Genomic DNA, 57,671 nt, shown 5'->3' with positions numbered 1-57,671 from the left:
AGTACAGAAACAGAGAATCCATTCCGTGGAACAATTGTAGCAAACTATGCTTCAGATAAAATCTACGCGCTTGGATCACCAGATACTCAAAACCTTGATTTTATCGATATCCAGTATAACGACGAAATCATTGAAAAAGGTTTTGTAACCCTGGATTTGATCCTGTCTAAAGAGTTCGGAAATAATTTTGAACTTGAATTCAAAGGACAGAACCTACTTAACCCTGAAATTGAAAGATATCAGGCAATTAGACCATTATCTGGTAATGCTGCAGAGGCAGAGCAAACCGTTCGTTCTTACACCAGAGGAGCCGTATTAAGCCTTGGCTTGAGCTACAACTTCTAATTTTTTAACCACAAATTATATACACAACCTATTACAATCAAAACTTAAATTATGAAAAAAACAGCAAGACACTTTTTGTTAATGAGCGCGCTTTTTGGCGGTTTGCTTATCACAAGTTGTAGTAGTGATGACAATGATATTGATATCATTAATCCTACAGATGACACTGGGACACCAAATCCAGCACCTTCAGATAACATCCTGAATGGAAGCGTTGATGAAGACATGACTCTTGATGCTAATACTTCATACCAATTATCCGGAATTCTTTCCGTAGAAAGTGGAGTAACCCTTACAATTCCTGCAGGAACAGAGATCGTTGCAGATCCAGATCTTGATGATAGTGATGCAACTAACGTTTATATCGTAGTTCAAAAAGGTGGAGATATCGAAATTAACGGTACTGCATCTGCTCCTGTGATCATGCGTTCTTCTAATGGACAGTCAGGTAGCTGGGGTGGACTAATCATCGCTGGTAATGCTGCAACTACTGAAGGTACTGATGCAACTGCTGAAGTTGGTGGAATTCTTTACGGTGGTAGTGATGCTGCAGATGATTCTGGTTCTATCAACTACCTTGTACTTTCTGATGCCGGAGCTCAGATCAATTCTGAATCTCAATTTAACGGACTTTCTCTATACGGAGTAGGTTCAGGAACTTCCATCATGAACGTTGCTCTAATCAATGGAGCAGATGATGGAGTTGAATTCTTCGGAGGTTCTGTAAATGCTACGAATCTGTATCTTGAAAACAACGAAGATGATGCAGTAGACTGGACTGAAGGTTGGAATGGAACAATCGATAATGTATATGTTCTTCATACTATCGAAAACTTCTCCACAGCGATCGAAGCCGATGGTGAGAATAAGGAACCAAGAATCAACAATTTTACCGCTGTTTCTACAAAAGGTGGAACTGCGCTACAATTTAAGAAAGACTCTGGTGCGATCATCACTGGATTATCTTTGAATGGTTATGATACGTCGGTAGATATCGCAGATGACACCAGAACAGATCTATCAGGAATAAACCTGAATGGAGCTGTTGCTGAATTGGATAACTCCTACTCTCTTACTCCAACAGTAATGGAATCTACTTTTGATTGGATCTCTAATCGTGGACAGGTATCTGTACTGCCAAGTAACATTGATAGCGATCTTACTTTAGACGGTGATAGTGAATATGTAATAAGTGACGTAGTATCTGTAAATGCTGGTGCCACACTTACTATTCCTGCTGGAACAAAGATCACTGCAAGAAGTGATGCCGATACTGATGCAACAAGCATTTATATCGTAGTACAACAAGGAGCAATGATCGATATTCAGGGAACCGATTCAAATCCTGTGGTAATGTCTTCAACTTCTGGTGAAGCCGGAAGCTGGGGTGGTCTTGTGATCGCTGGAAATGCAGCAACTACTGAAGGTTTAAATGCTACTGCTGAAGTTGGTGGAATCGTCTACGGAGGTTCTGATGCTGAAGACAATTCAGGTTCTATCGCTTATTTGATTTTAAGAGATGCCGGAGCACAGATCAATTCTGAATCTCAGTATAACGGGCTATCCCTTTACGCTGTTGGATCTGGAACTACAATTGACAACATCGCAATTATTAATGGAGCAGATGACGGAGTTGAATTCTTTGGAGGTTCTGTTTCTGTAACAAATGCATATTTCGAAAATAATGAAGATGACCAGATCGACTGGACTGAAGGTTGGAATGGTTCTGTTACAAATGCTTATATCAATCTGACTATCGATAACTTTTCAACTGTTGTAGAAGCAGACGGAGAGAACAATATGCCAGCTCTTAACCAGATCACTGCAGTTTCAACTGCTGGAGGAACAGCATTACAGTTCAAGAAACTTTCTGGAGCAACGATCACTGGTCTTTCTTTATCTGGTTTTGAAACTAATATTGATATCGCAGATGATACAAGAACAGATCTTTCTGGAATCCAGATCGACGGTGAGGATGCAGACGTTGAAGCAGCTTATGATGCAGATGCAACTGTAGATGCTGCAGATTTTGATTGGGTAAACTAAGATCAAAATTTAGTTTAAAATATTGAAATTCACTAATTAGCCAAAATTAAGGGTTGCCATCTGGTAACCCTTTTTTATTATCTATAAATTCCGGCAACCCAGCATTTTGTGGCAGGATTTTTGAAATTTTATTTGTAAGTTTGTCTAATCTGTACCAAAGAGAATGAAGCAAAAGTACCTATTTAGCTTTTTATTGTTTAGTTTCCTGATGTTGGCAATCCCTGCGAACGCTCAGGATTCTTTATCTGCTTCAGCTCGAACAGAAATTTCTATAGATGGTTTATCTATATATCCCAACCCAATTACTGGAGGAAGAGTCTTTATTTCTTCCACCAAAAACCAGGAAAAGAAGATCGAGATCTATAATGTTTTAGGCAAGCCAGTTCTTAAATCCAGATTAAGAGGTAGAGAGCTAGACGTTTCAACACTTACTCCTGGAATTTATATTATTAAGATCGAAGAAGGAAGATCTAAAGCTACCCGCAAACTGGTGGTAAAATAAAACACGGTAAATCTTAATTTGTAAGCTTCTTTTTAAAGAGGCTTTTTTATTGCTTAATTTTGAAGCTCCAATGTTTATTTATGCTGAAAAATAAAATCTTCAATATTTCCTCTTCGGAAGAATTTGAAAAGCTAAGCCTTGAAGTTTACAAATATCAGTATCAGCATAATCCTGTTTATCAGAAATTCTGTAAACTTTTGAAGAAATCACCTGAAAACGTTTTATCTATCAGGGAGATTCCGTTTCTACCTATAGAGTTTTTCAAAAAAGAAAATATCATTACTGAAGAACAGAAAGCAGAGATTACTTTTACCAGTAGTGGAACTACCGGATCTGCGACCAGCAAACATCATGTTGCCGATCTTGGCATCTATGAAGAGAGTTTTTTAAAAGCTTTTGAAGCATTCTACGGTTCTCCAGAGGATTATACTTTTCTGGCACTTCTACCAAGTTACCTTGAACGCACAGGAAGTTCTCTTATTTATATGGCAGATGCGCTCATTAAAAGATCAAACAAGGCCGATAGCGGATTCTACCTTGATGATCTTGAAGATCTTTCTGAAAAATTAAAGAAACTGGACCAGTCTGGAAAGAAAGTATTTCTGATTGGTGTTTCTTTTGCCCTACTTGACCTTGTAGAAAATGAAACTTTTGATCTACAGCATACCATCATAATGGAAACCGGAGGAATGAAAGGCAGACGCAAGGAAATGATACGTGAAGAACTGCACCAAATCCTAAGGTCCGGTTTTGGGGTTAATCATATACATAGTGAATATGGAATGACTGAACTTTTATCTCAGGCATACTCTAGTGGGAATGGAGTTTTTGAAACTCCCAACTGGATGAATATACTTATACGGGATCCGGAAGATGCGCTTAGTTACGTACAGGATGGTAAAACCGGTGGTATTAACGTAATAGACCTGGCTAATTTGAACTCCTGTTCATTCATTGCCACCCAGGATCTTGGAAAAATTTCAGGTGACCAAATAGAGATCATGGGGCGTTTTGACAACAGCGATATTAGAGGTTGCAACCTTCTTGTTCTATAATCGAAATTTTAACTTTTCAAGCTGTAATTTACTGAAGTTGAGTGCGACTCAATAGTTGTAAGATGGAGAAGGTTCATATCTTCATTTTGCGCTAAGTGAATTTTCATATTAGATTGGTTAGTTAGTTACAAAGCCTTCAGGTTCTTCCTGAAGGCTTTTGTATTTAAGCTTTCCAAGCGGCGGTATGATTAGCTGTAAAATGCAAAAAAGACGATCATTCCCATTGAAATTATGAAAATGATCGCCCTTATTATATCTTCTCCCTTGAATTTACCCATATACTTCTATGTACGAAGTCGGGCATTCTAAGGTTTTAAATCGCTCTAATGATATAAGTATTCTTCTTTCCTTTATTTAAAATAACATATTTGTTATTGATAAGATCATCTTTAGTAATCGTATAATCTTCTTTTACTTTCTCTTTATTAACTGCTACCGAGTTTTCTTTTAAAGCCCGTCTGGCTTCGCCATTCGATTTTAGAAAATTGGTTTGAGCAGCCAGCGCAGCGATCATGTCGAGTCCATTCTCAATTTCGGTCATTGCGATATCAGCTTGCGGCACGCCTTCGAAAATATCGAGAAAGGTCGCTTCATCAAGCTTCCTGAAGTCCGCTGCCGTACTTTTTCCGAAGAGAACTTCAGAAGCAGCAAGAGCATTGTTATAATCTTCTTCTGAATGTACCATTGTCGTAACCTGTTTTCCAAGTTCCTTCTGTAGTTCACGTTTGTGTGGCGCTTCCTTATGTTCAGCAATTAAAGAATCGATCTCCTCCTTGGACAAAAAAGTGAAGATCTTGATGTATTTTTCAGCATCTTCATCACTGGTATTTAACCAGTACTGGTAGAATTTGTAAGGAGAAGTTCTCTCTTTATCAAGCCAGATATTTCCACCTTCTGTCTTCCCGAATTTAGTTCCATCAGCCTTGGTGATCAAAGGACAGGTCAAAGCATAACCTTTCCCCTCTCCAATTCTGCGAATAAGTTCCGTTCCCGTAGTGATATTCCCCCATTGATCACTTCCACCCATTTGCAGCGTACAGTTATTTTCTCTGTATAAATGCAGGAAATCATAACCCTGTACCAACTGGTAAGTAAATTCAGTAAAAGACATTCCTACAGAAGATTCAGAAGACAATCTTTTCTTGACTGAATCTTTGGACATCATATAGTTCACGGTGATATGCTTCCCTACATCCCTGATGAATTCAAGGAAAGAGAAGTTTTTCATCCAGTCGTAATTGTTTACCAGAACTGCCGCGTTATCATGGTCAGAATCAAAATCAAGGAATCTCGAAAGTTGTTCTTTTAGCGAATTCTGGTTGTGACGTAAAGTTTTTTCATCAAGCAGATTACGTTCAGCCGACTTCCCCGATGGATCCCCGATCATTCCAGTAGCACCGCCAACCAACGCATAAGGCTTGTGCCCCGCAAGTTGAAAATGGCGTAACATCATGACTCCCACAAGATGACCAATATGCAGCGAATCTGCCGTTGGATCTATCCCTACGTAAGCCGCACGCATTTCTTCCATTAAATGTTCCTCGGTTCCAGGCATGGTGTCATGCAACATCCCTCTCCAGGTAAGTTCTTTTACGAAATTCTTCTCCATAATATGCTAATTCAGGTAAAAATAGCCGTAAAGATACCATTTACTCTTATTTTTCCTAAGTGCAATAACTATATTTACCCCATGATACTTGTGACTGGTGGTACGGGATTGGTAGGCGCTCATTTATTATATGAGCTGGTGCGTGCTGGTGAAAAAATTCGTGCTATTCATCGTGAGAACAGCGATTTGAATAAGGTTCTCGAAGTATTTTCTTTTTATTCTGAAGCTGAAGAAGCAGAGAAACTGTTCCATCAAATTGAATGGAAAGTAGCAGATCTTAACAATATTCCACAACTTACCGCAGCATTTGTAGAGGTACAGCAAGTATATCATTCGGCAGCCCTGGTATCTTTTGATCCCGCCGATGAGCAAGAATTACGAAAAGTCAATATTGAAGGCACGGCAAATATCGTTAACCTTTGCATTTCCTGTAAAGTACATAAATTATGTTTTGTAAGTAGTATCGCTGCTTTAGGCAACATCACAAATGCAGACAAAATAGATGAAACAGGTAAATGGAATCCGGAAGGAAAGCACAACGATTATGCAATTTCCAAATATGGTGCAGAGATCGAAGTATGGCGTGGAACACAGGAAGGTGTCAATGCCATTATTGTGAATCCAGGGGTGATCATTGGTCCTGGTTTCTGGAATTCGGGATCTGGCAAAATCTTTAAAAAGATAGATTCCGGTTTATCCTATTACTTTCCAAAAGTCACAGGGTTTGCAGGAGTACAGGATGTTGCGAAATCCATGGTTATTCTAATGAATTCTGAAAAGGTGAACGAACAATATGTTCTGGTTTCAGAAAATATTTCATTTAAGCAAGTTTTTGATTGGGCTGCAGAAGCACTGAATAAGACGAAACCTAAGCGAAAACTTCAGAAATGGATGATCGCATCAGGATGGTTCTTTCAAAAGATTGGAAGTATTTTCGGAAGAAAAAGATCTATCACTTACGAAACTATCAATAGTTTGCACGAAGAAAGCTACTACGATAATTCAAAGATCACCCAGGAAATGAATTATCAATTCGAGCCTATGGAAAGTGTTGTCAAACGAACTGCCAGTAATTATAAGAACTAGTTCCTATCCTCCTTCATGCTCACAGGAGCAATCAAGCTGTCCCGTTTTTCTTCTTTTCCTTTAATATCATCTTTCAGTTTCAACCTGCTTCGTTGCACAGAATCTCTTAATCTTGGAATGGCCATGATAGAATCCATCATCTGTAAAGAATCTTTTTGCAAGCGCTTAAGACTATCTTCTCTTTTGATCTCCACTTCACGCAAAGAATCATATTTTGATTTCAATACTTTAATTCGACCTCTTACAGAATCGTAAATTCTTTCATAGATCACGTATTGATCTGAGTAATAATTACTGCTCTGTTCAAATTGAAGACTATCAATATCATATTTTTCAAACACGAACTTGTCTGGTTGTATACCAGTTTGTTCAAGCTTGAATTTATTATAATTCTTTGCTGCGTGAACCAAAGATAACTCGGTAAGCACATCTACCATCTTCTCTTCCGGAATGAGGTTGTCTGGCTTCTCAGTCTTATCCAGATCCTGACAGGCAATCAGAAAGATGGACAGTGCAAGTAATAATATGTAGGGCTTTCTAGCGATCAAATGTTAGTCTTTCAGCGACTTTCGTAAATGGTTGATGTTTGAAGTTCTTATAAACCAGGTTACCATTCACAAAAGTATGAGTGATACGTGATTTGAAGGTTGTTCCTTCAAACGGAGACCACTGGCATTTCGAATAGATATTATCTGGTTGCACAGCCCATGGTGAGTTAAGATCTACAAGAACAAGATCTGCTTTGTATCCTTCACGTATAAAACCTCTTTTTTCAATCTGAAAAAGAATTGCCGGATTATGACAGGCTTTCTCCACGATCTTCTCAAGAGATATCTTCCCCTGATGATGCATTTGTAGCAAGGCAGGTAAAGCATGTTGAACTAATGGTCCGCCACTTGGAGCTTTGGTATAAACATTCTTCTTTTCTTCTTTGGTATGAGGAGCATGATCTGTTGCAAGTACATCCAGGTGATTATCCAAAAGCCCCTGAAGCAATGCTTCCTGATCCTTTTTGGTTTTTACTGCCGGATTCCATTTGATTAATGTTCCCTTTGTGGCATAATCCTGATCGTTGAACCATAAATGGTGTATACAAACCTCAGCCGTTATCTTTTTATCCTTTAATGGCTTCTTACTATTAAACAGAGATAATTCCTTGGCAGTAGAAACATGAAAGACATGTAATCTAGCGCCGGTTTTTTTCGCGAGAGCCACAGCTTTGGAAGAGGACTTGTAACAAGCTTCTTCACTTCTAATTTTCGGATGCATTTCAATAGGAATATCATCACCAAATTTTGCCTTGGCTTCTTCCAGGTTTTTCTGAATGGTTTCCTCATCTTCACAATGTACGGCGATAAGTACAGGTGACTTTTTGAAGATCTGTTCTAATACCTTTTCATTATCCACCAGCATGTTCCCTGTAGAGGAGCCCAGGAAAAGTTTTAAAGCAGCAACTTTCTTAGGATCGATTTTTTCGATCTCCGCAAGATTATCGTTCGTCCCGCCAAACATAAACGAATAGTTCGCATAGGAAGTTTCTCCAGCAATACTGAATTTATCTTCTAGCAACTCCTCTGTTGTAGCCTGCGGCAAGGTGTTTGGCATTTCTATAAACGTGGTAATACCACCGGCTACCGCTGCCTTAGAACCTGTTTCTATATTTTCTTTATGAGTAAGACCTGGTTCTCTGAAATGCACCTGGTCATCAATTAGTCCAGGTATCAAATAGGTCCCTTCAGCATCATAAATATTTACATCAGGTGATTTTGCACTTATACTTTCTGCAATTTCAACGATGATTCCATTCTCGATGAACACATCCCCTTCAGTGATCTTATTCTCGTTTACAATCTTAGCGTTCTTGATTAAAACCTTTTTCATCAAAATTTTTTCCTGTTAAACAGACTTTTCAGCTTCATTTTTATTACCCCAAAAACGGCTTCAGAAATAATGGAGCCGCTCATTTTTGATGTTCCCCGTGTTCTATCTGTAAAGATCACAGGAACCTCTATAATCTTAAATCCTTTTAAATAGGATTTGAATTTCATTTCTATCTGGAAAGCATAACCTACAAACTGTATGCGATCCAGGTTTATTGCTTTTAACACTTCACTTTTATAGCAAACGTACCCCGCCGTGGTGTCTTGTATATCCATACCAGTTATGAACCGAACATATCTCGACGCCAACCAGGACATGAGTACACGGTTCATAGGCCAGTTGATAACATTGACACCGGTTATATAGCGTGAACCAATGGCAACATCGGCTCCATCTCTCTTGCAAGCGTTGTACAGTCGTATAAGATCGTTGGGATTATGTGAGAAATCTGCATCCATTTCAAAAATGAAATCATAACCTCTCTTAAGTGCCCACTTAAATCCGTGAATGTAAGCAGTTCCTAAACCCTGCTTACCTAATCTTTCTTCAAGGAACAATGTTTCAGGAAATTCAGCCATCAAAGTCCGAACCCTGGTTGCTGTGCCATCTGGAGAATTATCATCCACAACGAGAACATGAAACTTGCGCCTCTGTGAAAAAACGTTCCTCACAATACGCTCAATGTTCTCAATTTCATTAAAGGTGGGTATAATAATTATCCCATTTCCCATTCCTAAAACTTTTGCACAAATGTATGCAAATTAAAACTTCAAATCTTCATGGAAAGCAACCGCAAATAGGGTCAAAATTTTACATTTGTAAAAAAGATTTAAATGCAGGCGACGGCAAGATTAAGCGAATATCAGGATTGGATCACGATCACTTTCCTTCTATGCTTTGGCTTGCTGGTATTGGCCCGTGTTACCTTTCCACAACGTTTTGAAGAATTTATAACGCTTCTCAACTCTGGTAAATTTATAGCCTTTAAAGGAAAGGAGAATAAGGCTTTTCATGGTTTTAACATTATATTATTCTCTGTACAGGCGATCGCAGTCTCTTTATTTATCTTTCTGGGTTACAGGTACTTTTTTGAAACAGATCTTCACTCTATTGTATTGTTCATTCGCATTCTTACTGGATACACCTGTCTTATTTTATTGAAAGCCGGAGTTGAAAAGATCATTGGTAATATCTTCGACATCGATGAGCGAATAGATTACTATATTTTTCAGAAATTAAGCTATCGCAATTTCATTTCGATTTTTCTTCTTTTCGCATGTCTTTTTCTGGTATATAGCATGGAAGCTACAGGCCTCAGCCTTAGGATCATCGCATTTACGGCGGTCCTGGCAAATGCATTTTCTATGTTAATAATCTATAGAAGGAATCAAAGTGTGCTTAGCGTTAATTGGTTCTATTTTATTTTGTACATTTGCGCTCTCGAAATCGCCCCTTATATTATTTTGTACAAGTTAATTACGATCTAGAAGGAACTTTAAAGTATTGCATATGAAAGTGAAAACAATTTTGGTTTCCCAGCCTGAACCTAAGGTAGAAAACTCTCCTTATTTTGAGCTGGAAGAAAAGCAGAAAGTTAAAATTGATTTCATCCCCTTTATTCATGTTGAAGGCGTTCCCAGTAAGGAAGTTAGACAACAAAAAATTGATCTTGCCAACTATACCGCGATCATTTTGACCAGCCGTAATGCTGTAGATCACTTCTTCAGGATTGCCGAGGAAATGAGATTCAAGGTGCCAGACTCCTTAAAATACTTCTGTCTTAGTGAAGCTGTTGCTTATTACCTGCAGAAATACGTAGTCTATCGTAAACGTAAGATCTACGTAGGTAAAAGAACATTCGCAGAGCTTGCTCCGCTTATCAAGAAATATAAGAACGAGAAGTTCTTACTCCCTTCTTCAGATATGCTGAAGCCAGATGTTCCTAAGACGTTAAACAAACTTGGAGTAGAATGGAAAAAAGCAGTTTTTTACCGAACTGTGGTCAGTGATCTTTCAGACCTGAAAGATGTAACATACGATATACTTGTATTCTTTAGTCCTAGCGGAATTAAATCTCTTTTTGAGAACTTCCCAGACTTTAAACAGAACAATACACGTATAGCCGTATTTGGAAATACAACTATAAAGGCAGCTAAGGAACATGGTCTAACAGCAGATATTAAAGCTCCTACTCCGGAAACTCCGAGTATGACCATGGCAATTAGCAAATACATCAACGAAGTGAATAAGAAGTAGATTTGCTTTTACTTTGATACAATAAATAAAAAATCCGGTCTTGCGACCGGATTTTTTGATTTCAACTAACAATTTAAAACTAATCTACAGGAGCTCCCTTCATAATTTCTTCATTTGCATATTCCTCGAACTTGGAGAAATTTTGCTTAAAGAAACTTGAAAGCTCTTTTGCCTTTTTATCATAAGCTTCTTTATCTGCCCATGTATTTTTTGGATTTAAGACTTCTGCCGGTACTCCTTCACAGGTTTTAGGCATACTCAATCCAAAGATCTGGTGATTTTCAAATTCTACTCCATCAAGTTTCCCTTCAAGCGCAGAACTTATCATTTCACGAGTATATTTTAATTTCATTCGATTTCCCACTCCATATGGTCCACCGGTCCAACCTGTATTCACAAGCCATACATTAACCCCAGCATCTTTCATCTTGCGACTTAGCATTTCTGCATATTTAGTAGGATGTAACGGCATGAATGGTGCGCCAAAACAAGCAGAAAAACTTGGTACAGGCTCATCTACCCCGGCTTCAGTACCAGCAACCTTTGCAGTATATCCGCTTATAAAGTGATAAGCCGCCTGTCCTGGTGTAAGCTTACTAATTGGAGGCAATACTCCAAATGCATCTGCTGTAAGGAAAAATATATTTTTAGGATTTTCTCCAATTGAAGGTTCCTGGATATTATCAATATGATATATAGGATAGCTTACCCGTGTGTTCTGTGTGATTGAAGTATCACTAAAATCCACATCGCCCTTTTCATTAAGAACGACATTTTCCAGGATAGCTCCAGGCTTGATCGCATGGTAAATATCTGGTTCATTTTCTTCGGAAAGGTTAATTACCTTCGCATAACATCCACCTTCAAAATTGAAAATAGTGTTCTCCTTTGTCCAACCATGCTCATCATCTCCAATAAGTTTTCTTTCCGGATCTGCTGAAAGTGTTGTCTTCCCTGTTCCTGAAAGTCCGAAGAATATAGCGGTATCGCCGTCTTCTCCTACATTTGCAGAACAGTGCATTGGTAACGTGTTTTTATAAACGGGTAAAACAAAATTAAGCGCAGAAAAGATCCCCTTTTTGATCTCCCCGGTATAACCGGTTCCTCCAATTAGCGCGATCTTTTTCTTAAAATTAAGAATGGCAAAATTTTCCTGTCTGGTTCCATCTACTGAAGGATCTGCTTTGAATCCTGGTGCATTTACCACTAGCCAGTCTTCCTGAAAGTTTTCAAGTTCTGAATCATTTACTCTCAAGAACATATTGAAAGCAAATTGGTTTGACCATGGATACTCATTAATCACCCTAATGTTTAAACGATAATTATCGTCTGCACAAGCGTAGGCATCGCGAGCAAAGATCTCTTTATCTCCAAGGTAATTTGTTACCTTATTATAAAGAGAATCAAATTTTTCCGGATCAAAAGGGATATTAATATCTCCCCACCATACTTTATCCTCTGTGATCTCATCTTTTACAATGAATCTGTCCTTTGGAGATCTTCCTGTAAACTCACCAGTATTAACAGCAAGTGCTCCAAATGAGCTCTCTACTCCCTGTCCTAGTTCGATAGTTTTCTTCTGAAGTTCCTCTGGAGATAGTTGATAATGTACTCTGGCATTTTTGATCCCGTAATCCTCTAACGAAATCGTTTTCGTAATTTGGGTGTTATCGACCATAAAAAAATCAATTCTGTTGTTTGTTTAGGCGTACAAAAGTAAAAATCTTATGCAGATATAACGATATCGGTAATCAATTTATTTGTTTTTTAACTTTATGAATTTCAGCACTAATAAGAACCAACCTACAATTAAAAGCCCTCCACCAATTGGGGTAACTAATGCTATTGCTGAAAAGTCTACTCCTGTAACCGCCGTTGTAGATAATAAATAGATAGATCCTGAGAATAATATTGTACCAAGAAGGAAAAGGTAAAACAATAGCTTGTTATCTTTTTCAGTAATAATAATCCCGAGGATCAACATTAAAAAAGCATGATACATTTGGAATCTAACGCCCGTTTCAAAGCTATTTAAAGAAGCTTCTGAAAGTGTTTCTTTCAAACCATGTGCTGCAAAAGCTCCAAGAATCACGGCAATTAATCCAAAAATGGCTCCGGTTACTAAGAATTTCCTGTTTGTCTGCATAGTTTTATATGAGTCAGCTTTTTAATACATTCGTTTGCACTACACAAAACTAACTTAATTTATGCGAGAAATATTAATCGTAGGTGCAGGAAAATCTACCGCTGCACTTATAGACTACCTGCTCGACCGAGCGGTAGAGCAAAATCTAAAATTAAAAATTGCCGACAAGGAGCTCGAGAATGCCGTAAATGCTTGCAGAAACCGCAAACATTGCGAAGCCATCGAACTGGATGTTTTCAATAAGAAAAGCAGGGAACCAGCAATTAAACAGGCAGACCTGGTGATTTCCATGTTGCCCGCAAGATATCATATTGAGGTCGCCCGTGATTGCGTAAAATTCAACAAGCACATGGTAACGGCTTCCTATATTAGCGATGAGATGCGTGCTCTGGATGAGGAGGTTAAGAAAAAGAACCTGGTATTTATGAATGAGATCGGCGTGGATCCGGGAATTGACCATATGAGTGCCATGCAGGTTATCGACAGAATAAGAGATAAAGGCGGAAAGATCTTACTTTTTGAATCCTTTACCGGTGGACTTGTTGCTCCGGAAAGCGACAACAACCTATGGAACTATAAATTTACCTGGAATCCCAGAAACGTAGTTGTTGCCGGACAGGGTGGTGTTGCTGAATTTATCCAGGAAGGGAAATACAAGTATATACCTTACCATAGACTATTCCGCAGGACTGAATTTCTGGAAGTAGAAGGCTACGGAAAATTTGAAGGTTACGCCAACAGGAATTCGCTGAAATACCAAAGTGTTTACGGACTCGAAAACGCTCTAACCTTATATAGAGGAACCATTAGAAAAGTAGGTTTCAGTAGAGCATGGAATATGTTCGTGCAACTTGGAATGACCGATGATAGTTTTGAGATGACTAATTCAGAAGAAATGAGTTACCGCGATTTCATCAATTCTTTTCTGCCTTATTCCCCTAGCGATTCCGTAGAACTTAAAACCAGACATAGTCTTAAGATCGATCAGGATGATATTATGTGGGACAAGCTTATAGAACTTGATCTTTTTAATTCAGAAAAAAAGATCGGGATCAAAAATGCTACTCCGGCGCAAGCGCTTCAGAAGATCTTAATGGATAAATGGACACTGGCTGAAGACGACAAGGATATGATCGTTATGTATCATAAATTCGGTTACGAGCTAGATGGTGAAAAGAAGCAAATTGATTCTACAATGGTTCATATTGGTGAGGATCAGTCCAAAACAGCTATGTCTAAAACTGTGGGATTACCAGTAGCCATTTCAGCATTGATGATTCTGAGCGGAGAGATCAAAACTCCAGGTGTTCAATTACCAATTCGCAAAGAGGTCTATGAGCCTATTCTGAAGGAACTTGAGACTCACGATATCATTTTTAAAGAAAAAGAGACAGAATATCTAGGATACAACCCATTTGGTGAGGTAGGTAATTAGAATTGAAAAGCATTTTTGCTATTTTCGCTTAACGACCAAAAATTATCCTTATGAAGATTGTAAACGATAGTGTTGAGCTAGATGGGATTGATAAGACCATTCTTAATTATCTAATGAAAGATGCCAAAAAACCGATTTTAGAGATCGCCAAGAATATCGGAATTACCGGAGCAGCCGTTCACCAGCGCTTGCGAAAACTGGAGAAATCTGGTTTGATCGAAGGCTCTAAAATGATGCTAGATGCGAGATTGCTGGGTTATAAAACCATGGCTTTTGTCGGGGTTTACCTGGATAAGGCTGTAAGTAACCCACAGGCAGTTAAACAACTTAGTGAAATTCCTGAGGTGATCGAATGTCACTACACCACGGGAAACTGGTCTATATTTTTAAAGATCTTATGTCGTGACAACGAACATTTAATGGTTGTACTTAATAAGAACATCCAGGCAATAGACGGTGTCTCCCGGACAGAAACATTTATAAGTCTCAATCAACAAATAGACCGGCAGATCAAGATATAACGAAAAAAGGCTGTTAGAATTCTAACAGCCTTTTCTCTAAAATTTAAAATTTATCTTAATCTCTACCCATAAATATTCCAACGAAGTATAATAGTGTAGCCAGTGATCCTACTGCAGCTACCACATAAGTTCTAGCCGCCCATTTCAGCGAATCTTCTGCTGCATCATGTTCTGCTGGAGTCAGCATGTTTTCAGTTTCCAGCCATACCAAAGCTCTTTTGCTGGCATCATATTCTACCGGCAAGGTGATAAAGCTGAATAAAGTTCCCATTGCAAACATTATGATCCCTATAAGTAGAACAGTTTGTCCTACTCCTACGCTCACCATACTCATTAATATAAGCCCACCAAAAATCGCCCATTGGGAAAACTTGGAAGCGATACTTACTACCGGCACTAATTTACTTCTCATTTGCAACCAGCTGTAAGCTTTTGCATGTTGTACTGCGTGACCACACTCGTGAGCAGCAACAGCCGCTGCCGCAGCATTATGTTGAGAGTAAACTCCCTCGCTAAGGTTCACGGTTTTCTTGGATGGATTGTAATGATCTGAAAGCATTCCCGGGGTAGAAATCACTTTTACATCATTGATCCCGTTGTCCCGCAACATTTTTTCAGCGATCTCTTTACCACTCATTCCGTTTTGAAGGTGCACTTTGGAGTACTCCTTAAATTTGCTTTTTAGTTTGTTGCTCACAAACATGCTCACTAAGAAAATGAGCCCGGCAATTATATAATATCCCATCATAGGTCCTAATATTTTAAGTTTTAGTAATGATCCAAATATATCAAAAACCCCGCCAGCAGAATTGGCTGTCAGTCGATTATTACAAGGCTGATGAGTTAATTTATTCTAAATGCTTCCCAATCATTTTCAAAAAGGGCTCTTTATATTTCACAAATTCAGATATTAGCTATATTTGCAACGGTTCATAAAAAACAGCTATGCAATACAAGAGAATACTTTTAAAACTATCTGGAGAAGCTTTAATGGGAAAGCGCCAATATGGCATCGATCCCGAACGCCTGGCAGAATATGCTGCGGAAATCAAATCGGTAGTAGAACAAGGTGTTGAGCTTGCTATAGTAATTGGCGGTGGAAATATTTTTAGAGGTGTTGCCGGTGCCAGTAAAGGAATGGATAGAGTACAGGGTGATCATATGGGAATGCTGGCTACTGTAATAAATGGACTGGCTTTACAGAGTGCGCTTGAAGATGCCGATATTCAAACCAGGTTGCAGTCGGCTATCAAGATCAATGAAGTTGCAGAACCTTTTATAAGAAGAAAAGCTATTAGGCACCTGGAAAAAGGTCGTGTTGTAATTTTTGGTGGTGGAACTGGTAACCCATACTTCACTACAGATTCTGCAGCAGTATTAAGAGCGATTGAAATAAAAGCTGATGTGATTCTTAAGGGCACCAGAGTAGATGGAATTTATACTTCAGACCCTGAAAAGGACAAAAGCGCTACAAAATTTGATTTTATTTCTTTCGAAGATGTTTTGAAGAAAGGATTAAAAGTAATGGATACAACGGCATTTACTTTGAGCCAGGAAAACGAATTACCTATTATTGTATTTGATATGAACAAACCCGGGAACTTGCTAAGAGTGACCACTGGAGAACCTGTAGGAACAAAAGTAAATTTATAATTAAATAGAAAACGATATTAGAAATGGACGAGGTTGAATTTATTTTAGAAGAAGCAAAAGAAGCAATGGAGAACGCCATTGTGCATCTTAAAAAACAACTTTCAAATATACGCGCCGGTAAAGCTACTCCAAGCATGCTTGGAAGTGTAATGGTTGATTATTACGGAGCAAAAACACCTTTGCAACAGGTGGCTAATGTAAACACACCAGATGCGCGAACATTATCAATTCAGCCTTTCGAAAAGAGCATGATCCAGGAAATTGAAAAAGGGATCATGGTAGCGAATCTTGGGTTTAATCCAATGAACAATGGTGAGAGCGTGATCATTAACGTACCGCCACTTACCGAGGAGCGTCGTATTCAATTGTCCAAGCAGGCAAAAGCTGAAGCGGAAGATTCTAAGATTGGTGTTAGAAATGATCGTAAGCATGCGATGCAGGAATTAAAAAAACTCGATATCTCTGAAGATGCTTTAAAATCTTCTGAAGATGAAGTTCAGGAACTTACCAATGAATATATCGCCAAGATAGAAAGTATTCTGGTGGTGAAGGAAAAAGAGATCATGACCGTTTAATGATCACACTTTCAAAATTTTATGCCGGTTCGGGTCTGGAGATAAACAGATTTGAACCGGCATTTTTATTTTTGAACAAATTCATTTTGAGATAATGTCGAAGCTAGTATACTTGTTTTTACTGATCACTACTTTTAGCTTCGCCCAGTCTAAGGTGAACGGCCGGGTCATCGATTCAGAAACTAATGAACCACTAGCCTACGCCAGGATCAATCTTAAAAATGGCTCAGTATTAACCAATATTGACGGTAGTTTTGAATTGCAAGTTGGAAAAGAAGTCGTTGAAGTAAGAATTAGTTATGTTGGCTATAAAACAATAAGTACCCGTATAAATCAAGATACAAAGTATCTTCAGATCAAACTAAGCGCGGTTCGGGAAAAACTGCAAACCGTAGAACTTTCCAATGCTCCTAATCCTGCCGACAGTCTTATTTCTGAAGCGATTTCGCGAAAAGAACTAAATGATCCTGAGGAAGTCTTACCTGGTTTTAAATATAAAAGTTACTCCAAGTTTATTGTAGACAATGAAGGTGGTGGAATCCAGCTTTATGCCGATAGTACTTCAGCAGCAATGAAGACTATCGTAAACGAGGGACGTGGATATCTTTCAGAAAAGGTTGCTAGTCATAGTTTTGATGGAAATGGTGACACTTCAGAAGAAGTGCTTGGTGTAAGAACTGCCGGATTTGAGAAACCGGTTTATAACGTTCTCACCATGGAGGTCAATCCGTTTTCATTATATAAAAATGATTACAGTCTCTACAAAACAGATTATGCCGGACCGCTGGGAAAAGCAGCATTCAGGAATTATGATTATAAGATCCTGGATACGACTCAAACTTCAAGACCTGCATATGTGATCTACTTTAGTCCAAAGCGTGAAGAGGTTGTAGCTGGCCTGGAAGGAATACTATATTTAGACACAGAAACCCTCGCGATTCAGAAGGCAAAAGCACAACTTCTGGGATCGGTGAAACTGGAAGTTGACTACGAATATCAATATTTCCCTGATCATGCCGTCTGGTTTCCGAAGCTACAAACCACCACTATAAAACCAGGCTCGGGAGGTAAAGAAATAGCTGTTTTTGGAGGTACGGTTGGAATTGGAACTATTCAGCAAAACCCAGGGATTCTTAGCAGACTCCTGGGTGCAGATGAAATTAGCCGTGATCTTTACTTAAATTCTACCGTAATACATTATGATTTCGACCTGCAGCCACAGGCCCAGGTAAAAACTAGTGATGCCGAGATCAAGATCGATCCAGACGCGATAGACAGGACACATAGTTTCTGGGAAGAGAACAGAAAAGTGGAATACGATGATCGCGATGAAGCTACTGAACAGAAAGTAGACAGTCTTATAAAGTCTCAGAATATAGAGCGTAAAATTCAGGTAAAAAAAGCCATCGCTTCTGGCTCTTACCCTTTAGGCTTCTGGGATATAGATCTTGGTAAGATTTTTAAGTTTAGTAATTACGAAGGTATAAGGCTTGGGTTTGGAGGAAAGACAAACGATCAATTCTCAGAGAATTTTAATCTCAACTCTTACCTGACTTACGGTTTTAAAGATGAAGTCTTTAAATATGGTTTGGGGAGCCAGATCTATCTTAATAAGGTAAATCATACGTACGTGAACTTCGGTTTTTCAAGAGATATTGATGAAATTGCTTCCGTAGATTACCTGAAAGGGAGAAATACATTTTCTATTCTGGAACCTAGATTCGTAAACACTAATAATTATTACAACATCAGAACTTTTGCGGTTGGGCTTGAGCATAAGATCACACCAAGGCTTGATACGCAGTTGCGATTTTCAAGAGAGGAAATATGGCAGATCAAAAATTACAATTATAACGATAACAACCAGTTGTACAGTGATTATGATCTTCATTTTATTAAAGCGGGATTCCTATGGCAGCCATTTTCAAAATATCTAAGAACTCCGCAAGGTGATGTTTTACTGGAAAAAAAATTCCCGCAATTTACCGGTCAGTTAGAACAGGCAATGAAAATCCTGGATGGCGATTTTAACTTCACCAGAATTGGAATCAAAGCAGAGCATGAGATCTTAAGGCTTGATCAATCCAGAACCGAATTTATCTTGGAAGGTAATTATGCCGTGGGAGATCTACCTCTAACACATGCTTTCCACTCCTACCCTAATAATCCTAACAGATCCAGGATTTCACAAAGAATTTCGGTTGCTGGTCGTAACAGTTTTGAAACCATGTATTTTAATGAATTCTATTCAGACAGGCAGGTGATGCTTCACATGAGGCACCAGTTAAGACCGTTCAATATAAGTAAAGGCTTCCGACCAGAGCTTGTATTCATTTCAAGGCATGCTATTGGTGATTTCTCTCATATTGCTAAGCATGAGGGCATAACTTTCAATACTCTTGAAAATGGTTTTTCTGAAGCAGGACTGGAGTTAAATAAATTATTTGGCGGCTTTGGACTTAGCACAGCCTATAGATATGGCGCATATCATTTAACTACTTTTAAAGAAAATTTCTCTCTCAAATTCACCTTACAGGTGCAGTTATAGCTAAAAGCTCGATTAATATATTAATAACAAAGTATTTAAATAGGGTTTTTTTACCTTTGCGCCGCTAATAGAAAGCCATGCAAAAGATCTTTAGCTTTGGATTCTGGAATTCCATCGCCCGCCTTATTTTACGAAACCGAATTGTGATCATCGTTCTCATACTGATCGCAACCTACCTGCTTTCCACACAATGGAAAAACATGCAATTTTCGTATACCGAGGCTAATTTAATGCCAGACGATCACGAGGTAAACGTGAGTTATAACGGCTTTTTGGAAAAGTTTGGTGAAGAGGGAAATCTTATTCTTCTAGGAGTACAGGATTCTGCTTTATTTACTCCTGAAAAGTTCAAAGCCTGGAATAAACTTACAGATACGCTACTTACATATCCTGAAGTTGACCAGATCATTTCTCCGGCAAGCCTTCAGGAACTTAAAAAGTTTGAAGATCCCAAAAGATTTGAAATGGTACCGGTTCTACCGGAAACAGATCTGGATAGTGATATTCTCGCAGCTTTCGAAAACAAACTTTTTACGGCCCTGCCTTTCTATGAGAACCTGGTATATAGCTCACATTCCAATACTATACAATCTGCCTTGTATCTTAATAAAGAACTGGTAAACACTAAAGCGAGAAAGATTTTTGTACTGGAAGAACTTGAACCTCTTATTGCTGAATTTGAAGAACAACAGGGTATCGAGATTAGGGTTTCGGGAATGCCTTATATACGAACACTGAATGCACAAAACATAGTCGATGAAATTGGACTTTTTATTGTCGCAGCTTTATTGGTCACTTCCATAATATTCTTCTTTTTCTTTAGATCCATACGAGCCACCATTATTTCCATGGTTACTGTTTGTATTGGAGTTATGTGGGCCTTCGGATTTATTGGTCTTCTGCATTATGAGATCACGATTCTTACGGCACTAATTCCGCCTCTAATTATTGTAATAGGAATTCCAAACTGTATTTTCTTAATCAACAAGTATCAGCAGGAGATCAAAAAGCATGGAAACCAGGCGAAATCACTGCAAAGAGTGATCACCAAAGTTGGTAATGCTACATTAATGACCAATGTAACTACCGCATCTGGTTTTGCAACTTTCATTTTGACCGATAGTCAGCTTTTAAGAGAGTTTGGTGTGGTGGCATCTATCAACATCCTGGCAATCTTTGTTTTGAGTCTATTGATAATTCCGGTTATATACTCCTACTTAAAACCACCGCGGGACAGACACCTGAAACATCTAAACACACGATGGATTGGCGGCTTTGTTGACTGGATGGAAAATATGGTAAGAAACCATAGAATTGCTATTTATATATCTTCATTGGCTCTACTTATTCTTAGTATCATTGGAATTTATACTATTAAGGTTTCAGGAAGTATTCTTGAAGATATGCCTCAGGAAACTCAATTCTATAAGGATGTAAAATTCTTTGAACGGGAATTTGATGGAGTGATGCCTTTGGAGATCATGATCGACACTAAAAGACCGAAAGGCGTATTGAAGCTTTCTACTTTAAAACGCATGAATGATCTTGAAAGTAAGATCGAAGAGATCCCTGAATTAAGCAAGCCATTATCGATCAACCGACTCGTAAAATACAGTAAGCAGGCGTATTACAACGGGAACCCTAAATATTACCAGTTGCCAACATCACAGGAGCGAAACTTCATTATGCCCTATGCTAAAGGTCTTTCTTCTTCGGAAGGAATTATGCAGAGCTACGTGGATTCTACTGGACAATATGCTCGTATTACAACATTCATGAAGGATGTAGGTACCGAGAAGATGGAAGAGATCGAAAATGACCTTTTACCAGAAATAGAAAAGATCTTTCCATCTGAAAGATATGAGGTGTCACTTACCGGAAAGGCGCTGCTTTTTCAGAAAGGAACGAGTTACCTGGTTCGAAATCTAATAATTTCGTTAGGACTCGCTATACTTCTTATTGCTGGTTTAATGGCCTGGATGTTTAGAAGTTTCAGGATGATTTTGATCTCTCTTGTACCAAACTTACTTCCTTTGATCGTTACTGCTGGAGTGATGGGCTTTCTTGGAGTTCCTATAAAACCTTCAACGATCCTGGTTTTTAGTATTGCTTTCGGGATCTCCGTAGATGATACCATTCATTTTCTGGCGAAATACAGGCAGGAATTAAAAGCCAATGACTGGAAGATCAAGCGCTCCGTTTATGCCGCACTAAGAGAAACCGGGGTAAGTATGTTCTATACTTCGATCGTTCTTTTCTTTGGATTTTCAGTATTCATGATCAGTAGTTTTGGAGGAACGGTGGCCCTTGGCGGACTGGTTTCGGCCACTTTATTGTTTGCGATGCTAGCGAACTTACTCCTTCTACCGTCACTTCTGCTTTCACTGGAAAGAAGTATCGCCAACAAAGAAACTTTAAAGGAACCAGCGATGCGTATTTTTGAGACGGAAGAAGAGGAGGCCAATCGAGATCAGCAAAACAATTAAAATAATATATAAAACAGCCTGCTTGCTAAGCTTCAGGCGAAAAACTATCTTTGTTTTTTCTAAATTTCAACTAAATGATACAAGCAAAAGTCGCTGAAATACTTGAAAGCGATCAGTTTTTACAGGAACACCATGTCAAGGGATGGGTACGCTCTTTCCGCAGTAATCGTTTTATTGCGCTTAACGATGGTTCTACTTTGAAAAATCTGCAATGCGTTATCGATTTTGAAAATACCGATGAGGAAACCATCAATCGTATAAACGTAGGTGCAGCTATATCTGTTAAAGGAACTTTGAAGGAGAGTCTTGGCAGTCAGCAACGTGTTGAAATTGAAGTTTCAGAAATTCAAATTCTGGGGGATGCGAATCCTGAAGAAGTGAAACTTACCATTCTATCGCCGAAGAAGCATAGTATGGAGAAACTACGTGAACAGGCGCATTTACGCGTACGTACGAATACTTTTGGCGCGATCATGCGTGTGCGAAGCAAACTGTCTTTCGCAGTACACAAATATTTCCAGGAAAAGAACTTCTACCACGTTCACACCCCAATCATTACGGGTAGTGATGCTGAAGGTGCTGGAGAAATGTTTCGCGTGTCTTCGCTGGATATGAAAAATCCTCCAAAAAATGAGGATGGCAGCATTAATTATAAGGAAGACTTCTTCGGAAAAGAAACTAACCTGACGGTTTCCGGACAACTCGAAGCTGAGACCTTTGCACTTGGTTTGGGGCAGGTTTATACTTTTGGCCCAACTTTTAGAGCCGAAAACTCGAATACTTCCCGACATTTAGCTGAATTCTGGATGATCGAGCCAGAAGTAGCTTTTTGTGATCTGGATCAAAATATGGATCTGGCTGAAGATTTCATTAAATACGTACTTAGATACGTGATGGAACACTCTAAAGATGACCTGGAATTTCTTGCTGAAAGACAGGAAAAAGAAGATCAGCTGAAGCCAAAAGCTGAAAGAAGCGACATGGGTCTTATGGAGAAGCTCAACTTTGTGCTGGAAAACAATTTCAAAAGAGTTAGTTATACCGAAGCTATCGAGATCCTGAAGAACTCTAAGCCAAACAAGAAGAAGAAATTCAATTATATCATCGAGGAATGGGGTGCAGATCTTCAAAGTGAACATGAACGTTATCTTGTTGAGAAACATTTTAAAACACCGGTAATACTTTTCGATTATCCGGCGAAGATCAAAGCATTCTACATGCGTTTGAACGAAGACGGAAAGACAGTAAGAGCGATGGACATTCTATTCCCTGGAATTGGGGAGATCGTGGGAGGAAGCCAGCGTGAAGAACGTTTGGATGTGCTTAAAGAGAAAATGAAAGAATTGAACATTCCGGAAGAAGAACTATGGTGGTATCTTGACACCCGTAAGTTCGGAACCTGTGTTCATAGTGGATTTGGACTTGGTTTTGAAAGACTTGTTCAGTTCACTACAGGAATGGGTAATATTAGAGATGTGATCCCTTTTCCAAGGACACCGCAAAACGCAGAATTTTAAGATTGAATATTATAGCATCGCATACAGTTCCTGCAATTGAACATAAGATACGGTTGCAGGAGTATGCGATTTCTATTTTCCCACAAGTAAATAGCCGGTCGGCACTAAAAAAAGCGATCGCAAAGAAACTTGTCTTACTGGATGGAGAAAAAGCAACCACTGCAGACTGGATCCAACCGGGACAGAAGATCGAACTTCTCGAAGATAAATTTCAGCAAAGAAAGATCTTCAAATTTATACTTGAAGTACTATATGAAGATGAATATCTTGCTGTAGTTCACAAACCTTCAGGTATTCCTACCAACGGCAATTATTTTCGAACATTGGAAAATGCGCTTCCGTATAATTTATCTGTATCAAATTTAGAGGATGCTTTAAGATATCCGGTTCCTGTTCACAGACTGGATAATCCTACCGCCGGTATTATTCTCGTTGCCAAAACCAGGAAAGTACAGCAAGCATTACACAGCTCTTTCGAAAATAAATCCATCCATAAAACTTATTATGTTGTGGTGCACGGGCAGCTACAAAACGCTTTAACACAGAATGCAAGCATAGACAGTAAAGCTGCTACGACTATTTTAGAACCAATTGATAATTTTAAAATTGAGGATGAAATATTTTCTCTGCTGAAAGCTAAACCCATTACTGGTCGTACACACCAGATTCGTATCCATCTAAGTAACATGTCTTTGCCCATAGCGGGAGATCCAATTTATGGAATAGAAGAAAGCTATTTTAAGAACAAGAATTTGTATCTATTTAGCTCCGGAATTGGTTTTGAGCACCCTATTACTTCGGAAGAAATGAAGTTTGAGTTAAAGCTTCCGAAGAGGTTTAGAAACCTATACCGTCATAAGCTGTCTTAACAAAAATTTACCACGAACATAGTTCGTGCCAAAGCCAACTTGGATCGATTTTTCCTTATTTTTGTTAGACAAGCACTCTTTTATGCTAAAACAACAATTAAATTTTAAACTATCTCAGAAGCTCTCTCCGCAACAAATCCAGTTGATGAAGCTTATTCAATTGCCTACCCAGGCTTTTGAGCAGCGAATCAAGCAGGAAATGGAAGAGAACCCTGCGCTGGAGGATGGAAAGGAAGATCGTGTCGACGAATATGATGATATAGGAAATGATAATTCAGACGATGAATACGATACCGATAGTGAAAGTATTGAGACTGAAATAGACGTTGATGAATATCTGAGTGATGATGAAATTCCAAGTTATCGCCTAAATGCTAATAATTACAGTGCAGATGATGAAGACAAGCAGGTGCCTTATGCCGCTGGAACTTCATTTACACAACATTTGAAAACTCAGTTAAGCACGATAAGACTGGATGATATTGAGCAGGATATCGCAGAATTCCTGGTGGGAAGTGTGGACGAAAGCGGATATATAAGAAGAAGCATTCAGGATATTGTAGATGATCTTGCATTTACCCAGAATATTTATACAGACGAGGAAACGGTTGAAAAAGTACTTAAAAAAGTTCAACGTCTAGATCCGGCTGGTGTTGGTGCGCGTAGTCTTGAAGAATGTTTGATCATTCAGCTAAACCGCAGAGAATCTACAAGACAGGTGGAACTAGCCAAAGATCTATTGGAACGCTCTTTTGATCATTTTAGCAAAAAACACTACAACAAACTTCTTACCCGTCACGATATAAGCGAAGACGACCTTCGTGAAGCTATAGATGTGATTGAACATTTAAATCCTAAGCCTGGAGGTGCCTATTCTGGAAATACGAGAATGGTAGAGCATGTGATACCAGATTTTACCATCAAAATAGAAGATGGTGATCTACAGTTGAGCCTTAATGGAAGAAACGCTCCTGAAATGCATATCTCAAGGGATTACAGTAACATGCTTAAAGGTTATAAGGAATCAAAAGAAAAGACAAAGGCTCAGAAGGATGCCGTCATGTTCATAAAGCAAAAACTTGATGCCGCAAAATGGTTTATTGAAGCGATTAAGCAAAGGCAGCAAACGCTTATGGTTACCATGAGTTCGATCATGAATTACCAGAAAGAATATTTCCTCACCGGTGATGAGCGAAATCTAAGACCCATGATTCTTAAAGATATTGCCGATGAAATTGAGATGGATGTATCTACAGTTTCAAGAGTGGCGAATTCCAAATATGTTGATACTCCTTATGGAACCAAACTCATTAAAGAGTTCTTCTCTGAATCGATGACCAACGATCAGGGTGAAGAAGTGTCCACTAGAGAAATTAAGAAGATCCTGGAAATGTCTATTGAGGAAGAAGATAAAAGGAAGCCTCTTACAGACGAGAACCTCGCAAAGGTCTTAAAAAGTAAAGGATATCCTATCGCCAGAAGAACGGTTGCGAAATATCGCGAACAACTGGATATTCCTGTAGCAAGACTGCGAAAAGAGATCTAATGAAAATTCTACTTAGACTCTCCTCCTACGTATTCCATCCTTTGTGGATGCCATTTTTTGGAAGTCTGTTTTACTTTATTTTTATACCAAGGTATTTTCCAGACGAGATTGTGAAGGCCAAATTAATGGCTATAGCAATTATTACCATATTCATCCCGGTAGTGTTCTATTTTTTACTGAAGAATCTTGGAAAGGCGGAGTCGGTTTTTCTTGAGAAGGTTGAAGAAAGACGATGGCCGCTATTCTTCTTTTGCCTGTTAATCCTGATGGTATTACATCAAATCTTAAACTTCTATAATTATCCCGGGCTGTATTATTACTTCGCAGGGATACTAATTTCAACATTATTAGCATATACTTTAAGCTGGTTCAGGCTTAAAGTCAGTTTGCATATGATGGGGATTACAGGACTTTTAATGTTCGTTACAGGCTTTTGTATTTACTTTCACCTTTACTATATCTATACCTTGGCTTTTCTTATCATCGCCTGCGGACTCACAGCATCATCGAGGCTTTATTTCCAAGCTCATACAAGCTCAGAGTTATGGTTTGGAAGTCTGTTGGGTCTAGGTCCGCAATTGCTCCTCTTCAACCTGTGGTTTACAGAATATAGAATGTCAGACCTATTTTTAAGGTAGACACATCTAAAGATTCATTCTGAAGTGATGCATCCTTCAAAAAAGGGATCAATGAATAGTAGAAATGAAAGTTGAAAGTATTGTAACCAAAGGTAAAAGTTGCTCCAGCCCTGAATTTATTTAATTCTGAAAGATCATTGATAACACTCTGTTCTGCGTCATCTTTATAGTTACTTCTGAAGTTATAAATATACCCTAAACGGACTCCGGAATATATCCTCCAGAACTTATAAGATTCTGCTGTTGAAGTACGCCATCTAAACTCCAGCGGCATTTCGAACTGCTGCGTCGTATAACGATTGGTTTCGTAATCTATGCCCTGCAATGATTGAAATTCTGTAAGTCCAAATGCAGACTTCGTGATACGCAAATTCTGACCATAACTATCAATTCCCCATCCAAACCCTAGACCTAGAGCTACGTTTCTACGTTCATTTAAAGGCATATCTCGTATCACTCCAAGGTTTATACCTCCGGAGAAACTTTCCTGGGAAATAGCTTCAGGTTTATTAGTGATAAGGTTGAAACTAAAACCAACGTAGAATTGATCTTCTCTATAAAGACTGTCAATTGTGAAAGGTACTGAATCCGGGATCTTGTACTGTCGCTCATCTTCCTGCGCAAATGAAACTGCAGGAAATAGTAGTATTAAGCTAAGAATGATCAGGTTGATCCTCATGGTTTCAAATATGCTATAAATATAAAAAACATCCTGCCTGGTATTACCCGGACAGGATGCTTTCTGTAATTAAATTGAAAAGATTTTAGTCGATATTATTACCAGCTTCTCCCTTTTTGGTAGTATAGTTGATTTTTAACGCTTCAGCTTTTCGAAGTTCCTGTTTGATATCAGATACTAGTCCCATATTGGTTTCTTCATCCACTTTCAAAGCAGTTGTAAGATATGGAACAAGTTCTTCTCGCTTGGATTCTCTTTCGGCGTAGATAAACTGCTGCACTTCTTCAACACTTGCAAATTTATCATTTAACTGAATTCTGGCTTCAGTTCCATATTTTGCCTGGTATCTCTGGCTTGGTTTACCAGCATAAATATACATGATCAAATCCTTCTTGTCTAATTTCTCCACCTGGTCTGCAAATGGCAAATTGTTCTGAATCATTAATGTATTATCACGCATTACCGTTGCCACCATAAAGAAGAACAATAGCATAAAAACGATATCAGGTAAAGATGCCGTACTAATTGCAGGCAAATCTCCAGATTTTTTCTTTTTAAATTTTGACATAATTTAAGTCGTTTTTTCGTTTCTAGTTCGAAGTCGTTGGTTCCGCTTCAGATAATTTCTGAGGAATCATATCTGAAATTATATCGATCTTCTCCTTTAAAGCATCTTTATCACCGGTATACCTTGGATCATTATAGTTACTTTCCATTTTAGTGAAAGTGGTACCATACATTCTCTCTGCTTCACGATCTCTTAACTGATTATATGCAGCAACAAGTTCGTTCTGTACAGCGATATAAGTTCCATATTCCGTTCCACGGTTATTTACCAGTGAAATAATAGCTTTCTGTGGATTTACTGAAGATGCAGGATCTTTAGCTCCCTGGCAGAAACTACAAGCTTCATCGCCCGTTCCCGCGCCATTGTCAAGAAACTCGACAGCTGCTTCACGCAGTTCTCCAATTTCCATGCTTTCATCTTCAACCAGCAGCTCGTTATTACTGTTCACAAGCACCATAAAGATGTTTCGTTGTTTTATATTTGGAGGATCCTGCTCTTCAGGTTGCCATGGCGGTAATTTCCTGCTTATCCCACTATCTGTCTCAATGGTAGTAGTTACCAGAAAGAAGATTAGAAGTAAGAAGGCGATATCTGCCATAGACCCGGCATTCACTTCCGGTGCTGATCTCTTTGCCATATTATTTAGCTAATTTTTTTATTCCAGAGAATACCATTGCTGCAATCGCAACTGCTGCAAGTATATAGAAGGTAATTAATCCTGCGCCTACCCAATGATCTGCAGATGCAGACAGCATAGTACCATCCTTCAATTGAGTTGCCTCACCGTCGCTTAGTACATAAGCGACAATAATGATCACTGCAAAGGATCCTACGGCAATAATGGTGTTCTTGATATTTCCTCTGAATAAACCTACGATCACAAAGATAGCAACCAATACTACAACTGCTGCAAGAACAATGTATGCAATCCACATGAAAGGGTCTAAATGACTTCCCTGTAGGTCTGCCGAGGCTTTTATAGCATCGTCACCGGTCGCGATAATTCTTCCCAGAAGAATTAACCCAACCACACCGATCACGAGTGCCAGATATTTTAATACTTTATGTAAGGTCATAATTTACGTTGTCTTAGATTCGTTTTTTATTCTTGTAAGCTACCAACATATCGATAAGAAGAATAGATGCATCTTCCATATCGTTTACAATGCTATCAATCTTAGCAATGATGTAGTTGTAGAAAATTTGAAGAATAATCGCAACGATCAAACCAAATACAGTTGTAAGAAGTGCTACTTTAATACCACCTGCTACAAGTGAAGGCTGCATATCTCCAGCTGCTTCAATACGGTCAAACGCCTGAATCATCCCGATTACAGTACCCATGAAACCAAGCATTGGTGCAAGTGCAATAAATAAAGATACCCAAGAAACATTCTTCTCAAGTTGTCCCATTTGAACACCACCGTAAGCAACTACTGCCTTCTCAGCAGCTTCGATACTTTCGTCTGCTCTATCAAGACCCTGGTAGTAAATTGAGGCAACAGGTCCCTTTGTATTTCTACAAACTTCCTTAGCTGCTTCTACTCCACCACTATGAAGTGCATCCTCAACATTTTGAGCCAACTTCTTAGTATTCGTTGTAGATAGGTTTAAAAAGATAATTCTCTCAATGGCAATTGCCAGACCAAGAATTAAACACAAAAGTACGATTCCCATAAAACCTGGACCACCTTCGATGAAACGTTTCTTAAGCTCCTGGTGAAAACCAAGTTCTTCTTCTTCCAGATCATCACCGGCCATTGCTTCTTCGTCATCCTGTACAAAGCTCACAATCGTTCCTGGCAAATTATTCGTACCGTTAGCCGCCTGTAGATTATAGGTTCCAAGAACCGTAATCGCGGCGATTACCAAAATAGAAAATAATCTTTTCATTACTGTTTGTCTTAATTTAATTAGTTAAAGGTTAAAGATATAAATTATTTTTAATAAACACTTAGCAGAGAGGAAGGGATTCGAACCCTCGATACGCTTGTGACGTATACACACTTTCCAGGCGTGCGCCTTCGACCACTCGGCCACCTCTCTGTATTTGTTAGGCTCGGCAAATAACGAAAAAAAAAATTACCCGTCAAGAAACCCGCCATTAATTTTAAGACATTTCACCTCGAAGGGAGGTTTCGAAGATCGTTTTGAAAACTTTTGGAGATAAGTCTTTACCTATCAGGTACATTAGTTTACTTACCGCAGCCTCGGTAGTGATATCCTTTCCGGAAACTACCCCTACTTTCTTAAGACCTACACTGGTTTCATACTGCCCCATGTTAACACTTCCAGCTACGCATTGCGTTACATTGACCACAAAAAGCCCTTCTTTTATCTTCTTCCGAAGAAGTTCGAGAAACCAGAATGTATTTGGTGCATTCCCACTACCATAAGTCTCTAACACCACTCCTTTTAGTCCAGGTTTAGCCAGAATATGCTCCACCGTACTCTCGCTTATTCCCGGGAACATTTTTAATACGAGTATATTATCGTCAAAACCTGTATGTAATTTTGTTTTCTGCTTTCTATTAGGAGCCCAAAGCGCCTTGTAATTGACCGAAAGATAAACACCAGACTCTGCCAGAGCAGGATGATTCATAGAAGAAAAAGCCTGAAAATGCTCGGCATTAATCTTTGTAGTCCTGTTCGCCCGGTATAATTTGTACTCAAAATAAAGCCCAACTTCAGAAATAACTGGTTTTCCATTTTTTCTTAGACCTGCAACCTGAATACTTGTAATAAGGTTTTCCTTTGCATCTGTTCGCAGATCTCCAATAGGTAACTGCGAACCAGTAAAAATGATTGGTTTCGTTAGATTTTCGAACATAAAACTAAGGGCGGAAGCTGTATACGACATCGTATCGCTACCATGCAGAACCACAAATCCATCATAATCATCGAATCGTTCATGGATCACATTCGCGATCTTGACCCAGTATTCGGGATTCATATTAGAAGAGTCGATAGGATCACCAAATGTCATGGTTTCGATCTCATGCTCAAGGATCTTCAATTCCGGAATATTATGCAAAAGCTCATCAAAATTGAAAGCTTTTAACGCACCAGTCTCATAATCTTTGATCATCCCAATGGTACCACCGGTATAAACAAGTAGTATCTTGGAATTATCCTTCATTAAGTCCCAGTTTATTGATTACAGGATTCGCGTACATTAACAGGTAACTATTCAAAGCCAGCGGATTTTTGATATCCACCCGCCTGCTCACTCTGCGATCAAACTGTCTTTTTTCCTTTTCTGTGTATTTATCTGTAAATCGCTCTTCGTTTCTTAGCAGATCACAGGCTATATAGTTCGATGGCCATAACTTATAATTTTTATGGATCGCTTTATCAATGAGTTTGGAAACTGCCTGAAGCTGATCATTGACTGAAAGATTCTGCTCACGAATATAATCGAGGTCTTCCGTAGTGATCACATTGCCCGCATTCAAGCGTATTCTACCTTTCTGTCCCATCGCGCCCTGCATGATACTGTTAAAGTCTTCATTTGCGCTTTTCTTATATTCTTCCTGCATCCTTTTTGCCAATACTTCCGGCATTTTAAGCATATCTGTAGGATCAAATTCATAAGAAATGGAAACCGGTACTATTTTGATCTTGGCAAGGTATTCGAGAAGGTCCAGGTCACCCTTGGCCATCCCGATCATCTTGAGAACGCCCTGCTGGGTTACATCATTACCGTCTTTGGTTCGCCCTTCTCTTTGCGCCATCCAGATCGATCTTGAATCTTCGAGTAATCCTCTTGTATATTCTGAAAGGCGCATGGAACTTTTTAGCATCTCACGCGGACTCTGATTTCGAAGGACCAAAAAATTACGATTCAACTTTGCCAGGGCAGCCAGGAAAGGTTTCTGTACCAGGTTATCACCAATAGCTGAAGCAGTCATGACCAGGTCATGATTATACAGCGTATAATTAAGTAATGAAGTATCTAAAAGAATATCCCTGTGATTGGAAATATAGAAGTATGATTCATCCTGATCAAGTTTGTCGAAACCACGGTCACTAAGACCCTCACTGGTTTTCTCCAGAACTTTCTCTACACTATAGTAAATCACCTTGCTTTGAAAATCCCTAATAGAATAACAATCTGCGAGTATGGTCCTGATCTCGTCATATTCCAGATCGGGAAAGGTAAATTGCAGAAGCGCTTTTACCATAGGGTGTTTCACATACTGCTGCAAAGCAGGATTTACCTCTTCATCGTCGTAAAAACGTATATCATCAAAATTTTGCACCTATCTCTAATATTAGTTCAACAAATGAACAAAATTTATGTTTAACAGCTTTAGATTCCAAAGACTTCCTTTGAGTTTTTGGTAGTTACCTCAGCAATAGTCTCCACTGGGAGTTCATATAATTCGGCTAATTTCTCGGCAACCTTTATTATATAGACAGGATCATTTCTTTTTCCGCGGAAAGGTTTAGGAGCCAGGTATGGAGCATCTGTCTCAAGAACGATCTGCTCTAGCGGAATTTGAGCCATGAATTTATCGATTCCACCGTTTTTGAAAGTGACCACTCCTCCAATGCCGAGTTTCATATTATAAGAAAGTGCCTGTTGCGCCTGCTCAAAATTCCCAGTGAAGCAATGAAAGATTCCAAAAAGATCATCATCTTTTTCTTCTTCTAATACTGAAAATACCTCATCAAAGGCATTACGACAATGAATAACTATTGGAAGTTTATACTTTTTCGCAAGCTGTATCTGTCTTCTGAAAGCGTCCTGCTGAATTTCCAGTGTAGATTTATCCCAATACAGATCGATCCCAATTTCACCTACTGCATAAAATTCACGCTTTGCAAGTTCCTCTTCTACATGCTTTAATTCATCTTCATAATTCTCCTGTACATGAGTAGGATGTAATCCCATCATCAAAAAAATATTCTCTGGAAATGCTTTTTCCAGCTCATACATTCTTTGGGTTGTTTCTGAATCTATCGCCGGAATGAAAAAACGGGTCACATTCTGAGCGATGGCATCCTGAATAAGTTGTTGCCGATCGCCATCAAATGAGTCACTATATAAATGAGTGTGCGTATCTGTAACTGTCATATCGCAAAAGTAAGATATGCAACACAATCATAAAACCAATTTAGCTGAAGTTCTTGTTACCGAAAGGTTTTTATACTGAAACCGAATGCTTTTCAGCGATCTTCCCGGCGAGATAAGCAGCATCTTTCTTGATTCCGCCCAGGGTTGCAGAACCTCTGGTATGAAGCCAGGGCAGACCTATAAAATAAAGACCTTCCATATTACTTACTCCGCGATAATGTTCAGGATAGCCGTTTTTTGCCAGTTCCAGCCCTTCGATCCATTCAAAATTTGGTCGGTAACCAGTAGCCCAGACGATATTCTTTATATCCCGAAGTTCTTCCTTCTCGGTAAGAATACGTTCGTTTTCAGCATCTTTTGTTTTTCCCACAGCGGTTACATTTTTCCTGGCCAGGATTCCTTTTACATCTGTTCCAATTACGGGTTGCCGCGAATTACTGATCTTTTTTCCCAGCCATGTATCTCTGCTGAAGCTTAAAAAACCAGATTTTGTAAACCACCACCATAATGTTTTACCCAATATTTCCTGCGGAAGTACTTTTACATCTGTAGTTCCTGAAAAATAGGTTTTACGATTACTTTCAGAGATTTCATCGAGGATCTGAAATCCGCTATCTCCGGCTCCCACCACCATCGCAGGACCTGCCTGTAACTGGTCTGGATTCTTATAATAGTTGCTATGAATCTGAAAAACTTCAGAAGATATCTTTTTAGAGAAAGCTGGTGTATAGGGAATATGAAATGGCCCGGTAGCAATCACTACATTTCTGGCTTTTAGATCACCTTGCGGCGACTTCAGCAGAAAATGATCATTTACTCGCGTGACCTTTTGGATATAAGTTTCTAACTGAACCGGAATATCAAAATTCTGCACGTATTCTTTAAAGTACCCAGCTACTTCAGTTTTAGATGGATAATGTCCTTTTTCAGCGGGAAATTCCATCCCCGGCATATTATTAAATTCAGAAGGAGTAAAAAGAGTAAGAGAATCCCAGCGATTCATCCAGGAAGCACCAATTTCGGTTTCTTTATCCACTACCTGGAAGTTATGACCCTGTTGTTTTAGATAATACGCCATGGCCAAACCTGCCTGTGCCGCTCCTACCACGATAAAATCCAACATCATTTAACTTTTTTGCAAAAGTACGCTTATTTAAAGGTTTCTGAAAATCAGATCTTTCAGAATATAAGCTCCTTATAACTCCAGAATTGGTAAAGGAACAGGATAAGAAATGCAAAGGTGACGATGAATTCCATAAAGCTTGAAGCCAGCAGACCAAGAAAAGAACCGAAAGCAGCCTTTCCAGCGGTCCTGGAATCAGATTTATTTAGAATTTCTCCAACAAAAGCACCTATGAACGGACAAATAAGAATTGCGAATGGAAATGGAGCAAAAATCCCTATGATCAAACCTATGGTTGCACCGATCATTCCTTTGCGGCTTCCTCCAAATTTCTTGGTTCCCATTGCTGGAATGGCAAAGTTCAGAATATAAAAAAGGATGGCAACAAAAAGTGTTATTCCAAGGAACACGTAATTCACTCCTACTCCTGGAATAAGGAAAAATATAAGCAGCCCAATCCAGCTCAAAGGTACTCCGGGCAAGACCGGCAGAAAACTTCCCAGGATTCCCAGGATCATAAAAATCGCTGCCACACTTAACAATACTATCTCCATACTATTTCTTTTTCTGAACGAAGATAATCAACTTAATTTCATTTTTTAACTAAATAATTAGTTCAAACTAAAAGATTAGTTCTATATTAGCTTTAACTTATTCATTTACCATGAAACAATTGACCAAAGCAGAGGAAGAGATCATGCAGATTCTCTGGCGTTTAAAAGAATCTAACGTAAACGGAATCATTGATGAAATGCCCGAGCCCAAACCGGCTTACAACACGGTTTCGACGATCGTAAGAATCCTGGAGAATAAGGAATTTGTAGATCATAGAAAAAAAGGAAAAGGTTACATCTATTTTCCAAAAGTTGAAAAAGAGACCTATAGCAACCAGAGCATCAACCAGTTGATGAACAATTATTTTAACGGTTCATTTCAAAGTATGGTTAGCTTTTTTATGAAAAAGAACGAGATGAAATCAACAGATCTCGAAGCAATTTTAAAAGAAATCAATAAAGATAATTAGTGATGGAACATTATATCATCCAGGTAATTTTATTCCAGCTGGCATTTTTCGTGATCTACGAAGTATTGCTGGAAAAAGAAACCTTTTTTAAACTTAACCGTGCGTACTTAATTGCCACTCCTATTCTGTCGTTTCTAATACCATTTATTAAAATTGGGAGCTTACAGCAAAGTGCACCAGCACGCGTCATGCAACAATTCAGTGATCAAACAATGATCTTAATGCCCGAGATTATGATTGGTGGAACCTCGAACGTCGCATATACGAATCCTGTTCAGGCAGATCCTTCGTTCAACTGGTTGTCCTGGTTATATCTTGCAGGGGTAGTCATTAGTTTAAGCATATTTATTTTCAAGCTCATTAAACTTCAGAAGATCGCTCGAAAAAGTAAAATTCTTCATGCTCGCTATTACGAGCTAAGAGAGGTTCCAAATTCTGATACTGCTTTCACCTATTTCAACAAATTATACATAGGCGACCAGATTTCAGAAAAAGATCGACAGCATATCATCACTCATGAACTGGTGCACCTGCACGATCATCACGGTTTTGATTTGATGGTTTTCGAGTTATTGAAAATCCTGTTCTGGTTCAATCCGCTTATCTATATTTTCCAGTCACGTCTGGCCACGCTTCATGAGTATATTGCTGATAGCACCACCGTTCAGAAATCGGGAAAAAAGCAATATTTTGAACAGTTGCTCAATAACGCCTTCGGAACGGAAAACTTTTCATTCACCAATCAATTTTTTAGTCATTCATTAATCAAAAAACGAATCATTATGTTACAGAAAAATCAATCATCGAATATTTCAAAATTCAAGTTTTTACTCATCATTCCCATGTTAATGCTTATGCTCACTTATGTAGCATGCTCCGATGATAATTCACCAGAACAATTGACAACTGCAGACGTAAAGGGCGCTTCTGATGAAGAATTAAAACAATCTCTACGGGATGAACTTAAAATTATGCAGGAAGAAGGTGTTGAATTTTTCGAAATTGCTGATGCATTTATGATAGAAAAGGAAAAACACGTTAAGTCCAAGGAAGCATTTTATCGATTTCAGGTTTACCTAGAGATAATACACCAGAATGCCATGGAAAGATCAATGAGAGATGGCACATATAATAAAGAAGAAGATAAGGAATGGCAGAATCGAATGAATCAAACCTATGATGAATATGTCGCCTACAGAAAAAGTCAGCCGGTAGAAATTGAAGTAGTAGAAGATAATAGTGCATACGATAATGCTTCCGAAGTACCATTTGCCTTAATCGATAAAGTTCCTGCCTTTCAGGAATGTGACCAGTGGGTGGATGACGCCAGAAAAAACTGTACTTCTTCTGAAATTTCAAAATTCGTCAACAAGAATTTCAATACTTCCCTGGGAAAAGAATTAGGACTTGAAGGTATTAATCGAGTTATCGTCCAATTCAGAATTGATGAAAACGGACAGGTTCAGGATATTAAATCGAGAGCTCCGCATCCAAGATTAGAAGAGGAAGCGAAAAGAGTAATTTCTGAGCTTCCATCATTTATTCCAGGTGAACAGAATGGAAAACCTGTAAGCGTAATGTATAGTCTACCAATCGCATTTAAGGTCCAATAATAAATTCAAAAACAAGATTATGAAAAACAAAAGATTTAAAAATCTGCTAAGCCTTTTTGTGTTGCTAATTTCTCTTTCAGGATTTAGCCAGGAGATGGCTACTCCCTTTGCGGTGGCAGATAAAACACCGGTTTATCCTGGATGTGAATCGCTAACAGGCAGTGAACAGAAAGATTGCACGGTGGAGCGAATCACCAATCATGTGAATAAAAATTTCAATACCGCTTTAGGAAAGGAATTGAATCTTAGCGGTCGCCAACGTATTGTCGTGAAATTTGTGATAGGAAAAGACGGTAAAATTAGAGATGTGGAATCAAGATCCCTGGCAAAAGAAGCTGAAGTAAGAGCCAGCCTGCAGGCTGAAGCTACTCGCGTGATCAAATCATTACCTAAAATGCAAGCGGGTGAATTTGAAGGAGAAAAAGTCGCGATCGCCTATGCTTTACCCATAGAATTCGCTACTCCTGAAAAAGAAAATAAGAACGGATAATATTCAATGATTTGAAATTTTTAATAACCCTAATTCTTTCTGTAATTGTCCTGCTGCCAGCCTATGCGCAGCAGGATATTTTAAATAATGCTGATAGCCTTGCAGCCGTTGGTAATCGTGAAGAAGCCATTAAATTACTATCAGACCTGCCTGATAAAGATGCTAAAGTTCTATTGAAACTGGCGAAATTCCAGCAGTCGGAAGGTAATATCAAAGCCGCACTTGAGAATTATAAACAGGTAACACAACATCATCCTGAAAAGGTTCTAACGATGCAGGACTATGGAGAACTTTTACTTGAGAATGGACATTTAGATCTGGCAGATAGTATCTTCGGTAATTTAAAAGAAAGGTATCCTGAAAATGCTGGCTTCACCTATAGACTTGGGCTTACCAAAGAGAAACGCAAGCTGGACACCCTGGCTAATCGTTTATTTTTTGAAACCATTAGTTATGATCCTACACACCAGGGAGCCCTTTACAAAACCAGTAAATATCAATTGGCCCGCGGTAGAAAGCATGAAGCGATTTTGCTTGCAAAGGCTGGTTTAAAAAAACGTCCAAAAAATGTAAGTCTTTTATCCATTTTGGGCCAGGCCTATATGTCCACTTTTCAGTTTGACCAGGCAATCCCGGCGTTTAATACGATAGTAGAAAAAGGTGAAGCTTCAGAATTTGTACTTGAAAAGCTCGCTAAAGCCTATCGTATGACCAACCAGTTACCAAAAGCTTTGGAAACTTATAAGCAAATGCTGGAAATAAATGATATGAATAGCGCTGCGCATTCTAATATAGGTGTCATCCTGATGGAAATGGACAGTCATAAAGAGGCGAGAGAACATTTCTACAATGCACTTTTTATAAAAAATCCCAGAGTTGACAAAGAATTTCTAAATCTTGGACTTGCTTCAAAGGAACTCGAAGATTTCAAAGAGGCCTACCGGTTCTTTAAATTTGCGATCGAAGAAAATAAAGAAAACGAAAGGGCGTTACTGGAACTGGCTCTTACTGCCGACAGGTATTTTGAAGATAAAAAATCTGTTGCTGAACATTACCAGCGTTACCTGGACAGGTATGCCGGTAGTGGGAATTCCAATATGATCGAAATTGCAAAATACAGGTTGAGTGAGCTTAAAAAAGAGGAGCATTTTTCGGAATAGCAGATAATTTTCCTAACCTGCTAGATTTCACTATTTTTGGAATCCGAAAGCTAACTTTTAATGAAGAAGATATTATTTGCAGTTGCAATTTCAGTTCTGTGCTCCTGTAATTTCGAAACCAGGAAAATTTCTTCTGAAGAGGTTCTGGAGCAGGAATCACGCACGTTAAACTGGAAAGAAGTGGATGAGTATCCCGCTTTCGAAGATTGCCAGAATCTCACCGATCTTGCCGAAGCTAAAGATTGCTTCGCCCGCCAGGTCTCCACGACAATTTATAGCCACCTGGCAAGTCAGCAACCTGTAGTGACCAAAAGCATTGATGATACGCTTTTTATATACCTGGAAATCGACAAGAACGGGAAACCGCAAGTTGAATCCATAGAAGTTGATACCACGGTGACCAACCAATTACCAGATATTAAGAACTGGATCAGGCAAAGTATCGATTCTTTACCTAAAATTTATCCCGCCAGTAAAAGAGGAATTCCTGTATCTACTGTGTTTAAAATGCCAGTAGTTGTAAAAGCCGAATAAATCTATTTTCGGTAGTCTCTTCCTTTCCACTTAAAACCTACGAATATGGAAGTCAGCGCAATTCCTGAAGAAAACAATGGGTAGGCGATACTACTCCAGGCGTAACTTCGCATGCTTGCCTTCCTATCAAAGAAAACCGCAGCTTTATAGATCAACATAAAATCCAGATTAAATTTTATAAGGAATGTAATCATAAGCCACTGAAGATAGCTGGCGTCGAACAGGCAAAGTACCAATCCTATGATCATTGCAGCATTCATTAGAAAGACGGTCAAAGCAGCAAACCTGGCAAAACTATCTTTGTAGCCGGCAGATTTTGCTGCCCAGCGTAAACGTTGCTGTAAAAAGCTACGAAGATCTTTCTGCGCTGCGGTTGTTACGATCATGTTAGTGCATCTTATAAAATCGATCTTTCTTTCGTGTTCTTTAAACTTCTGAAGTAAAAAAACATCATCACCACCTGCATAGTTGCTGGACTGCCTATACCCTCCAACTTCCTGGAACGCTTTTTTCTTAAAGCATAGATTAGCCGCATTACATATAAACGGTCTTCCTAATCCAAAAGCCCCAATAGTCGTAGCTTGCAAACTCATAAAGTCAATACGATCAAATTTTCGGAATAGTGGATCTTTAGGATGAACTTGGTCCAGTATTACCGGAGCAGCAATAAGATCTGAATCCTCGGACTCAATCTGAGCATCAAATCCCTGTAACCAGTTTTCGGGAACTTTACAATCGGCATCTGTAGTCGCTATATATTCAAATCTGGATTTTTCTATACCGACCTTTATAGCATCTTTTTTTGCTGAAATAGATTCTCTCTGGTTTTGCAGGAGCTCGATCGAAAGTTCAGGATGCATTTTGCGAAATTCCTGTACCATTTTTTCTGAATCATCTTCAGAAGAATCATTGATCAAAAGGATCTCAAATTTATTCTTCGGATACTTCAAATGCTTCAGAGAGTCAAATAAACCGGGCAAATGCAATTGCTCATTTCTAAACGGAATGATGATGGAAAAAGCAGTTTCAGAAGAAGGGACAGAAGCAGGATTGTATTTTAAATTTCTCCATCCATATAAAAGTGATAAGAGTAAAATTATATAACACAGACAAATGCCGGCTAGGATGTAGACAGGAAGCATGGCCATAAATTGCGATCGCCAGATTTTAAATGATTAGTTTTGCAGTAGTCCAAATTAGGCAATTTTAGTGAGTAGCACGACAGAGAAAAGAACTATACAAGGGGAAAGGATCATCCTGGGAATTGACCCCGGAACTACGATCATGGGTTTTGGCTTGATCAAGGTAGTTAATAAGAACATGAGCTTTATTCAAATGAATGAACTACAGCTCAACAAGTACAGCGATCATTATGTAAAGCTGAAACTTATTTTTGAGAGAACCATAGAACTTATAGATACCTATCATCCCGATGAAATTGCCATTGAAGCACCGTTCTTCGGCAAGAATGTGCAGTCCATGTTAAAACTGGGGCGGGCGCAGGGAGTAGCCATGGCCGCGGGATTATCGCGCGAAGTTCCGATTACAGAATACCTTCCGAAGAAAATTAAAATGGCTATCACCGGGAATGGAAATGCCAGTAAAGAGCAGGTTGCAAAAATGCTGCAAAGTATGCTGAAGATCGGGGAACTTCCAAAAAACCTTGATGCTACAGATGGTCTGGCTGCAGCGGTTTGTCACTTTTATAATTCTGGAAAAACCGAAATTGGCAAAAGCTACACAGGCTGGAGCGCATTTGTTAAGCAAAACCCGGGTAAGATCAAATAGATCATGAGTGGAATCTATATTCATATTCCTTTTTGCAAACAGGCCTGTCACTATTGTGATTTCCACTTTTCCACCTCTACAAAGAAGAAGGGGCAACTTGTTGAAATGCTTGGCAGGGAACTGGAAATGCGAAAAAATGAAATTCACGGACCTATACAAACCATCTACTTTGGAGGCGGAACTCCTTCTCTACTCTCTTCGGAAGAACTAGAATCGATCTTTCTAAACATCAACCAGAATTTCAAAGTTTCAGACAGTGCCGAGATCACTCTCGAGGCAAATCCCGATGATCTTTCGGAAGAGGTTTTGAAAATGCTGAATGATTCGCCAATAAACCGACTAAGTATTGGTGTGCAGTCCTTTTTTGAAGCTGATCTGAAATTGATGAATCGCGCTCACAACGCAACGGAAGCATTAGAATGCCTGAAACTTGCGAAGCGATATTTCGATAATATCAGTATTGATCTTATTTACGGAATTCCCGGACAATCTGATGAGCAATGGATCGAGAATCTGGAAATCGCTCTGGAATTAGACATTCCTCATATTTCCAGTTATGCGCTTACCGTAGAACCAAAAACAGCACTGGAAACTTTTATCAAGAAAGGAAAGATCCAACCGGTTACAGACGAGAAGTTCAGGAAGCATTTCGATATCCTGGTGCAAAAACTTACAATCGCCGGATTTGAGCATTATGAGTTTTCAAATTATGGAAAACAAGGCTTTCACTCGCAAAATAACATGGCATACTGGCTGGGAAAACCTTACCTGGGAATTGGACCATCTGCCCATTCTTATGACGGTAAGACCAGAAGCTGGAACGTGGCGAATAATTCATTATATATTTCGGCATTAGCAGAAAATAAAATTCCGCAACAGCAGGAAGTTTTATCGCTAACAGATTCCTATAACGAATATATTATGACGAGGTTACGCACAAAATTCGGCGTAAATTCAGAAGATATTCACCACAACTTTGGAAAGCTTTACGAACAACACTTTATAAAGGAATCACAAATTTTTCTTGAAAACGGACAAATTGAAAAGCTTGATTCCGGATTTCATATTTCTGAAAAAGGTAAATTTCTAAGCGATGGAATTGCTGCCGAGCTTTTTTACCTCGATGACTAAAATTTTGGCTAGCCTTGAAAATATCAAGTTCAGCGCTAGCCGATTATCGGTTTACAATCTTACATTTGTTGAGCATATTCATCTCTTATGATCGCCAGCATACATTACCAGAATTCAGATTTTCGTTTGGATCTTTCCAAACCTCTGGATATTTCCATTAGTCTGCGTGGTGATGAAAAAAATCCAATCGCCTGGTATCTGGAACACCCCGAGATCAAGCCGGTGATTGATGGTAATTTTATTGGAAAAGTAAGTGCGGGCGCTTCAGTGAATTTTAATAATATCAGCTTCAATCCTCATGCTCACGCCACGCATACCGAATGTGTTGGTCATATCACCAAAGAACCGAATTTTATTCAGCAGCATTTAAAACGTTTCTTCTTTAAGGCAGAAGTCATCTCTTTAGAACCGGCAATTACTGGTGAAGACCGTATTTTCAGAAGAGCACAATTCGAAAAAGCTTTAAAGGATTCTACAGCTGAAGCGATCATTATCAGGACACTACCAAATCATATTGGTAAGATCTCCAAACATCATTCTCATACAAACTGGCCATATCTCGAGGAAGCGGCGGCTAATTTTTTGAGAGAACAGGGAATTGACCACCTGCTTATAGATCAGCCTTCTGTAGATAAAGAGAAGGATGAAGGAAAACTTCTGGCTCACAAAGCCTTCTGGAACTACCCGAAGGAGATTCGCTACCATGCGACGATCACAGAATTGATCTATGTTCCAAATAAGATCGAGGATGGTTCCTACTTTTTAAGTTTGCAGCCGGCATCTTTCGAAAATGACGCAGCACCATCAAAACCGGTCTTGTATAAAATTCTCGACAGATGAAGCTAAGTTTGAAAATCGAAGAATTTGCCATGCTTATTCTAGGTATTTTTCTCTTCACAACACTGGATTATAGCTGGTGGTGGTTTGCAGGCTTATTTTTAGTTCCCGATATTGGCATGTTGGGTTATCTTGCAAGTGATAAGACTGGTGCATATTCCTATAATATTTTTCATCACAAAGGAATTGCCGTTGCGATCTACCTGACGGGAATCATGCTCGATAACGCATATTTACAGCTTGCGGGAATCATGCTTTTTGCACATTCCAGTTTTGATCGTTGTTTTGAATATGGTCTTAAATATGAAAAAGGATTTAAATTCACTCATTTAGGTGAAATAGGTACATAATATGGAATTACTATTTATAGGACTTGCCGCCGGTGCGGTTGCTGCATACTTTATTTTTTCGATCTTCAATAAGAATCGTTCTATGGAGAAGACCAATGAACAATCTGTTGTTCTTATGGATAAGATTAGAAGCGTTTGCAAATTCATCACTGTAGAAGGTGATTTTTCTGAGATCTATCATTACGAGAATCTAAAAGAAAAATACATTAGCCTGGTCTTTGGAAAGAAGAAAGCCATTGTGCTGGTACAGGCGAAAGCCCACGTCGGATTTGATTTGAGCAAGGTGAGAATGCAAAGCGATAATGAGAATAAGAAGATCATTCTTACCAATTTCCCGCAACCGGAATTATTAACGATCGAAACAGATTTTAAATATTACGATAAGCGCGAAGGCTGGGCGAATCCTTTTACAACCTCAGACCTTACAGACATTAATCGTGACGCCAAAAAAACCATCGTAGACAAGATTCCTCAAAGCGGACTCATGGAGCAGGCACAAAAAGAAGCTTTGGGTACGATTGCGCTTATGGAAAAGATCGTGGAAACCATTGGCTGGAAGTTGGATTACACCGCACTTACCATTGAAAATACAGAAGCTCCTAAACTGGAAAAATAGAATGTCTCGCTCTATTAAACACTAATTTTTATGAATATAGACCAGTTCAGGGATTATTGCTTAATAAAGAGAGGTGTTTCAGAGCATTTGCCATTTGGCCCTGATAATCTTGTTTTTAAGGTCATGGGCAAGATGTTTAGCATTGCCAGCCTCGATGAAGTTCCACTTAGAGTGAATTTAAAATGTGATCCCGATTGTGCTGTTCAGCTAAGGGAAGAATACCCGGATACAATTTTACCGGGTTATCACATGAATAAACGTCACTGGAATACGTTAATAACGGATGGTGGAGTAGATCCGGAATTGACCAGGAAACTCATAGATCATAGTTATGAACTGGTAGTTGCAGGATTAACCAGAAAACTTAAGCAGGAATTAGATAGTTTAGAATGAAAGAACCTTTAGCTTTTTATAAGGATAGAAAGAACAAATACGAGCAGGATAGAAAGAAGTTATCAGGAAAACTGGCGGTTTCGAGTATCCTGAGATTACTGGTGTTTCTTGCTTTATGTGCCGCAATTTATTTTTTCTACGATCAGGTACAAATCGTTATTCCTGCGGTCATCGGCTGCCTGGCACTATTTATCTTCCTTATCTCAAGACATTCAGGTCTTAAACGCGAAAAGGATAAAATGGAAGCTTTGATCTCTATAAACGAAACTGAGATCCACGTTCTCGAAACAGGAGATTTTCTGAATTTACCAGAGGGAAAGGAATTTGATGTTGAAGATCATGATTTTAGTCGTGATATCGATCTCTTCGGAAGAAAAAGCTTTTTTCAGTATCTCAATAGAACTGCTTTAGCTGAAGGAGCCAGCAAACTTTCATCTTTTCTACTGAGTAATGACACTGCCCGAATTACTGAAAAACAGGAAGCAATAAAAGAGCTCGCTAACAAAGCCGACTGGCGACAGGAATTCAGTGCTACCGCTACGCTGGTAAGAACCGAAAATTCTTCGAAGACCATTCTCAAATGGATTGCAAATTATAAAGCTTTTGTCCCTTCAGTAATGCGCTGGTTACCATTAGTTTTTACGACTATTTCTGTGGGAGTCATCCTCGCCTATTATTTCAGTTTTATTGGATTTTACCAGTTGTTATTATGGTTGCTTATAGGAATCATGATCACCGCCATTTACGTTGGCAGGATCAATCAATTATCCTCTGCAATCGGAAAGGTACAGGATACTTTTCAGCAATATTACCAGCTACTCGGCTTTATTGAAGACGAAAAATTTGAGTCGGTTATTCTCCATGATCTTCAAACTTCCATTGCTTCGGAAAAACGGAAAGCTTCAGAAATATTAAAGGAATTCAGTAAAGGAATTGATGCGCTGGATCAACGGAATAATTTTCTATTTGGATTTCTTGCGAATGGATTTATGCTCTGGGATCTAAAACAATCTTACCGACTCGAAAAATGGATACTTCAGCATCGAACGGAAGTTAGCAACTGGTTTAAGGCAGTAGAAAACTTTGATGCGTACAACAGCCTCGGTAATTTCGCCTTTAATCATCAACAATATACCTTTCCGAAAATTTCTGAAGTACCTACTGGTATAGAAGCAAAAGAACTAGGGCATCCACTTCTAAAGCAAACTAAACGTGTAGATAACGATTTCAGAATAGAAAGTGACCAGTTTTTTATCATTACCGGTGCAAATATGGCTGGAAAAAGTACTTTTTTAAGAACGGTCGCGTTGCAAATCGTAATGTCGAACATGGGACTTCCGGTATGTGCCGATTCCTGTACCTATTCACCTATCAAATTGATAAGCAGCATGCGTACCAGTGACTCGCTGGGTGATGATGAGTCTTATTTCTTTTCTGAATTGAAAAGACTAAAGTATATCGTGGATAAAATTCAGACCGAGAAATACTTTATCATTCTCGATGAGATCCTGAAAGGCACCAACAGTACAGATAAGGCGATAGGCTCTAAAAAGTTCATTGAACGCCTAGTGAAATCCAACTCAACTGGGATCATTGCTACACATGACCTTAGTTTATGCGAAACTGCCAACCAGTTCGAACAGGTAAAGAATTACTATTTCGATGCCGAAATTGAGAATAATGAACTTCATTTTGATTACCGATTCAAAAAAGGAATTTGCCAGAATATGAATGCTTCATTCTTACTTAGAAAAATGCAGATCGTGAAAGATTGATCTACAGGTAAGTTTTCACAAGACAATTAGACTACATCGCTTATGGATTCATTGACACAAATTGTATTAGGCGCAGCTGTTGGAGAAGCTGTTCTGGGTAAAAAAGTTGGAAATAAAGCGATGTTGTATGGAGCGATCGCCGGAACTATTCCAGATCTGGACACTTTTGTAGGTTATGCATACGATACGATCACTGCCACCGAGATCCACCGGGGATTTTCTCATTCTATAGTATTTTCAGTCCTGTTTGCGCCGGTTTTTGGATGGCTTATCTCAAAGATCGAATCAAAATCTGCAGCAACCTGGAAGAACTGGTCATGGCTCATGTTCTGGGGACTTTTCACTCATCCCCTGCTCGATGCACATACCACCTGGGGCACACAGCTATTCTGGCCATTCGATCTAAGACTGGCTTATAAGAATATATTTGTTATTGATCCACTTTATACATTGCCGTTTTTAGTCCTGCTTATCATGGCGATGCGCTTAAAGCGGGATGATCCAAAACGAACGAAATACAATCGACTTGGTTTGATCATTAGTAGCGTTTACCTGCTGTTGATCACTCCTGCACTCAAATGGATCACTTATAACAAGTTCGAAAATGCGCTTGAAGAACAGTCGGTTTCCTATCAAAGAATGGATACACGGCCTGCGCCTATGAATAGTATCTTATGGAGTGCAAATATTGAGGCTAAGGATCATTTTTTGATCGCCGACTATTCCATTTTTGACACCAAACCCATAAGTTTTCAAGAAGTACCTAAGAATCATACGTTTGCCGACAGTCTTGCAGGTGACCCCAACTTAAAGCGTTTAATTGATATCAGCGAAGGCTGGTATACTTTCAGCGAGAAGAACGAGCAACTTTATTTCAATGATCTTCGCTTCGGAAAACTGGATATGAATGATCCCGAAGCGCCATTTATTTTCAGCTTTTTATTACAGGATGAGAATGGAGAATTAACCGCCACTGAAACCGAACGTTCTATGGAAGATGCAGAAAGTTTGCTCCCTGAATTGTGGAGCAGAATCCTTGGCAATTGAATCAAATTATTGAAAAAGCCAGAAAGTCGTAAAAAAGCATGGCTTTAAGCTACCTTTGCTTCTCAAAATGTTCAAATAAATGATTTCTGAAGATAAATTAAGAGAACGCAGTGATTCCACCTGTGAATTGTGCGGTCAAACCGAACACCTGAATGTATATATAGTTTCTGAAGCTCCAGAGGACCAGGAAGCAGAGATTTTGATCTGCCAGAACTGTGAGTCTCAAATAGAAGATCCTGAAAAAGTAGAACCAAATCACTGGCGTTGTCTTAACGACAGTATGTGGAGTACGATACCTGCCGTACAGGTTATTTCGTGGAGAATGTTGAACAGACTTAAATCTGAAGGCTGGCCGCAGGACTTACTCGATATGATGTATATGGAAGATGAGTTAAAACACTGGGCTAAAGCAGGTATACAGACTGAGGAAACCGAACCTCAGCTCGTTCATAAAGATAGTAATGGTGTCGTGCTGGAAGCAGGAGACAGTGTTGTTTTGATCAAAGATCTGAATGTAAAGGGCAGCAGTCTTACAGCAAAAAGAGGAACCGCAGTTAGAAGAATATCGCTGGTTCATGATAATGCCGAGCAAATTGAGGGTAAAGTTGAAGGCCAGCAGATCGTATTGCTCACCAAGTTTGTGAAAAAAACCTAATCACGCTTATGGAAAATAAAAAGAACACTCAGCCAAACAATCCTTTACACGGTGTCAAACTTGCTGATATCCTTGATTCTTTACATGATCATTATGGATGGGAAGGGCTTGCTGAAAGGATCAACATCAATTGCTTTAAATCCAATCCAACAAAAAAGTCTAGCTTAAAATTTCTTCGGAAGGAACTCTGGGCAAGAGAAAAAGTGGAGCGTTTGTATCTTAAGACAAACTTCAAATAGAAATATACTCACAAAAAAAAGCGGCCAACTGGCCGCTTTTTTTCTATAATTCTGCTACTGACTACTCTTCAGTTTTAGCAACTTCTTTTTCTTCTTTTTCTTTCTTTTCAGTTAAGAAACTATAGTTTTCAGAATAATCCAGCATCTGCTCTTCGAAAGATCTCGGCTGGGTTACTTTGATCGAAATGATTTCATCATTCTCATCCATTTCAGCAACCAAAACAGGATTCACGAATCCGCTATATGGAGCCGATTTGAATTTGGAGTTTCTGTCCAATACCTGTTTGTGAATATCCTGATCTACCTTTACACCGTAGTTTTCTACCAGGTCTTTTGCCGCCTGGAAATCACCTTCAGACTTGATTCTCTGAGTTTCCTTAAGCAGGTCTCCGAAAAGGGAACGTAGCTTCTGGTAGTCCTTGATATTGAAATAGATCTTACCATCTTTTTCAACTTTTTCAATAACTCCTTCTTCCTGACCTCTTTCGTAAACCCATTTACTCACCCATTGCCTGTTACGCATATGAGCTTCTTCAATATCCTGACCCGGCTCAATTCTTACTAACTGCGTCATCAATCCATTACGAATATAATCGTTGTAAGCAGCTTTCCCCAGTTTTTCAGAATCATCTGTAAGTCCAAGTTCTTCCAGTTTTGGATCCATCAGGTAATATAGACCTACGAGATCTGCACGACCTTCTTCAAGTGTAGATGCATAGTTCTTTAGAGTTTCCTTGGTTTCTCCAACACCAGCATTCATTTGTCCTGAAGCGTGACCAACTACTTCGTGCAATGCAGTATGTAGCTTATCTGCCTCTTTCCCGTATTGTTCAGAAAGTTGTACTTCTTCTTCATCATGTGCAAATTCCTTCAGTTTATCAGATCCACCTGCGCTTTCGTAAGCAGAAATGATGTTTCCTAAAGAAACAGATTTACTTCCATGCTCTTTACGAATCCAGTTCGCATTTGGAAGGTTTACACCAATTGGCGTACTTGGAGATGCATCACCTGCTTCACCAGCAACGATCACGGTTTTGTAAGTTACCCCTACTACAGAATCTTTTTTATGCTCATCCATAATTGGCGAGTTATCCTCGAACCACTGCACTTCATTCTCAAGAACGCTCATCTTTTTAGACATATCAAAATCCTTTATCTGAACGATATTTTCATAAGATCCTCTGTAACCTTTTGGATCATTATAAACTTCTATAAAACTGTTGATATAATCAATATTACCTTCAGTAGCTTCAACCCAGGCAACGTTGTAATCATCCCAGGTTTTCAGGTCTCCTGTAGTATAGTAATCGATCAAAAGACCTAAAGCATTCGCCTGCTTTTCGTTTTCAGCAACACCTTTTGCTTTTTCCAGCCATTTGATGATCTCATCGATCGCTTCACCGTAAAGTCCTCCACTCTTATAAACTTTCTCTACCAGTTTTCCATTCTCCTTTACCAGCTTGGAATTAAGTCCGTAAGAAAGTGGTCTTTCAGGATTTGGAGATTTCTTTTTCGCGTAGAATGCATCCACTTCCGCAGCAGTTACATCAGGACCATAGAAATTGATGGCAGAACCTTCCAGTAAACCATCAGCTTCATTAAGATTTACCTTTTTCGCATCCTTATCATTGAAGATTACTTCGTAAGCTTCACCTGTAAGTTCGGTATTGCTTTCTTTTAAGAGCGTATCAAAATATTCTTTGCTGAATTCAGGTTTGATTTTAGCATTGGAATAATGATGGTGAATCCCGTTCGAGAACCAAACTCTTTTCAAGTAAGTTTCGAATGAATTCCACTCTTCTGAAGACTGGTCGCCTTCATAGTTTGTATAAATATTTTCTAGGGCTTCACGAATTTCCAGGTTATGACGGTAATTCTGGTCCCACATAATATCTCTCCCCGCAAGTCCTGCCTGGGTTAGATAATAGACTAACTTCTGCTCTTTCAGACTTAAGTTTTCCCATCCCGGAATCTGGTAGCGAAGTACTTTAATATCTGCAAATTCATCTACGTTTACCTCAAAATCTGAGTTCATCGCGATCTCCTGCTGCTCATCCTTATCTGCATTTTCCTTGTCCTCATTACAGGAAACGAAAGCCAATGCCGATGCAAGAAGGCAGGTACTTAATATTTTATTCATGAAAATAATTTTAGTGCGGCAAATATACTAAAACGGGGAATCAAATTCTGTGAACCTGATCCCCCGTTATATAGAAATATTGATATATTCTCTATTTTTTACTCGTTTCAGTAAAATGTTTGTAAAACCATGGGATGGTTTCAATACCTTTTAGATAATTCCATATTCCGAAATGCTCGTTAGGAGAATGGATCGCATCGGTATCCAGACCAAAGCCCATCAGGATGATCTTACTATCCAGTTCTTTTTCAAACAGGGATACAATGGGAATACTTCCCCCACTTCTCTGCGGGATCGGCGTTTTTCCGAAAGTCTCCTCATAGGCTGCACTGGCCGCCTGGTAACCTATCGTGTCTATTGGAGTTACATATGGATAGCCGCCATGGTGAGGTTTCACTTTCACTCGAACACTATCTGGTGCCAGACTTTCAAAGTGTTTTGTGAACAATTCGGTAATTTCTTTGTGATCCTGATTAGGAACCAGTCGCATGGATATTTTTGCATAAGCCTTTGATGGAAGCACTGTTTTGGCTCCTTCACCTATATAACCACCCCACATTCCATTTACGTCCAGCGTTGGTCTGATAGAACCCCTCTCCAGCGTAGAATATCCTTCCTCTCCATGAACATCCCTGATATCCAATTTTTCTTTATATTCTTCAATGCTGAAAGGTGCTTCTGCCATTTTAGAGCGTTCCTCATCACTAAGATTTTCCACGTTATCATAAAATCCAGGAATGCTTATATGATTGTTATCATCTGTAAGTTTGGAGATCATTTCACTTAAGACGTTCAGAGGATTTGCTACCGCACCACCGTAAAGACCTGAATGCAGGTCCCTATTCGCTCCGGTCACTTCCACTTCTACGTAAGAGAGTCCGCGTAGACCGGTTGTGATAGATGGGGTGTCTTTGGAGATCATTCCAGTATCCGAGATCAGGATAACATCATTCTGAAGTTTCTCCTTGTTCTCCTTAATAAACCAATCCAGGTGCTCACTTCCTACTTCCTCCTCACCTTCGATCATGAATTTCACATTACATGGCAATTCATCATTTTTGGTCATGTATTCCATGGCTTTTACATGCATATACATCTGTCCTTTATCATCACAGGCTCCCCGGGCGAAAATTGCCCCTTCAGGATGAATATCGGTTTTTTGCACAACAGGTTCAAAAGGCGGAGAATTCCATAGATCCAATGGATCTGGTGGCTGCACATCGTAATGCCCATATACAAGCACCGTTGGAAGATCTTTGTTAATGATCTTTTCAGCATATACGACAGGATGACCTGGAGTTGGTGCAACCTCTGCAGTATCACAACCAGCATCCAGTAGACTTTGCTTCACAGCTTCCGCAGCCTTCAGCATGTCGTCCTTGTAGTTTGCATCTGCAGAGATCGAAGGAATCTTTAATAATTCCTTTAATTCATCGACAAATCTGTCTTTATGTTCTTCGAGGTATGATTTTATAGAATCCATGTACTAATTTTCAGGTTTGCGTAAAGTTATAAAGAAGTCGGCGGAAAGTTGGTCTCAAAGCTCTTAGTGTTTTCATAAGAAAATAAATTATGTTCAAGTTCATGAAAATTGATCCATGCTGAAAATCAGAACCTTAGTTGTAGTCACTAAATTTTAGCTGAAATTTTTTTAATTTTTTTCTGGAAGACTGTTTGAAAATTGAAACTTATCTTTATATTTGCACCCGCTTAAGTAATTAAGCAGGGAATCACAACGAGTCCTAAGTGTTGTGAAACTTTAAATTGCGGGCGTGGTGGAATTGGTAGACACGCTAGACTTAGGATCTAGTGCCGCAAGGTGTGGAGGTTCGAGTCCTCTCGCCCGCACAACGAAAAAGCTTCAGAGAAATCTGAAGCTTTTTTTTATTCCCTCTTCCGAAGAAAAATTTTACAATCAGACCTAACCTGATATATCTTTTTAGGCTGTCTGAATTCCTGAATCCATAAATTTTGCCAATTGCTTTTAGAAAATCTTCTACAGCTTAACATGCTTTAACAAGTCCTGTTATTCCATGTCAATTATTTTCCCTTCCACAGGCCATATTTTTGTATTCAATTTTTAAGAATCAAATCATGAGTACACAAGCATTATTAAAAACATATAAATTAGGCGATCTGGAATTAAAAAATCGTGTCATCATGGCTCCAATGACCCGTGGTCGTGCAGATAATCCAGAGAAGAAAGCTATTCCTGAACTCCATTCAGAATATTACCGACAAAGAGCGAGCGCTGGTCTTATAATTTCTGAAGGTTCCCAGGTTTCTAAAGATGCCGTTGGATATATTAATACTCCCGGAATTCATACAAAGGAACAGGTTGAAGCCTGGAAAGACGTGACCTCAGCAGTTCATAATGCCGATGGAAAGATCTTTATTCAGCTATGGCATGTGGGTAGAATGTCACATCCAGATTTTCATGGCGGTGAATTGCCATTGGCGCCATCTCCCATCAATCCGAATTCAAAATCGTTCACACCAGAAGGTTTTAAGGATACGGTTGTACCCAGGGAAATGACTACTGAAGATATCAAGCAAACCATTGAAGATTTTAAGCAGGCGGCTCAAAATTCTATGGAAGCAGGATTTGACGGAGTAGAAATACATTCCAGCAACGGGTATCTTTTTCACCAGTTTTTCAATGCAACTTCCAATCATAGAAACGATGATTATGGCGGTTCTATAGAAAAAAGGTCAAGAATACTTTTTGATGTTCTGGATGCGGTGAAGGAAGTAATGCCGGAAAATCGAATCGGGATTCGCTTAAATCCTTCCATGCACGGCCTATTCGGGATGACTATGGATGAAGAAACGATCCCTACTTTCGATTATATCATCAAGAAGCTGAACGAATACGATCTTTCTTACCTCCACCTCTCTGAACCTTTTACAGACGTTTCTGAAATTTCTTTTGCTGAAACAGATATCGCGAAACGTTATCGACCTATCTACAAGGGAACATTGATGATCAATACGAATTTTGATCAGAAAAAAGGGAATGCAGTGCTTGAAGATGGTGATGCAGATCTTGTTGCCTTCGGAAAACCATTTATTTCTAATCCAGATCTTGTTGAAAGATTTGAACAGAGCGTTGAACTGGATTCCTGGAATGAGGATACATTTTACTCGGGAGGAGCAAAAGGTTATACCGACTATGAGGTTAAAACAGAAAGAGCTGCAATGCTTCAGTAAAAAACCTGAAGTTTAATACTATAAAAAAGTCCTTCAGAAGTTTCTGAAGGACTTTTTTTTGCTTCGGTATAAACAGATAAATTAGAATTCCTGAACCGTAGGTCTGATTACGATCTCATTCACGTCTACCTCTTTTGGTTGCTCAATCGCATACGCTATAGCTCTGGCGATAGAATCTCCAGGAATAGCCTGTTTGTAAAATTCTTTTACATTTTCTGAACTTTCATCATGGCTTGATCCATATTTTAATTCAGAATCTATAGCTCCAGGCTCTATGGTCGTTGTTCTAATGTTTCCACCAACCTCGTGACGTAAACCATCAGAAATTGCTCTTACTGCATATTTAGTTCCGCTATAAACGGTTCCTCCAGGACTAAATACTTTGATTCCGGCAACTGAAGAAAGGTTTATAAAATGACCAAATCCCTGTTCCTGGAATACTGGTAGCGCTGCGGAAATTCCGTAAAGAACACCTTTAACATTAATATCAATCATTTTATCCCACTCCTCCACTTTATCTTCGGCAAGAGGTGCAATAGCCATCAATCCGGCATTATTGATAAGAACATCAATTTTACCATATTCTTTTTTACTAAGTTCAATGAGATTTTTCAGGTCGTCTCTTTTAGTAACGTCAGTCTCCACTACAAGCGCTTCACCTCCATCTTTCCTGATATCATCTGCAATGGCCTCCAGTTTTTCCTTACGTCGAGCAGCAATTACTACCTTTGCTCCACGTGAAGCTAAATGACGGGCTGTATTTTCACCAAGTCCACTACTACCACCTGTTATAATTACTACTTTTCCTTTAATATTATCTTCCATAATTGTGAGTTTTAGATTTCACTTAAATTCGGAGACAAAAATACAAGAGGATAAGGAGCTGTATAAATTTGGCTAGTAGGTTTGTAAATAGTTTAACCTGGTTGATTGACCTGAGTTAATAAAATAAAATTGATAAGAAGTATTTTTAGAGGATAAAGGTTATTAAACCATGAATATTGTATCAGACGGTTTGCTCTTCTGAAGTAGTAGTTTTAATTCCAGAGATGGTATTATCATGTTTTCGACCGAATCTACCGGTTATAGTCCATCCTATACCGAGACCCAACATGATTCCTGACACTAAATGAAAATTAGTACTTGTACTTAGGTAGCCAATGAGGATTCCAAAGATGATCATCCCCAATCCCAACAACCTCACTTTGTTCATGACGCAATTTATTATGGTCTTAATAAATGCGGATTAGGGCTGGCATTTGTAGGTTTAGACCTGATTTGGATGGTAAATTTAAGAATTAAATCCTGAGAAATAAAAAGAAAATTGGTTAAAATACTAGTATTCAACGATCAAGTTAACGCTAGAAGTTCTATCTTCTAAGAATAATAACTATTTAGTACGAATTCCCTGTGTAGTAAAAGAAAGGCCTTGCTGTCCGGAAGTGGAAATCATCACAGCATCAAATACCGGCTCGGTAGCGTTTAAATTTGCTTGCCAGTCAAAAACAAAATTGGCTCCGGTTCCACCAGATCTATCGGTTTCATCGATCACAATTTCGATCGTTTCCAGTGGTGCGATAAAAATGGGAGCATCAAAATAAGTTCGGATGAGCTTTCCATTAGTAGCGTAATAGTCGGCTCTTTCAACATAAATTGTATCCTCACGACTGGTGTTCCTCATGCTAATAGTCGCAGTTAGATCGTGAGTAATATGCTCCGTCTGACTATAGATTTCAGAATAGATAGAGAGATAAGTTTCCCCGGAAGCTAAGGAATCATTCTCCGGAATAGCAATTTGTCTCGACTCCCAACTAATAGGATCTATAGAACTGATCTCCTTCTTATCCTCGCAGGCTTGCAGCACGAGAAAAACTATCAAAAAGCCGAAGAAATGTTTATGTAGATGTTTTTTTTTAGTCATATCAATTAGGCCCTTAGGCTATTTTAAAACCACGAAAAAGTCTCTTAATCCTGCCAGTATGGATTGGGTTGCATAGGCTGCCAGTATAAGACCCATGATCTTACTTACCACGGTGATCCCATATTCCCCCACATGATCTTTCACACGATTGGCCGTTAATAGCAATATGCAGGTAATAGCAATAACCACGAGCACCAATGCTGTGGTCACAGCCTGCTGCTGTATTGTATATAGATTATTATCTGTCATTAGCACCACCGCCATGATGGCACCTGGAGAAGCAATAGACGGGATGGCAACCGGAAAGATCACCACATGCTTGTAATCTTTGATAAGTCCTTTTTCAGATTCAGGTTTACCATCGCCAAAGATCATCGTAAGTGCGAACAGGAAAAGGATCACACCACCCGAGATCTGAAATGCATCCAGGGAAACATCCATTCCATCAAGAACAAGCTGTCCTACGATAATAAAGAAAAGGAGTATTAGAAAAGCGATGATAGAAGCTCTGATTGCCACTGTCTTACGTTTCTTCTCGGGAATGTTCTTAGTTGCTTCCAGGTAGACCGGTACTGACCCAAGCGGATCGATCACGGCAATAAAAAAGAAGATAGTAGTGATGATTTCATTCATTGTTCCAGTGTCTGGCAACTAAATTAAATAAATGGATCGGAATTCAGGTTCAATTACCATTGGTATCGCCTTAGACCCACGATTTGTATATTATTTTTAAGATGATAGCCCCAATTGGTAAAAGAATAAAAATGATTTTGCAATAAGTAAGTTTCGCTATCACACTACATAAAGTTTTATCGATCCCGAAGTCTATGAAAACTTCAATCAACTCCACTACTTTTTCTGTATACACTAATATTTTAATTCTCAAATATTCAGCTGGCCTTCTTCAATTCATAATAACAAGACGTGCAATACCGATTAAAAATGTTTGCAATTCGCTCTCTATCTACCAACGAAACATGCTTAATATCAAAAATTGAAGTTTTTCCGTAGCGCCCAATAATAATAAGTTCACTATCTGTAATTTCTACCGAACGAATTTTTTCAAAACTAAACTGCTTCCCCCATATTCCCTTCATTTTGATATTTATTCCAAGCTTGTTCCAGGAAACTACCGACTTGTAAAAAATCATTCGGCTCCAAAATAATAAAAGAATTAAGTGAGCACTGAACAACAGAACACTATCGAATCTTCCAAACATGTCATTAAAATAATCCACACCATACAGCACGAGACATACTAATGCCAGGGAAATAAAGATCTTGCTGGATCTACCGTGGATTTTGTGAAATAACACTTTCTTCTTTTGCATACTAATTTAATAAACAGCGTATTCTCAATAGAATAGAATTCAAACTTACTAATCTAAAAATCAATTAACCATAAGATAATACTGCAGAAAAGATATTAATAATTTCTGAACCTTAAGCTCTAGATGCAAACATACATTTGCCCTCAAATTTGAGCTATGAGGTTGAGATTATTCAGGGAGCATTTTTCGCTATCTTTGCCCAAAAGGAAGGGAATGTTTTGCTTTTATCTTGAGAACAGAAAACGCTTTGGTAATCAACATGTGGTTCACCTTAAAAGCTGTGATCTCCTGCCCGAGAAAACTGGAAGAACCAAACTTGGTTTTTTTAACGATTTCCAGGAACTGCAAGCACAGCATGATCCAGCTGAATCTTCTTTAATAACCTGTACTTATTGCTGTAAATCATTTCAAATGAATACGGACCAAAGGATCACACCTACAGAAAACTAACTGGTAATCTACCGGTTTTCAACCATTTCCACTTTCACATTTATAACTTCTATAAATTTCTCAAACTTGCTACAAACACTTTGCTTTTAAAATCTATATTTGCCGACCCAAAAAAAGATTTTCATTATGAGCGTAGTATGGTACGAGTGCAAAGTAAAGTATAGAAAGACCCATGAAACCGGGGAAAGTAAAGTAACTACTGAAACCTATCTTCTTGACGCTGTTTCTTATACGGAAGCTGAAGCAAGAATCACAGAAGAGATGAAGACTTACACAAGTGAGGAGTTCATGATCACCAATATAAAGGTTGCAAATCTTTCTGAAGTTCATCCATTTGAAAATTCAGATAGATGGTTCAAGTCCAAAGTCTCGTTAATTAGTTATGATGATGAGAGTGGAAAGGAGAGAAAGTCTAATCTATACATGCTTATCCAGGCGAACGATGTAAAGGAAGCTTATGAAAATACGGAGCAGGCTCTACAGGAAACAATGGGCGATTATAGCATTCCTGCTATTACTGAATCACCAATCCTGGATGTTTTCCCATATTTTTCAGATGAAGAAGAATCAACGGTAACTTCTGAAGTAACAGAAGAAATTGAAGAGACAGAGAAATCTGAAGTTGTGGAAAAGACTGAAGAAGTCCCTTCAGAATAAGCTCCACTATTGAGGAATAATTCAGATTACACGGCAAAAGTGTGGAATTGTCACCCATGATTTTAAAACAAGATCAAATTAAGCCCTGATTATCAGGGCTTTTCTAATGGCACAAGAGTTGCCTATATGGAAACCAATACGAACAA

The 57,671-nt window shown here is 38.9% G+C and carries 59 protein-coding genes and 2 tRNA genes (1 of these 61 cut by a window edge); 35 read left to right on the top strand and 26 right to left on the bottom strand.

The genetic code is table 11. The features are described from left to right. From ACNI3T_RS08765 to ACNI3T_RS08750, 4 genes are all read left to right on the top strand, one after another. Positions 1–345, top strand: partial view of a TonB-dependent receptor gene (locus tag ACNI3T_RS08765; RefSeq protein ID WP_418227478.1) — the final stretch only. 2,457 nt of this gene lie to the left of the window's left edge; the window shows 345 of its 2,802 coding nt (coding positions 2,458–2,802); the start codon falls outside the window, past its left edge; it ends in the stop codon at positions 343–345. A 51-nt stretch (positions 346–396) separates the two neighbouring features. After that, a complete protein-coding gene (locus ACNI3T_RS08760) occupies positions 397–2,391 on the top strand; it encodes a hypothetical protein (protein WP_418227477.1) in 1,995 nt (664 codons plus the stop codon). A gap of 163 nt (positions 2,392–2,554) precedes the next feature. Continuing rightward, positions 2,555–2,893: a T9SS type A sorting domain-containing protein gene (locus tag ACNI3T_RS08755; RefSeq protein ID WP_418227476.1), complete on the top strand. Its 339-nt coding sequence runs from the start codon at positions 2,555–2,557 to the stop codon at positions 2,891–2,893. An 80-nt stretch (positions 2,894–2,973) separates the two neighbouring features. Then, positions 2,974–3,948: a LuxE/PaaK family acyltransferase gene (locus ACNI3T_RS08750; protein ID WP_418227475.1), complete on the top strand. Its 975-nt coding sequence runs from the start codon at positions 2,974–2,976 to the stop codon at positions 3,946–3,948. 313 nt (positions 3,949–4,261) lie between these two features. On the opposite strand, the gene tyrS is transcribed toward ACNI3T_RS08750, so the two are convergent. Further along, the gene (gene tyrS, locus ACNI3T_RS08745) at positions 4,262–5,557 is read right to left on the bottom strand and encodes a tyrosine--tRNA ligase (RefSeq protein ID WP_418227474.1); all 1,296 of its coding nucleotides are present in this window, start codon (positions 5,555–5,557) and stop codon (positions 4,262–4,264) included. A gap of 81 nt (positions 5,558–5,638) precedes the next feature. On the opposite strand from tyrS, the gene ACNI3T_RS08740 reads away from it, so the two are divergent. Further along, entirely contained in the window at positions 5,639–6,643 is a 1,005-nt protein-coding gene (locus ACNI3T_RS08740) for an NAD-dependent epimerase/dehydratase family protein (protein WP_418227473.1), read from the top strand. On the opposite strand, the gene ACNI3T_RS08735 is transcribed toward ACNI3T_RS08740, so the two are convergent. From ACNI3T_RS08735 to ACNI3T_RS08725, 3 genes are read right to left on the bottom strand one after another with little or no spacing between them, the layout of a single operon-like run. Then, positions 6,640–7,191, bottom strand: coding sequence for a DUF4296 domain-containing protein (locus ACNI3T_RS08735; protein ID WP_418227472.1), 552 nt, complete (start codon positions 7,189–7,191; stop codon positions 6,640–6,642). The genes ACNI3T_RS08740 and ACNI3T_RS08735 overlap by 4 nt on opposite strands. Beyond that, positions 7,181–8,524 (bottom strand): dihydroorotase, encoded by a 1,344-nt coding sequence (locus ACNI3T_RS08730; protein WP_418227471.1) that lies wholly within the window; start codon positions 8,522–8,524, stop codon positions 7,181–7,183. The genes ACNI3T_RS08735 and ACNI3T_RS08730 overlap by 11 nt, the downstream gene beginning before the upstream one ends. Then, positions 8,524–9,255: a polyprenol monophosphomannose synthase gene (locus tag ACNI3T_RS08725; protein WP_418227470.1), complete on the bottom strand. Its 732-nt coding sequence runs from the start codon at positions 9,253–9,255 to the stop codon at positions 8,524–8,526. Before ACNI3T_RS08725 ends, ACNI3T_RS08730 begins: the two co-directional genes overlap by 1 nt. Positions 9,256–9,357: 102 nt before the next feature. On the opposite strand from ACNI3T_RS08725, the gene ACNI3T_RS08720 reads away from it, so the two are divergent. Next, the gene (locus ACNI3T_RS08720) at positions 9,358–10,011 is read left to right on the top strand and encodes a DUF4271 domain-containing protein (RefSeq protein ID WP_418227469.1); all 654 of its coding nucleotides are present in this window, start codon (positions 9,358–9,360) and stop codon (positions 10,009–10,011) included. 22 nt (positions 10,012–10,033) lie between these two features. Beyond that, on the top strand, positions 10,034–10,780 hold the full coding sequence (locus ACNI3T_RS08715; protein ID WP_141878893.1) for a uroporphyrinogen-III synthase: 747 nt from the start codon (positions 10,034–10,036) through the stop codon (positions 10,778–10,780). Positions 10,781–10,859: 79 nt separating this feature from the next. Here ACNI3T_RS08715 and pckA read toward each other — a convergent pair whose 3' ends face one another. Then, positions 10,860–12,458, bottom strand: a complete 1,599-nt coding sequence (pckA, locus tag ACNI3T_RS08710; protein ID WP_322301197.1) for a phosphoenolpyruvate carboxykinase (ATP) — start codon at positions 12,456–12,458, stop codon at positions 10,860–10,862. Between the two features lie 78 nt (positions 12,459–12,536). Then, positions 12,537–12,926, bottom strand: a complete 390-nt coding sequence (locus tag ACNI3T_RS08705; RefSeq protein WP_418227468.1) for a DUF423 domain-containing protein — start codon at positions 12,924–12,926, stop codon at positions 12,537–12,539. A 61-nt stretch (positions 12,927–12,987) separates the two neighbouring features. On the opposite strand from ACNI3T_RS08705, the gene ACNI3T_RS08700 reads away from it, so the two are divergent. Continuing rightward, positions 12,988–14,361, top strand: a complete 1,374-nt coding sequence (locus ACNI3T_RS08700; RefSeq protein WP_418227467.1) for a saccharopine dehydrogenase family protein — start codon at positions 12,988–12,990, stop codon at positions 14,359–14,361. A 50-nt stretch (positions 14,362–14,411) separates the two neighbouring features. Next, entirely contained in the window at positions 14,412–14,882 is a 471-nt protein-coding gene (locus tag ACNI3T_RS08695; protein WP_026914065.1) for an Lrp/AsnC family transcriptional regulator, read from the top strand. Positions 14,883–14,937: 55 nt separating this feature from the next. Here ACNI3T_RS08695 and ACNI3T_RS08690 read toward each other — a convergent pair whose 3' ends face one another. Then, complete coding sequence (locus ACNI3T_RS08690; protein WP_418227466.1) at positions 14,938–15,630, bottom strand: zinc metallopeptidase; 693 nt, start codon at positions 15,628–15,630, stop codon at positions 14,938–14,940. Between the two features lie 197 nt (positions 15,631–15,827). Here ACNI3T_RS08690 and pyrH point away from each other — a divergent pair, with 197 nt between their 5' ends. The 8 genes from pyrH to ACNI3T_RS08650 all read left to right on the top strand — a co-directional run bounded on the left by pyrH (position 15,828) and on the right by ACNI3T_RS08650 (position 26,714). Beyond that, entirely contained in the window at positions 15,828–16,535 is a 708-nt protein-coding gene (pyrH, locus tag ACNI3T_RS08685) for a UMP kinase (protein WP_418227465.1), read from the top strand. Between the two features lie 23 nt (positions 16,536–16,558). Then, on the top strand, positions 16,559–17,110 hold the full coding sequence (gene frr, locus ACNI3T_RS08680; RefSeq protein WP_322301202.1) for a ribosome recycling factor: 552 nt from the start codon (positions 16,559–16,561) through the stop codon (positions 17,108–17,110). Positions 17,111–17,204: 94 nt separating this feature from the next. Then, positions 17,205–19,658, top strand: a complete 2,454-nt coding sequence (locus tag ACNI3T_RS08675) for a DUF5686 family protein (RefSeq protein ID WP_418227464.1) — start codon at positions 17,205–17,207, stop codon at positions 19,656–19,658. 77 nt (positions 19,659–19,735) lie between these two features. After that, positions 19,736–22,144, top strand: coding sequence for an efflux RND transporter permease subunit (locus tag ACNI3T_RS08670; RefSeq protein WP_418227463.1), 2,409 nt, complete (start codon positions 19,736–19,738; stop codon positions 22,142–22,144). Between the two features lie 74 nt (positions 22,145–22,218). Continuing rightward, positions 22,219–23,661: an asparagine--tRNA ligase gene (gene asnS, locus ACNI3T_RS08665; RefSeq protein WP_418227462.1), complete on the top strand. Its 1,443-nt coding sequence runs from the start codon at positions 22,219–22,221 to the stop codon at positions 23,659–23,661. A 2-nt stretch (positions 23,662–23,663) separates the two neighbouring features. Then, positions 23,664–24,530 (top strand): RluA family pseudouridine synthase, encoded by an 867-nt coding sequence (locus ACNI3T_RS08660; RefSeq protein WP_418227461.1) that lies wholly within the window; start codon positions 23,664–23,666, stop codon positions 24,528–24,530. Positions 24,531–24,612: 82 nt separating this feature from the next. Beyond that, positions 24,613–26,076 (top strand): RNA polymerase factor sigma-54, encoded by a 1,464-nt coding sequence (gene rpoN / locus ACNI3T_RS08655; protein ID WP_418227460.1) that lies wholly within the window; start codon positions 24,613–24,615, stop codon positions 26,074–26,076. Further along, complete coding sequence (locus tag ACNI3T_RS08650) at positions 26,076–26,714, top strand: hypothetical protein (protein WP_322301208.1); 639 nt, start codon at positions 26,076–26,078, stop codon at positions 26,712–26,714. The genes rpoN and ACNI3T_RS08650 overlap by 1 nt, the downstream gene beginning before the upstream one ends. Here ACNI3T_RS08650 and ACNI3T_RS08645 read toward each other — a convergent pair. The 11 genes from ACNI3T_RS08645 to ACNI3T_RS08595 all read right to left on the bottom strand — a co-directional run bounded on the left by ACNI3T_RS08645 (position 26,677) and on the right by ACNI3T_RS08595 (position 34,718). Then, positions 26,677–27,393, bottom strand: a complete 717-nt coding sequence (locus tag ACNI3T_RS08645; RefSeq protein WP_418227459.1) for a porin family protein — start codon at positions 27,391–27,393, stop codon at positions 26,677–26,679. The genes ACNI3T_RS08650 and ACNI3T_RS08645 overlap by 38 nt on opposite strands. Before the next feature lie 85 nt (positions 27,394–27,478). Then, positions 27,479–27,961, bottom strand: a complete 483-nt coding sequence (locus ACNI3T_RS08640) for an ExbD/TolR family protein (RefSeq protein WP_026914054.1) — start codon at positions 27,959–27,961, stop codon at positions 27,479–27,481. A gap of 22 nt (positions 27,962–27,983) precedes the next feature. After that, positions 27,984–28,598: an ExbD/TolR family protein gene (locus ACNI3T_RS08635; RefSeq protein WP_418227458.1), complete on the bottom strand. Its 615-nt coding sequence runs from the start codon at positions 28,596–28,598 to the stop codon at positions 27,984–27,986. 1 nt (position 28,599) lies between these two features. Beyond that, entirely contained in the window at positions 28,600–29,037 is a 438-nt protein-coding gene (locus ACNI3T_RS08630; protein WP_418227457.1) for a hypothetical protein, read from the bottom strand. A gap of 13 nt (positions 29,038–29,050) precedes the next feature. Then, on the bottom strand, positions 29,051–29,854 hold the full coding sequence (locus ACNI3T_RS08625) for a MotA/TolQ/ExbB proton channel family protein (RefSeq protein ID WP_026914051.1): 804 nt from the start codon (positions 29,852–29,854) through the stop codon (positions 29,051–29,053). 65 nt (positions 29,855–29,919) lie between these two features. Then, a tRNA-Ser gene (locus ACNI3T_RS08620) sits at positions 29,920–30,007 on the bottom strand. Positions 30,008–30,071: 64 nt separating this feature from the next. Then, positions 30,072–31,100 carry an asparaginase gene (locus ACNI3T_RS08615; protein WP_418227456.1) on the bottom strand — a complete coding sequence of 343 codons (1,029 nt, stop codon included), beginning with the start codon at positions 31,098–31,100 and terminating at the stop codon, positions 30,072–30,074. Then, positions 31,090–32,223 (bottom strand): 1-acyl-sn-glycerol-3-phosphate acyltransferase, encoded by a 1,134-nt coding sequence (locus ACNI3T_RS08610; RefSeq protein ID WP_418227455.1) that lies wholly within the window; start codon positions 32,221–32,223, stop codon positions 31,090–31,092. The genes ACNI3T_RS08615 and ACNI3T_RS08610 overlap by 11 nt, the downstream gene beginning before the upstream one ends. A gap of 50 nt (positions 32,224–32,273) precedes the next feature. Continuing rightward, positions 32,274–33,041: a TatD family hydrolase gene (locus ACNI3T_RS08605; RefSeq protein ID WP_418227454.1), complete on the bottom strand. Its 768-nt coding sequence runs from the start codon at positions 33,039–33,041 to the stop codon at positions 32,274–32,276. A 70-nt stretch (positions 33,042–33,111) separates the two neighbouring features. Next, positions 33,112–34,164, bottom strand: coding sequence for a flavin-containing monooxygenase (locus tag ACNI3T_RS08600; protein ID WP_418227876.1), 1,053 nt, complete (start codon positions 34,162–34,164; stop codon positions 33,112–33,114). A gap of 56 nt (positions 34,165–34,220) precedes the next feature. Continuing rightward, the gene (locus tag ACNI3T_RS08595) at positions 34,221–34,718 is read right to left on the bottom strand and encodes a DUF456 domain-containing protein (protein ID WP_418227453.1); all 498 of its coding nucleotides are present in this window, start codon (positions 34,716–34,718) and stop codon (positions 34,221–34,223) included. A 110-nt stretch (positions 34,719–34,828) separates the two neighbouring features. On the opposite strand from ACNI3T_RS08595, the gene ACNI3T_RS08590 reads away from it, so the two are divergent. Genes ACNI3T_RS08590 through ACNI3T_RS08570 form a run of 5 tightly spaced genes read left to right on the top strand, consistent with a single transcriptional unit; the run spans position 34,829 to position 38,985 of the window. Then, positions 34,829–35,188 (top strand): BlaI/MecI/CopY family transcriptional regulator, encoded by a 360-nt coding sequence (locus tag ACNI3T_RS08590; RefSeq protein ID WP_418227452.1) that lies wholly within the window; start codon positions 34,829–34,831, stop codon positions 35,186–35,188. Between the two features lie 2 nt (positions 35,189–35,190). Continuing rightward, positions 35,191–36,801, top strand: coding sequence for a M56 family metallopeptidase (locus ACNI3T_RS08585; protein WP_418227451.1), 1,611 nt, complete (start codon positions 35,191–35,193; stop codon positions 36,799–36,801). 19 nt (positions 36,802–36,820) lie between these two features. Next, on the top strand, positions 36,821–37,291 hold the full coding sequence (locus tag ACNI3T_RS08580; protein ID WP_418227450.1) for an energy transducer TonB: 471 nt from the start codon (positions 36,821–36,823) through the stop codon (positions 37,289–37,291). Between the two features lie 11 nt (positions 37,292–37,302). Further along, positions 37,303–38,451: a tetratricopeptide repeat protein gene (locus ACNI3T_RS08575; RefSeq protein ID WP_418227449.1), complete on the top strand. Its 1,149-nt coding sequence runs from the start codon at positions 37,303–37,305 to the stop codon at positions 38,449–38,451. Positions 38,452–38,511: 60 nt separating this feature from the next. Next, positions 38,512–38,985: a hypothetical protein gene (locus ACNI3T_RS08570; protein ID WP_141878919.1), complete on the top strand. Its 474-nt coding sequence runs from the start codon at positions 38,512–38,514 to the stop codon at positions 38,983–38,985. A 2-nt stretch (positions 38,986–38,987) separates the two neighbouring features. Here the strand turns inward: ACNI3T_RS08570 and ACNI3T_RS08565 are convergent, their stop codons facing one another. Then, positions 38,988–40,127, bottom strand: coding sequence for a glycosyltransferase (locus ACNI3T_RS08565; RefSeq protein ID WP_418227448.1), 1,140 nt, complete (start codon positions 40,125–40,127; stop codon positions 38,988–38,990). Positions 40,128–40,221: 94 nt separating this feature from the next. On the opposite strand from ACNI3T_RS08565, the gene ruvC reads away from it, so the two are divergent. The 10 genes from ruvC to ACNI3T_RS08515 all read left to right on the top strand — a co-directional run bounded on the left by ruvC (position 40,222) and on the right by ACNI3T_RS08515 (position 47,816). Beyond that, positions 40,222–40,773 (top strand): crossover junction endodeoxyribonuclease RuvC, encoded by a 552-nt coding sequence (ruvC, locus tag ACNI3T_RS08560; RefSeq protein WP_141879260.1) that lies wholly within the window; start codon positions 40,222–40,224, stop codon positions 40,771–40,773. 3 nt (positions 40,774–40,776) lie between these two features. Next, positions 40,777–41,904, top strand: coding sequence for a radical SAM family heme chaperone HemW (hemW, locus tag ACNI3T_RS08555; protein ID WP_418227447.1), 1,128 nt, complete (start codon positions 40,777–40,779; stop codon positions 41,902–41,904). A gap of 87 nt (positions 41,905–41,991) precedes the next feature. Further along, a complete protein-coding gene (locus ACNI3T_RS08550; protein ID WP_418227446.1) occupies positions 41,992–42,744 on the top strand; it encodes a cyclase family protein in 753 nt (250 codons plus the stop codon). Continuing rightward, positions 42,741–43,091 (top strand): DUF4260 domain-containing protein, encoded by a 351-nt coding sequence (locus ACNI3T_RS08545; RefSeq protein WP_418227445.1) that lies wholly within the window; start codon positions 42,741–42,743, stop codon positions 43,089–43,091. Before ACNI3T_RS08550 ends, ACNI3T_RS08545 begins: the two co-directional genes overlap by 4 nt. 1 nt (position 43,092) lies before the next feature. After that, entirely contained in the window at positions 43,093–43,707 is a 615-nt protein-coding gene (locus tag ACNI3T_RS08540; RefSeq protein WP_418227444.1) for a DUF4230 domain-containing protein, read from the top strand. A gap of 30 nt (positions 43,708–43,737) precedes the next feature. Beyond that, positions 43,738–44,100 (top strand): MmcQ/YjbR family DNA-binding protein, encoded by a 363-nt coding sequence (locus ACNI3T_RS08535; protein ID WP_418227443.1) that lies wholly within the window; start codon positions 43,738–43,740, stop codon positions 44,098–44,100. Further along, a complete protein-coding gene (locus tag ACNI3T_RS08530; protein WP_418227442.1) occupies positions 44,097–45,875 on the top strand; it encodes a MutS-related protein in 1,779 nt (592 codons plus the stop codon). Before ACNI3T_RS08535 ends, ACNI3T_RS08530 begins: the two co-directional genes overlap by 4 nt. 42 nt (positions 45,876–45,917) lie before the next feature. After that, positions 45,918–46,922 carry a metal-dependent hydrolase gene (locus ACNI3T_RS08525; protein WP_418227441.1) on the top strand — a complete coding sequence of 335 codons (1,005 nt, stop codon included), beginning with the start codon at positions 45,918–45,920 and terminating at the stop codon, positions 46,920–46,922. Between the two features lie 79 nt (positions 46,923–47,001). Next, positions 47,002–47,577, top strand: coding sequence for a PhnA domain-containing protein (locus ACNI3T_RS08520; protein WP_418227440.1), 576 nt, complete (start codon positions 47,002–47,004; stop codon positions 47,575–47,577). Positions 47,578–47,585: 8 nt separating this feature from the next. Next, positions 47,586–47,816, top strand: coding sequence for a VF530 family protein (locus tag ACNI3T_RS08515; protein ID WP_405199807.1), 231 nt, complete (start codon positions 47,586–47,588; stop codon positions 47,814–47,816). A gap of 61 nt (positions 47,817–47,877) precedes the next feature. Here ACNI3T_RS08515 and ACNI3T_RS08510 read toward each other — a convergent pair whose 3' ends face one another. Together ACNI3T_RS08510 and ACNI3T_RS08505 are read right to left on the bottom strand one after the other, a co-directional pair. Then, positions 47,878–49,956, bottom strand: coding sequence for a dipeptidyl-peptidase 3 family protein (locus ACNI3T_RS08510; RefSeq protein WP_418227439.1), 2,079 nt, complete (start codon positions 49,954–49,956; stop codon positions 47,878–47,880). A gap of 91 nt (positions 49,957–50,047) precedes the next feature. Continuing rightward, positions 50,048–51,439, bottom strand: coding sequence for a dipeptidase (locus ACNI3T_RS08505; RefSeq protein WP_418227438.1), 1,392 nt, complete (start codon positions 51,437–51,439; stop codon positions 50,048–50,050). A 283-nt stretch (positions 51,440–51,722) separates the two neighbouring features. Here ACNI3T_RS08505 and ACNI3T_RS08500 point away from each other — a divergent pair. Both ACNI3T_RS08500 and ACNI3T_RS08495 read left to right on the top strand, forming a co-directional pair. Beyond that, positions 51,723–51,804 (top strand) — tRNA-Leu (locus tag ACNI3T_RS08500). 246 nt (positions 51,805–52,050) lie between these two features. Further along, complete coding sequence (locus ACNI3T_RS08495; protein WP_418227437.1) at positions 52,051–53,166, top strand: alkene reductase; 1,116 nt, start codon at positions 52,051–52,053, stop codon at positions 53,164–53,166. Positions 53,167–53,247: 81 nt separating this feature from the next. Here the strand turns inward: ACNI3T_RS08495 and ACNI3T_RS08490 are convergent, their stop codons facing one another. The 5 genes from ACNI3T_RS08490 to ACNI3T_RS08470 form a co-directional block, all read right to left on the bottom strand. Then, positions 53,248–53,991, bottom strand: a complete 744-nt coding sequence (locus tag ACNI3T_RS08490) for an SDR family oxidoreductase (RefSeq protein WP_418227436.1) — start codon at positions 53,989–53,991, stop codon at positions 53,248–53,250. Between the two features lie 181 nt (positions 53,992–54,172). Next, entirely contained in the window at positions 54,173–54,379 is a 207-nt protein-coding gene (locus ACNI3T_RS08485; protein ID WP_418227435.1) for a hypothetical protein, read from the bottom strand. A 177-nt stretch (positions 54,380–54,556) separates the two neighbouring features. Further along, the gene (locus tag ACNI3T_RS08480; RefSeq protein WP_418227434.1) at positions 54,557–55,087 is read right to left on the bottom strand and encodes a DUF3124 domain-containing protein; all 531 of its coding nucleotides are present in this window, start codon (positions 55,085–55,087) and stop codon (positions 54,557–54,559) included. 18 nt (positions 55,088–55,105) lie between these two features. Further along, positions 55,106–55,720 carry a MarC family protein gene (locus tag ACNI3T_RS08475; RefSeq protein ID WP_141878941.1) on the bottom strand — a complete coding sequence of 205 codons (615 nt, stop codon included), beginning with the start codon at positions 55,718–55,720 and terminating at the stop codon, positions 55,106–55,108. A gap of 257 nt (positions 55,721–55,977) precedes the next feature. Continuing rightward, positions 55,978–56,418 carry a hypothetical protein gene (locus ACNI3T_RS08470; RefSeq protein WP_418227433.1) on the bottom strand — a complete coding sequence of 147 codons (441 nt, stop codon included), beginning with the start codon at positions 56,416–56,418 and terminating at the stop codon, positions 55,978–55,980. A 576-nt stretch (positions 56,419–56,994) separates the two neighbouring features. Here ACNI3T_RS08470 and ACNI3T_RS08465 point away from each other — a divergent pair. Further along, the gene (locus tag ACNI3T_RS08465; RefSeq protein ID WP_418227432.1) at positions 56,995–57,525 is read left to right on the top strand and encodes a DUF4494 domain-containing protein; all 531 of its coding nucleotides are present in this window, start codon (positions 56,995–56,997) and stop codon (positions 57,523–57,525) included. Positions 57,526–57,671: the final 146 nt, after the last annotated feature.

The sequence above is a fragment of the Christiangramia qingdaonensis genome, from assembly GCF_048381525.1.
GTDB lineage: Bacteria > Bacteroidota > Bacteroidia > Flavobacteriales > Flavobacteriaceae > Christiangramia.
This window is presented reverse-complemented; position numbering and strand designations above follow the sequence as displayed.

Bases quoted from the DNA above. Each gene is read 5' to 3' on its own strand.
- ACNI3T_RS08465 (WP_418227432.1), top strand. From the start codon at position 56,995: ATGAGCGTAGTATGGTACGAGTGCAAAGTAAAGTATAGAAAGACCCAT.
- ACNI3T_RS08565 (WP_418227448.1), bottom strand. From the start codon at position 40,127: ATGCTTCCTGTCTACATCCTAGCCGGCATTTGTCTGTGTTATATAATT.
- ACNI3T_RS08605 (WP_418227454.1), bottom strand. From the start codon at position 33,041: ATGACAGTTACAGATACGCACACTCATTTATATAGTGACTCATTTGAT.
- ACNI3T_RS08730 (WP_418227471.1), bottom strand. From the start codon at position 8,524: ATGAAAAAGGTTTTAATCAAGAACGCTAAGATTGTAAACGAGAATAAG.
- hemW (WP_418227447.1), top strand. From the start codon at position 40,777: ATGAGTGGAATCTATATTCATATTCCTTTTTGCAAACAGGCCTGTCAC.
- ACNI3T_RS08535 (WP_418227443.1), top strand. From the start codon at position 43,738: ATGAATATAGACCAGTTCAGGGATTATTGCTTAATAAAGAGAGGTGTT.
- ACNI3T_RS08630 (WP_418227457.1), bottom strand. From the start codon at position 29,037: ATGACCTTACATAAAGTATTAAAATATCTGGCACTCGTGATCGGTGTG.
- ACNI3T_RS08670 (WP_418227463.1), top strand. From the start codon at position 19,736: ATGCAAAAGATCTTTAGCTTTGGATTCTGGAATTCCATCGCCCGCCTT.
- frr (WP_322301202.1), top strand. From the start codon at position 16,559: ATGGACGAGGTTGAATTTATTTTAGAAGAAGCAAAAGAAGCAATGGAG.
- ACNI3T_RS08550 (WP_418227446.1), top strand. From the start codon at position 41,992: ATGATCGCCAGCATACATTACCAGAATTCAGATTTTCGTTTGGATCTT.
- ACNI3T_RS08510 (WP_418227439.1), bottom strand. From the start codon at position 49,956: ATGAATAAAATATTAAGTACCTGCCTTCTTGCATCGGCATTGGCTTTC.
- ACNI3T_RS08600 (WP_418227876.1), bottom strand. From the start codon at position 34,164: ATGTTGGATTTTATCGTGGTAGGAGCGGCACAGGCAGGTTTGGCCATG.
- ACNI3T_RS08760 (WP_418227477.1), top strand. From the start codon at position 397: ATGAAAAAAACAGCAAGACACTTTTTGTTAATGAGCGCGCTTTTTGGC.
- ACNI3T_RS08645 (WP_418227459.1), bottom strand. From the start codon at position 27,393: ATGAGGATCAACCTGATCATTCTTAGCTTAATACTACTATTTCCTGCA.
- ACNI3T_RS08480 (WP_418227434.1), bottom strand. From the start codon at position 55,087: ATGACTAAAAAAAAACATCTACATAAACATTTCTTCGGCTTTTTGATA.
- ACNI3T_RS08580 (WP_418227450.1), top strand. From the start codon at position 36,821: ATGAAAAACAAAAGATTTAAAAATCTGCTAAGCCTTTTTGTGTTGCTA.
- asnS (WP_418227462.1), top strand. From the start codon at position 22,219: ATGATACAAGCAAAAGTCGCTGAAATACTTGAAAGCGATCAGTTTTTA.
- ACNI3T_RS08640 (WP_026914054.1), bottom strand. From the start codon at position 27,961: ATGTCAAAATTTAAAAAGAAAAAATCTGGAGATTTGCCTGCAATTAGT.
- ACNI3T_RS08695 (WP_026914065.1), top strand. From the start codon at position 14,412: ATGAAGATTGTAAACGATAGTGTTGAGCTAGATGGGATTGATAAGACC.
- ACNI3T_RS08545 (WP_418227445.1), top strand. From the start codon at position 42,741: ATGAAGCTAAGTTTGAAAATCGAAGAATTTGCCATGCTTATTCTAGGT.
- ACNI3T_RS08590 (WP_418227452.1), top strand. From the start codon at position 34,829: ATGAAACAATTGACCAAAGCAGAGGAAGAGATCATGCAGATTCTCTGG.
- ACNI3T_RS08675 (WP_418227464.1), top strand. From the start codon at position 17,205: ATGTCGAAGCTAGTATACTTGTTTTTACTGATCACTACTTTTAGCTTC.
- ACNI3T_RS08720 (WP_418227469.1), top strand. From the start codon at position 9,358: ATGCAGGCGACGGCAAGATTAAGCGAATATCAGGATTGGATCACGATC.
- ACNI3T_RS08635 (WP_418227458.1), bottom strand. From the start codon at position 28,598: ATGGCAAAGAGATCAGCACCGGAAGTGAATGCCGGGTCTATGGCAGAT.
- ACNI3T_RS08690 (WP_418227466.1), bottom strand. From the start codon at position 15,630: ATGATGGGATATTATATAATTGCCGGGCTCATTTTCTTAGTGAGCATG.
- ACNI3T_RS08585 (WP_418227451.1), top strand. From the start codon at position 35,191: ATGGAACATTATATCATCCAGGTAATTTTATTCCAGCTGGCATTTTTC.
- rpoN (WP_418227460.1), top strand. From the start codon at position 24,613: ATGCTAAAACAACAATTAAATTTTAAACTATCTCAGAAGCTCTCTCCG.
- tyrS (WP_418227474.1), bottom strand. From the start codon at position 5,557: ATGGAGAAGAATTTCGTAAAAGAACTTACCTGGAGAGGGATGTTGCAT.
- ACNI3T_RS08650 (WP_322301208.1), top strand. From the start codon at position 26,076: ATGAAAATTCTACTTAGACTCTCCTCCTACGTATTCCATCCTTTGTGG.
- ACNI3T_RS08485 (WP_418227435.1), bottom strand. From the start codon at position 54,379: ATGAACAAAGTGAGGTTGTTGGGATTGGGGATGATCATCTTTGGAATC.
- ACNI3T_RS08475 (WP_141878941.1), bottom strand. From the start codon at position 55,720: ATGAATGAAATCATCACTACTATCTTCTTTTTTATTGCCGTGATCGAT.
- ACNI3T_RS08755 (WP_418227476.1), top strand. From the start codon at position 2,555: ATGAAGCAAAAGTACCTATTTAGCTTTTTATTGTTTAGTTTCCTGATG.
- ACNI3T_RS08725 (WP_418227470.1), bottom strand. From the start codon at position 9,255: ATGGGAAATGGGATAATTATTATACCCACCTTTAATGAAATTGAGAAC.
- ACNI3T_RS08470 (WP_418227433.1), bottom strand. From the start codon at position 56,418: ATGCAAAAGAAGAAAGTGTTATTTCACAAAATCCACGGTAGATCCAGC.
- pckA (WP_322301197.1), bottom strand. From the start codon at position 12,458: ATGGTCGATAACACCCAAATTACGAAAACGATTTCGTTAGAGGATTAC.
- ACNI3T_RS08520 (WP_418227440.1), top strand. From the start codon at position 47,002: ATGATTTCTGAAGATAAATTAAGAGAACGCAGTGATTCCACCTGTGAA.
- ACNI3T_RS08490 (WP_418227436.1), bottom strand. From the start codon at position 53,991: ATGGAAGATAATATTAAAGGAAAAGTAGTAATTATAACAGGTGGTAGT.
- ACNI3T_RS08540 (WP_418227444.1), top strand. From the start codon at position 43,093: ATGGAATTACTATTTATAGGACTTGCCGCCGGTGCGGTTGCTGCATAC.
- ACNI3T_RS08615 (WP_418227456.1), bottom strand. From the start codon at position 31,100: ATGAAGGATAATTCCAAGATACTACTTGTTTATACCGGTGGTACCATT.
- ACNI3T_RS08515 (WP_405199807.1), top strand. From the start codon at position 47,586: ATGGAAAATAAAAAGAACACTCAGCCAAACAATCCTTTACACGGTGTC.
- ACNI3T_RS08525 (WP_418227441.1), top strand. From the start codon at position 45,918: ATGGATTCATTGACACAAATTGTATTAGGCGCAGCTGTTGGAGAAGCT.
- ACNI3T_RS08740 (WP_418227473.1), top strand. From the start codon at position 5,639: ATGATACTTGTGACTGGTGGTACGGGATTGGTAGGCGCTCATTTATTA.
- ACNI3T_RS08570 (WP_141878919.1), top strand. From the start codon at position 38,512: ATGAAGAAGATATTATTTGCAGTTGCAATTTCAGTTCTGTGCTCCTGT.
- ACNI3T_RS08700 (WP_418227467.1), top strand. From the start codon at position 12,988: ATGCGAGAAATATTAATCGTAGGTGCAGGAAAATCTACCGCTGCACTT.
- pyrH (WP_418227465.1), top strand. From the start codon at position 15,828: ATGCAATACAAGAGAATACTTTTAAAACTATCTGGAGAAGCTTTAATG.
- ACNI3T_RS08705 (WP_418227468.1), bottom strand. From the start codon at position 12,926: ATGCAGACAAACAGGAAATTCTTAGTAACCGGAGCCATTTTTGGATTA.
- ACNI3T_RS08595 (WP_418227453.1), bottom strand. From the start codon at position 34,718: ATGGAGATAGTATTGTTAAGTGTGGCAGCGATTTTTATGATCCTGGGA.
- ACNI3T_RS08495 (WP_418227437.1), top strand. From the start codon at position 52,051: ATGAGTACACAAGCATTATTAAAAACATATAAATTAGGCGATCTGGAA.
- ACNI3T_RS08505 (WP_418227438.1), bottom strand. From the start codon at position 51,439: ATGGATTCTATAAAATCATACCTCGAAGAACATAAAGACAGATTTGTC.
- ACNI3T_RS08625 (WP_026914051.1), bottom strand. From the start codon at position 29,854: ATGAAAAGATTATTTTCTATTTTGGTAATCGCCGCGATTACGGTTCTT.
- ACNI3T_RS08715 (WP_141878893.1), top strand. From the start codon at position 10,034: ATGAAAGTGAAAACAATTTTGGTTTCCCAGCCTGAACCTAAGGTAGAA.
- ACNI3T_RS08530 (WP_418227442.1), top strand. From the start codon at position 44,097: ATGAAAGAACCTTTAGCTTTTTATAAGGATAGAAAGAACAAATACGAG.
- ACNI3T_RS08750 (WP_418227475.1), top strand. From the start codon at position 2,974: ATGCTGAAAAATAAAATCTTCAATATTTCCTCTTCGGAAGAATTTGAA.